Below are 57,489 nucleotides of genomic sequence, written 5' to 3' on the forward strand. Positions count from 1 at the left end.
TGGAGATGCCGTTGATCGATTTCTTTTCCCGGGGTGGGTCGTTGAAGTCGTCGTGGTACGGCGATTGTCTGCCGGAACGTGATTTTCCGATGTTGGTCGATCTGTACGAGCAGGGTCGGTTGCCGCTCGAGAAGTTCGTCACCGAACGCATCGGTCTGGACGACATCGAGGCGGCGTTCACCGCGATGCACGAGGGCAAGGTCCTGCGTTCGGTGGTGGTCCTGTGAGCGGGCAGTTCCGGATCGAGAAGGTCGTCACGTCGGGGACGTTCGCGCTCGACGGTGGCGAGTGGGATGTGGACAACAACATTTGGTTGATCGGTGACGACGACGAGGTGGTGATCGTCGATGCTGCACATACGGCGGGTCCGATCGTCGACGCCGTGGCGGGTCGACAGGTGACAGCGATCGTTTGTACGCATGGACACAACGATCACGTCACGGTCGCGCCGCAGCTCTCAGCGGAGTTGGATGCGCAGATTTTGCTGCACCCGGCCGACGATGTGTTGTGGGAACAGACGCATCCCGGCGTCGGGCATGCGCTTCTCGAGGACGGGCAGCGCATCACGGTGGCCGGAACCGACATCGTGGCGTTGCATACTCCTGGTCATTCGCCTGGGTCGACGTGTCTGTATGTGCCGGAGGCGGGGCAGTTGTTCTCGGGGGACACGTTGTTCTCGGGTGGGCCCGGTGCGACGGGCCGCTCGTATTCGGATTTCCCGACGATCATCGGGTCGATCCGGGACCGGTTGTTCGCGTTGCCTGCCGAGACCAGGGTCAACACCGGGCACGGTGACGGGACGAGTATCGGTGACGAGTCTCCGCATCTCGAAGAATGGATCGCCCGCGGGAACTGACACCTACGACACCGTCGTAGCTCGCCTGCCGCATTCGAGGTGGGCGGAGTGAGACAGTGGTGGGGACGCCGAAGCGCTCGCTGCGGCGCCCCCACGAACCCGAAGAGGACATCACGTGAGCCGCGCCGCACGGAGAACCCGCCTGACCATCGCTGCCACGTCGGCGGCGATCGGAGCGTTCGTGCTGGTGGGGTGCAGCTCGACCGTCACCGGCACCGCCGAGCCCACCGCCGGTGGCACCACCGCGTCGCAATCCGGTACAGACCTCAACACTCTGCTCATCGACCCGGCGAGCTTCCCGGCCCCGTACGACGCGTTGGTCTTGCCCCAGCAGGCCATCTCGCAGGCCGCCCCCGATCTCAGCGGAATACCGGCCGGTGCCGAGGTCAGCCCGGCGGGGTGCAAACCCGCGGACCAGGACTTCGGCCCGACCGGGACTGCGATGATCGTCGGCACCGACAACGACAGTCGATCCACGATCTCCATCGAGCTGACCGCTGTCGACCAGCCGCTCTCGGCGCGCAAGGAACAGCTCGAACAGTGCGGCGAGGTGACCGCAACCAAGTCCGGTGCCACCTCGAAAGTCACGTCCACGCTGACGCCCGCGCCGCCGATAGATGCCGACGACACGCTGGCCGTTCGGCAGACCGTCTCGTCGGGAACCGGCGGGGATGCCGTCACCCAGTCGATGTTGACCCTGATGGCGCAGGTCGACGGCGTGCGGATCTCGGCGACGTTCATGTCCTTCGGGTCCGCCACACCCGATGCGATGACGCTGGACGAGCTGTTCACGGCGGCGGTGCAGAAAGTGAACCAGAGCTGACGTTCTCCCGCCGTGGTGGCGGCCCCTAGCAGAGCCGACCGACACGGTCTGCTCGACGGAGGCGGGTGCACGCCGTTTCATCCACAGAGTGTCCGGCATGCACAGGGTTCTGCTCGGCCCCTGGTCGAGCCGTGAAGGCGTCACGGAGTCTCGTAAGACTTCGAGGCATGTACACACCGACGAACTCCCACGACCCCTACTCCGGTCGACACCGCGTACGGATCGGTGACGCGAGCGAACTGTTGGCCGCGATCCCGGCCATGCTCGGCTTCGATCCCCATCGCTCGATGGTGCTCATCGCGCTCGAGGACGGCGGCACCAGCATCGGCCCGACTATGCGGCACGACCTCGTGCTGGCCGGCGAGCACACCGATCGACGTGCGGCTAGCGACACTCGCGCCACGCCGGACATGCTCGACGTCATCGACTATCTGGCGGGCTATTGCGCATTCGAGAACATCGTCTCGGTGATCGCTGTGTTCGTCGACGACAGACTCGGCCGCAACGAGCGAACGCACTACACACTCGACGTTCAGGAGCTGGTGAACGAGCTCGAGGTCACCCTCTCGTCGTTCGGCGTGCGGCTCGAAGCTGCCTTCGCAACCTCGGCCATTGCCGATGCCGCGCACTGGTGGTCGCTACAGGGCCCACGGGAGCACGGTCGTATAGCCGATCCGACGGCATCGCCGCTGACGGTGGCCAGAGTGCTGGACGGCTATCCGGTGCGACGATCGAGAGACGAGCTCGCCCAATTCATCGCACCCGGCCCGGTCGAGACGGTGCAGGCAGTCGCCGCCGAGATGGCACGGTTTCGGCGTGGCGGTGCACTGTCGCTGACCGACCACCTGACAGCGGTGTTGTCCTACCTCGCGCGGTCTCCCTACGACTCCGAGCTCGAGACGACCGACTTCGCGCGGGTCGCCGTCGCGATCGGGCATGTACAGGTCCGGGACGCGGTGCTGGCACTGACCCTCGGTGAGGATGCAGATGTCGTCGAGGAATTCTGGGCGCACCTCACCCGGGTGGTTCCGAACCGCGAAAGAGCAATAGCAGCAACACTTCTCGCGTTCAGCGCCTACGTGCGAGGAGACGGCCCGATGGCCCGAATTGCGATCGATGCGGCCTTGAAGGCAGACAGATCCCACAGTTTGGCGTCGCTGTTGGACCGGTCGCTCAGTGTCGGTGCCAGTCCCGCCCTGGTTCGCGAAGTCGCCGAGAGTGGGTTCGCCTGTGCGCGAGCCTGTGGCATTCGCCTGCCGGGTGACCCGTTCGGTCGGCGCTGATCTGCAGTCTGCTCAGCGAGCCGCGTGAGAACGGTCGCCGAGCTGCTGCAGAAAGTCCCACGCATCGGAGACGATGCGATCGAGATCGGTCAGCTCCGGCGTCCACTGCAGTTCCTCGACGGCACGGTCGCTCGATGCGATCAACACGGCCGGATCACCGAGCCTGCGAGGTGCATGTTCGACGGCAATGGGCAGTCCGGTCACGCGCTTGCACGACGAGATGACCTCGTCGACGGAGAATCCGGTGCCGCTGCCGAGGTTGTAGATGGAGTGCCGACCGGGCTGGGCAGCATCGACGGCGAGGATGTGCGCTTCGGCGAGATCGGCCACGTGGATGTAATCACGAACGGCTGTGCCGTCGGGAGTGGGCCAGTCTGTGCCGAACACCGAGATCTTCTCTCGCTGACCGAGGGCGACCTGCAATACGATGGGGATGAGATGGGTCTCGACGACGCGATTCTCACCGAAACCCTTGTATGCGCCGGCCACGTTGAAGTACCTCAGACTGGTGGCGGCGAGACCGTAGGCCGCTGCATACGAGGTGATGGCGTGGTCGATCGCGAGTTTGGTCGCACCGTACGGGTTGGTGGGACGAGTGGGGTCGTCCTCGGTGATGGGGGTCTTCTCGGGCTCGCCGTAGGTGGCCGCGGTGGAGGAGAACACCAACTTGGGGGTGCCGGAGGCACGGATCGCGTCCAGAAGAGCCAGGGACGTCACTACGTTCCCGCTCCAGTACTTGTCCGGCGACACGACCGACTCGCCCACCAACGACTGCGCTGCGAAATGCAGAACGGCATCGAAGTCGCCGCCCGTCAACACTTCCGCAGCGACGTCCCTGATGTCACCCTCGACGAATGTGACCCCGGCGGGAACGGCGTCTCGATTACCGGTGGACAGGTTGTCCACGACGACGACCTCGTGGCCGCGCTCGTCGAGTACCGCCGCACACACACTGCCGACGTATCCTGCACCACCGGTAACGAGAAGCTTCACTGTTCGATCTCCCTCACACGCGGCAGAGGCCGTCCGTGCGAAGAAATCAGACCTTCTTCACCTGAACGGCATGCGCCATTTCGTCGGATATGTCGACACCACTGTGTCCTGGCACCGTGATCGTCACCGACCCCGGCTTGGCCTCGACTGTAACCCGCGCGTCGGGAACCACGCCCGCCTCGCGTAGCTGAGCGATGACCTCGGGGTCGGACTGAACGTGCTCGGCCAAGCGGCGAACGACGACCGCAGTAGGCTCGCCGAGCGGGACGTCGGTGAGACGAATGAGAGCCTCCGGTGCCAGTGTCGTCTGACCCAGACCCAGCTCCGCCAAGCCAGGGATCGGATTACCGTAGGGCGAGGTCGTCGGGTTGTTCAGCACGGTGACCAACCGGCGCTCGACCTCCTCGCTCATCACGTGTTCCCAACGGCACGCCTCGGCGTGCACATCTTCCCAGCGCAGTCCGATGATGTCGACGAGCAGACGCTCCGCGAGACGGTGCTTGCGCATGACCGCGACGGCCAAGCTGCGGCCCTTCTCGGTCAGCTCCAGATGCCGGTCGCCGGCGACGGACAGAAGACCGTCGCGCTCCATTCGGGCGACGGTCTGACTGACGGTGGGACCACTCTGCTCCAGCCGCTCGGCGATCCGCGCGCGGAGCGGGATGACGCCTTCTTCTTCCAAATCGTAGATCGTCCGGAGGTACATCTCCGTGGTGTCGACCAGATCCTTCACACTCAACCCCTTCGTCGGGCTCGATCCTACCGTCAGCGGCCCTCAATCGGTGCTGCACCCGATGGCCGCGGGCGCGGCGCACCACAACCCCGGAAGCCGCTCGCCGTGGCGTGTCACAACCGGGTACCGGAAACAACACCGGAACCCGGCAACACCATCCCGCGTGGCAACGTAGTTTTGTCCGTATGTCTGATCAGGCGACACGCGCCGCCGTATCCATCCCCAACCGTCCCCAGGACATCGTCGTGTGGAGCGCGGACTACCTCGGCTACCGGTGGAGCGACGACCATCCGATGAACCCGACCCGGCTCGACCTGACGATGGCCCTCGCCACCGATCTCGGCGTGCTGGCGGGCGTGGAGCTGGTCGAACCGTCGGCGGCACCGGACTCGGAGCTGCTGCGTTTCCACACCAGCGAGTACATCGAGGCGGTCAAGCGCGCGCCGTCGCAGGGTCCGGCTCTGCGCGACCCCGACGACGTCGTCCACGGTCTCGGGTCCGACGACAACCCGGTGTTCCCGCACATGCACGAGGCCAGCGCGATGCTGACCGGTGGCTCCTTGGCGGCGGCGCGGGAGATCGCGTCGGGGCGGGCCAGGAGAGCCGTGAGCATCGGCGGTGGAATGCACCACGCAATGGCCGATTGGGCCTCGGGCTTCTGCGTCTACAACGACGCGGCCATCGCCATTTCGTGGTTGCTCGACAACGGGTTCGACCGCATCGCCTACATCGACGTCGACGCACACCACGGTGATGGCGTCCAAGCAGCGTTTCTCGGTGATCCTCGGGTGCTGACGGTCTCGTTGCATCAGCATCCGGCAACCCTGTGGCCGAACACCGGCTGGTCGACCGAGGTAGGTACCGAACGCGGCGAGGGTTCTTCGATCAACGTCCCGCTGCTGCCCGGAACCGCAGATCGGCTCTGGCTGCGCGCATTTCATGCGATCGTTCCGGGCGCGATCGGTGCGTTCCGCCCGCAGATCATCGTCAGTCAATGCGGTGTCGACAGTCACCGCGAGGATCCGCTCGCAGACCTCGCGCTCACCGTCGACGGACAGAATGCGGCTTTCCTGGCGATGCGCGACCTTGCGGACCGCTACTCGGAGGGACGGTGGTTGGCCGTCGGGGGAGGCGGGTACGGCTTGGTTCGGGTGGTACCGCGCGCCTGGTCTCACCTGATCGCCGCTGCCCTCGGCCGCGCCATCGATCCGACGACGTCTTTGCCCGACACCTGGCGCGAGCGGGTGAGAACCATGGCACCGAGCGTGGATCTGCCCCAGACCATGGGCGACGGTGGGGACGTCGACTATCCCGCCTGGGACGGTCCCGGTGGATCGTTGGCCGGAACGGACGGCACCGACCGGGCACTCGAACGCGTCGACTCGGCCATCATCGCCACTCGTCGAGCAGTGTTTCCGCTGCTCGGACTGGATCCGGAGGACCCGCGTGACTGATTCGACCGGTGCCGATCCGGCCGCCGAACAGGCGGCCGTGACAGACGAGAAGAGCAGCAAGGAACTGGCGCGAGAGCGCGCGGAAACAGAGTTTCCGCGCCACTGGGTCGCCGACGTTCTCACCTCTGACGGCGGCGTCGTGCACCTGCGGCCCATCGTGCCCTCGGACTCCGAGGCCATCGTGGCCTTCCACGGACGACTGTCGGAGCGCACCAGATACCTTCGGTACTTCGGCCCCTATCCGACGATGCCGCAGCGGGACGTCCTGAACTTCACCACTGTCGACCATCACGACCGCGTGGCCTTCGTTGCAGTACTGGGCGACGACATCATCGCGGTCGGCCGGTACGAGCGGCTACCCGAGGGCGACGGCAACTCGGCTGAGGTCGCGTTCGTCGTCGCCGACGCCCACCAAGGCCGCGGACTGGGGCCCATCCTGCTCGAGCACCTCGCGGGTGCGGCCGCCGAGAACGGCGTGAATATGTTCGTCGCCGAGGTACTCGCCGAGAACCGCAACATGGTCACCGTGTTCCGGGAGGCCGGATATCAGGTGAGCCGTTCCTTCGAGGGCGGTGTCCTGCGGCTCGAATTCGCCATCGATCCGAGCGAGGCACTGCTCTCGGTGCGGAACTCTCGCGAGCGCGCGGCCGAGGCTCGTAGCGTTCGCAACGTACTCAGTCCTCGATCGGTCGCCGTGATCGGTGCATCGACCGACAGCTCCAAGGTGGGCAACGCGGTGCTGGCCAACCTGTTGGCCGGGAACTTCACGGGCCCGGTGTACCCCGTCAACGCCGACCACCGCTCGGTGCGCGGCGTGCGTGCGTACGCCACCGTGCACGACATCCCGGACCCGGTGGACCTCGCTATCGCGGCAGTTCCGGCCGATGCCATCGACGCGGTGCTCGACGACTGCCTGGACAAAGGTGTCAAAGCACTGCTCGTGGTGTCGGGTGGATTCGGCGAGACCGGGCCTGCGGGGCAGGAGAGCGAGCGCAGGCTGGTGCTCGCCGCCCGTGCCCACGGGATGCGGCTGATCGGGCCCAACGCGCTCGGTGTCGCGAACACCGACCCGGAGTTCGGGTTGAACGCCACTTTGGCACCGCATCTACCGACCCCGGGCAATGTCGGGTTCTTCTGCCAGTCGGGCGCGCTCGGCATCGCAATTCTCGACGAGGCAGCCAACCGCCGACTGGGTCTGTCGACGTTCGTCTCCGCCGGCAACCGCGCGGACGTCTCGGGCAACGACCTACTGCAGTACTGGGACTCCGACCCGGCGACCGAGGTGATCCTGCTGTACCTGGAGAGCTTCGGAAATCCCCGCAAGTTCACCCGGATCGCACGACGGGTCGCGCGCAGCAAGCCGATCATCGCGGTCAAGAGTGGCCGCGGCGCCGTGCCACCCGCGCACGCCATCGGTGCCGACATCGACGATTCCATTGTCCGAGCGTTGTTCGCCCAAGCCGGAGTGATCCAGGTCGACACCATCTCCGAACTGTTCGACTGCGCAGTACTGTTCGGCAACCAACCGCTACCGGCCGGCCCGCGCGTGGCCGTCGTGGGCAACTCGACGGCCCTGGGGGTCCTGGCCGTCGACGCCGCTCGCGCCAAAGGCTTGCATGCCGATATCCCGACCGACGTCGGACCGCAGGCCGGTCCCGAGGATTTTGCCGCGGCCGTGTCGTCGGCACTCGCCGCCTCCGACATCGATGCAGTGATCGTCGTGTTCGTGCCCCCGGTCGCGGTCGAGGTCGAACCGTTCGCGACTGCGTTGGGCAATGCGGTCCGGGGGTCCGACAAGCCGGTGCTGTCGACATTCCTTGCCACCGAGGGCATTCCGGATGTGCTGGCCGTACGCGGGCCCGGCGGGCACCCGGTTCGCGGCTCGGTTCCGTCGTACTCGAGCCCTGAACGAGCCGTGGCGGCACTCGCTGCCGCATGGCGGTACTCGTCGTGGCGCACGCGGCCGGTGTCGAATCTGGTTCGGCCCAAGAGCATCGACGGCGATCGCGCCAAACAGCTGGTCCGGGATTGGCGTTCGGCAGGTGGCCAAGGGCGCTGGCTGTCGGATTTCGAGACTGCCGAGCTGTTGGCCTGCTACGGCCTCGATGTCGTGGCGTTCCGCGCCGTGACCGACGAGAGCGAGGCCGTCGCGGCGGCCGACGAACTGGGGTACCCGGTTGCCGTCAAAGCGACAGGGAAGCGGTGGCGGCACCGGCCGGATCTGGGCGGCGTCCGCTTGGACGTGGCCGACGCCTCGGCGGTACGTGTGGCATACCGCAACCTGGCGGCCGAATCCGGAGAGCCACTGCTGCATGTCCAGCGCATGGCAGTCAAAGGAATCGGCTGCGTGGTTCGAGTTCAGGACGACCCGTCGTTCGGATCGCTGATCTCGTTCGGTCTGGCCGGAGTGATTTCGGATCTGTTGGGCGACCGTGCGTATCGTGTGCTGCCGTTGACCGAGGACGAAGCGGCACAGCTGATCGACGCGCCGAAGGCTGCTCCGCTGCTGTCGGGCTATCGAAATGCCGTGCCGGTCAACAAGAGTGCGCTGATCGACCTCGTCCAGCGCATATCTGCGCTGGCCGAGGACATTCCCGACATCCGTGAAATCTCTTGCGAACCGGTGCTGGCATCCGCCGACGGCGCACACATCACCGATGCGCGAGTACGAATCGGACCCGAACCGACGAAGGCAGACCTGGGTCCACGACGATTGCGTTGACGAGGACTGTGTCGCCGAAAACGAGAGAGGCGGCGGCCGAACCGACGTCCCGAGGGGGAAAGAACGTCGGTTCGGCCACCGCGTCGGATGGCGCGAACGGGAGTGATCACCGTCGCTCCACCGGTCGGAGAACCGGAATCAGCTGGCGTACGAACGCAACTTCTCGGCGCGGTCACCCTGGCGAAGCTTGACCATCACCTCGCGCTCGATCTGACGCACGCGCTCGCGAGACAGTCCGAAGAGCTTGCCGATCTGATCGAGGGTGCGCGGCTGGCCGTCGTCCAAGCCGTAGCGCAGACGGATGACCTGCTGCTCACGTTCGTCGAGGGTGCCGAGCACGACGCGAACGTCGCTGTGCAGCAGCCCGGCGATGACGGCGTTCTCGGCGGATGTCGCTTCCGAGTCCTCGATGAAGTCACCCAGCGGCGCTTCCTCGTCGCTGCCCACCGGCATGTCGAGGCTGACCGGATCCCGGCTGTGGTCGAGCAGATCGGCGATCTTTTCGACCGCAATGCCCGATTCACTCGACAGCTCTTCGTCGGTTGCCTCGCGTCCGAGCTGCTGATGCAACTCTCGCTTGATCCGGGCCAGCTTGTTGACCTGCTCGACGAGGTGGACAGGGAGCCGAATCGTTCGGCTCTGATCTGCCATGCCGCGAGTGATGGCCTGACGGATCCACCACGTTGCGTAGGTCGAGAACTTGAAGCCCTTCGCGTAGTCGAACTTCTCCATGGCGCGAATCAGACCCAGGTTGCCTTCCTGGATCAGGTCGAGCAGCGGCATTCCGCGACCGGTGTAGCGCTTTGCGAGCGAGACGACCAACCGGAGGTTTGCTTCGAGCAGATGGCTGCGCGCCGCGCTTCCGTCCCGCACGATGATCGCCAAGTTGCGCTTCTTGACCGCGCTCAACCGTTTCGTGTTCTCGAGGACCTGCTTGGCATACAGACCTGCCTCGATCCTCTTGGCCAGGTCGACCTCTTCTTCAGCCGTCAGCAACGCGGTGCGGCCGATGCCGTTGAGGTACACGCGAACGAGATCGGCTGCTGGGCTCTGGGCGTCCAGATCGGCATCGGTGGGCCGCGGACGAATCGTGGTGCTGGGGCTGGTCATGACTTGCCTCCTGGTCGGTGGTGTCTCACAGGTTCAACGCTCGGGACGCTCCGATAAGTTCCCACGCCGATCCTGGTGATACCCGCCTGAACAGGGAATACGGCGGGTCCGTCCTGAGAAGTTGCTGAGAACGTTCGCAGCGGGAACGGCAGCGCAGCCCCAGGTCTGTTCAGCGAGCCGGCAACACGAGTCCGTGCCGCACCAGACCCTGCATCAGCGTCACCGCATGCCCCGCCAATTCGTCGGCATCCTCACCGTGCGCAGCGGCGAGCAGCTCGACCAGTTCGCCCACCGCGAGCCCATCCGGACGCAGGCCCGCAAGAAGCGCGGCACCGAGCTCGTCGATGTCGTGCTGCCACTGTGGTCCGTTTCCCCGGTGGACACGGATCGCCACCGGAGCCCAGCCCTCGTCGCCGGGAAGAAACACCCGTTCGAGCGCGGTGTTGGGGTCGAGAGTCAGTACCGAGTCGAGAATGTCGTTGTCACGAAGCCATTCGAGCCGAGAAAAGTACTCGAGCGACTCGTTCCCGAGCGGGTCGGAGAACCCGTGCGTCAACTCCTCGGCGAGCAGATCCGTCGGAGAGTCCGTCTTGCGTAGATAGACGAACCCGAAACCGACGCCCTCGACACCCGCAGCGGCGAAATGATCGAGCCAGGACTGGGCCACCGCGGCCGCATTGGGATCGCGCGGGTCCAGACCGCCGTCGCGCATCCAGGTGCCCACATACAGAGCGGGGTCTGCCACGTCACGCTCGACCACCCAGGCGTCGACCCCGTAGGAGGGAAGCCAGGAAGCCACCCTGGTACGCCAGTCCTCGCCTTCGATGTGCACCCACGACGCGAGGATGGCGGCGGTCCCACCGAGGGTGAGGTGCTCGGGTGCCTGCGCGATCATCAACGCGCTCGCCCCGTCGAGATCGAGGCCCGAATCGCGATACGAGTGCAGTACTTCGGCGCGCCCGACGACGAACGGGGGATTGGCGACGATCCGATCGAACGTACGTCCGGCCACCGGCTCGAACCACGACCCGTGCAGCAGTTCGACGTCGAGACCGTTGAGGGCCATCGTCGCCGCCGCCAGATCCATCGATCGCGGGCTGATGTCGGTCGCGGTCACCGTCGTGGCGTAGTCACACGCGTGGACGGCTTGGACGCCGCATCCGGTTCCTACGTCCAGCACGGACTCCACAGCCGAGGTCGGCGTCCCGCGCAGCAACGACAGCGACGCCTGGCCGACGCCGAGGACATGATCGGTCGCCGTCTCGGCGACGCGCATGCTGCCGTCGGGATCGGAGACGATCCACCGGGTACCGTGCCCGGCGTCGAGGGGCCTGATGTCGAGCGCGGTGCGCACCGAGGATCCGGTGCTAGTGAGAATGCCGGCCGCGAGTGCTTCGGCGACGGTCAGAGGTGCGAGAGCGGCCGCAACTTCGTGCTCGGGACAGTCGTCGACCAGAAGGAACAGTCGCACCAACACACCCAGATCTCCGCCGCCTCGGCTCGCGTTGCGGACCGGAACCGGTTCGCTGCGTCCCAGTGCGGCATGGGCGTCTGGGCCCAGCAGCGTCAGAACGCCGTCGGCGTCGTAGCCCGTGCGATCGAAGGCTTCACGGAGGGCAGCGGCGGCAGCGACGAGTGGAGACGGAGGATTGTGTGCATTCACCGAGCAAGTGTCGCACCGACTGTCGGCTCCCTGTCAGTCCTCGCCGGCTTCGATCACGCGGTGGTTGCTCGATTCGATGGCCGGACTGTCGATGGTCCGGTAGTCGTAACGGCTCATCTCGTCCTTGGTGCGCGGCGGCCGATCGTTCGCGATCAACACTGCCATCCAGGGGAGCGGAATGGACAGACCGACGATCGCCATGGAAATCCATGGGTTCATCCACATTCCGTATGCCAGTGCAGCGAGCACCAAGGCCGGTATGCGGAAGGACATGATGAACATGTACTTGCGGACACGCGCTTTGTGCTGCTCTTCCACCGACTGTTGCGCCTCGGTGATCAGGACGGGCCCATCCGGCGAGTCGCTGTACGCGCTTCCGTCGAACCCTGGGGTTCTCGTCATACCTCCACTGTGGCACTACCGCTCACAGATTGCATACGACGAGCTGTGCGACCGGTTCGAACACAGTGTGGCGACGGATTAATCTGTGTTCATGAGCACTCAGACGAAGGACCGTCCCGACATCGCACCGGACGAAACCACCGACGATGACCGGCCGAAATTCTTCCATTACGTCAAGAAGAACAAGATCGCCGAGAGCGCCGTCATGGGTACGCATGTGGTAGCGCTGTGCGGCGAGGTGTTTCCTGTCACCAAGTCTGCAAAACCGGGCTCACCGGTGTGCCCGGACTGCAAGAAGATCTACGAGGGCCTCAAGAAGGGCGAGTGACGGCTCGCGTCCGATGGTGACTCCGCCGGACCCGACTGTCACGGAGACGGTTCGGGCCGGTCGGATCGCTGCCGATCGCCGACCACTTTGATCGGCCCTGTGGCCAGACGTCGCGCGACTGCGGTCACCGGTCCCGATGGCTTGTCGTCCGCAGCTGCCTGAGCAGCGAGCCACTCACGCATTTGATCCATTCGGGTTGCTCTGGCCGGCCAGAACTCCTGGATCGTGGCGTTGAACTCGGCTCCGAGGACGACGGCGAAGCCGAGGAAGAACGTGAAGAGCAGAAACGCGATCGGAGTTGCCAGCGCACCGTAGGTGTAGCCGGTGCTGGTGACCCAGGTCAGGTACCGGCGAAGTACGGCGCTGGCAATCATGAAGAACACGCCGGCAAGCAGTGCTCCGCCGAGCAGACGATGCCAGGGCAATGACGTGTGCAGCGCCAGCTTGTACAACGTGGTCAGGCCGATGATCAGCAGCAACCCGACGGCGGGGTAGTACAGGAAGTCGACGAGTTCGCTGCCGACGGTCAGCCACGAATCGGGCAGTATCTGCTGGACGTACACCGGTCCGAGTGCGACGAGCGGCAGCACGAACACCGCGATGACCAGAAAGCCGACGTAGAGGAGCAGTGCGAAGAACCGCTGCCAGACGGGATTTCGCGCGTCGGCCTGCCCGTGTGCCTCGACGATGGAGTCCACGAACGTGGAGATCGCGGACGAGCCCGCCCACAGCGACAGCAGGAAGCCGACCGAGACGATTTCTCCGCTGCCCTGAGCGAGTACGTCTCGGACGGTCGGCGCGATGATCTGATCGACGACACTGCTGCTGAACAGCGTGTTGCTGAAGGTGATGATCTTCGACTCGATGATGTCGACGGTGTTGGGTCCGAACCAACCTCCGACGAAACCGAGACTGCCCAGCACCCCGAGCAGAAGGGGAGGTAGCGACAGTGTCTGCCAGAAGGCTGCGGTCGCTGCCTTGCTGAAGATCGAATCGTCCCAGGCCTTGCCGAGAGTGCGCAGAGTCACTTTCCACACCGCACGTAGCGGGTTTCTCGCCGACGATCGTGCCGGTGTGGGAGTTCGGCCTGCAGACGCGCTCATGGTCCCTCCAGCATTCCTGACCGATGCCGACTTCGCCTAACGACCGGCGCGCCGTGTCGCGTCCGACATCACCCCAGCGATGCGGGATCCGTCGGTACGGAGCGATAGGCTCCTCGGCGGACACTGCAGGGCTACCGAGAGCGCGAGGAATTTACATCGATGCCAGGAACCGGCGGCCAGTGAGCGCTGACATGTTCGATCCCACACCATCATCCACCGATCAGTCGGCTGCGCCCGTCGCCGGCGGGGCACCACTACGCGCCTGGCAGAGACGCGCGCTGACGAAGTATCTCGTTGCCTCGCCCAAGGACTTCCTGGCGGTGGCGACCCCGGGTGCAGGTAAGACCACGTTCGCTCTGCGCGTCGCCGCAGAACTGCTCGCGCACCGCACCGTCGATCAGGTGACGGTGGTGGCACCCACCGAGCACCTCAAGCATCAGTGGGCCGAGTCGGCGGCGCGGGTGGGCATCGCCTTGGACTCACGCTTCTCGAACTCGACCGGTCAGACGTCGAGTGACTACCACGGTGTGGTGGTGACCTACGCGCAGATCGCCTCGCACCCGTTCAAGCACCGAGTGCGCACGGAGTCCCGCAAGACTCTGGTGATCCTCGACGAGATCCACCACGGTGGTGACGCGAAAAGCTGGGGCGAGGGCATCCGCGAAGCGTTCGGCGACGCCACCCGACGCCTGGCGTTGACGGGTACTCCGTTCCGCAGCGACGACAGTCCCATTCCGTTCGTCAATTACGAACCGGATCAGGACGGCCTGATGCGGTCGAAGGCCGACCACGCGTACGGCTACTCCGACGCCCTCGCCGACGGCGTCGTTCGCCCGGTCGTCTTCCTCGCGTACTCCGGCGAGGCACGGTGGCGGGACAGCGCAGGCGAGGAGTACACCGCTCGTCTGGGTGAGCCGCTGAATGCGGAGCAGACCGCACGGGCCTGGCGTACCGCCCTCGACCCACAGGGCGACTGGATGCCAGCGGTGCTCCTGGCTGCGAACACGCGATTGGCACAGTTGCGGTCGGGCGGTATGCCCGACGCAGGTGGTCTCGTGATCGCGACCGACCAGACCGTGGCGCGGGCCTACGCGAAGCTGATCGAGGTGATCACGGGGGAGACGCCGACTCTCGTACTCTCCGACGACCCCACGTCCTCGGCTCGTATCGCCGAGTTCGGCAAGAGCGATCAGCGATGGATGGTCGCTGTCCGCATGGTGTCCGAGGGTGTCGACGTTCCGCGTCTCGCCGTCGGCGTCTACGCCACCAGTGCATCGACTCCGCTGTATTTCGCGCAGGCCATCGGACGCTTCGTGCGATCACGCCGAAAAGGCGAGACAGCGAGCGTATTCCTGCCGTCGGTGCCGGTCCTGCTGGATCTCGCCTCGCAGCTCGAGGCTCAGCGTGACCATATTCTCGGCAAGCCCCACCGCGAGAAGGACGGCTTCGACGACGAGCTGTTGGCGGACGCGAACAAGCAGAAGGACGAGCTGGGCGAGGAAGAGAAGGCGTACACCTCCCTCGGCGCGGATGCCGAGCTGGATCAGGTGATCTACGACGGTTCCTCGTTCGGAACTGCGACGTTCTCGGGCAGCGACGAGGAAGCCGACTACCTCGGGCTCCCCGGCCTCCTCGACGCGACGCAGATGCGCGATCTGCTTCGCCAGCGTCAGCAGGAGCAGATCGACAAACCCGCTCCGGGCCCGGCGGTCCCCGCGCCTGCCGTCGTCAACGACAGGGCCACCAGTGCCGGCCAGCTGGCCGGCCTGAGGCGGGAACTGAACAGTTTGGTTGCGGTGTACCACCACCGGACGGGGAAGCCGCACGGGGTCATTCACGGCGATCTGCGTCGCATCTGCGGTGGCCCGCCGACGGCCATGGCATCGGCGGAGCAGCTGAGTGAGCGAATAGCGCAGTTGCGCAAGATGTAGCACCCGACGAACGAGTGCTGCCGGCGGACTGTGCCCGTGAACGACAACGACGGACGGTCCAGAGACCGTCCGTCGTTGTGATCGTGCGTTGGTGCGTTGATGCAGTTGTATCGGTACAGCTGTGGCGAACTGGCGTCCCCCGACGAGTCGGTGGGTTACACCGTGGAGTCCGATTCGGTCATCACCGTTGCGTTCACTTCACGCAAGCGGGCTTCGTGCTCGGTGGCGTGGTGACCGCAGAAGAGAAGCTCTCCACCGGTCGAGAGCACGACACGCGCGCGAGCCCCTGCACCGCACCGGTCGCACCGGTCCGCTGCTGTCAATTGTGGGCTGGTCAATGTTCCGGGCATGACTCCTCCGTACTGGCTTGCGGGAATGTCCCGTTCGCCTGGGGCCGGTCCGCCGCGTCGGTATGGCGCGGTTCGTTCACTCTGTCAGACGTATGGCGGTCACGCGTTGTTCCCGAGCGCGTTTCTTTGTGTTGTCACTAACACGAAACATGTCCTACGAGCAGGAACGCCGTAGATCCTGTTCGCTGACAGCTGATACGGAATCGGACGGGTGGCACCAGTAGGGTCCCGGTGTGGCTTCGACTTCTTCCTCGCTGTCCGGCGCTTCGAGGCTGGGTATTCCGTCGCTGTTCGTGATCGGTGCCGTGTGCATGTATGTCGGCGCGGCCATCGGAGTGTTCCTCTTCGACACGGTGAACCCGGCTGCGGTGGCCTGGTTGCGCGGCTTCGGTGCCGCTGTCGTCCTGATCGCCTGGCGTAGGCCGTGGCGTCGACGCGGCGGTGCCGGATCCGTATGGACGGCTCGACGCACGGTGACAGCTGCCGCGTTCGGGGCCGCCACTATCGGCATGAACGTGATGTTCTACGAGGCCATCGCTCGACTGCCTCTGGGCGCGGCGGTTGCCATCGAGTTTCTGGGCCCGATCGTTGTCGCCGCAGCAGGTTCTCGGAAGCTCACCGATGCACTCGCGGTCGTTCTGGTCGTCGCCGGTGTTGCTGCCATCGCGTCGGCGCAGTTCGAGGGCGGCGAGGTGGGATTGATCGGAATTGCGTTCGCGCTCGGTTCGGCGGCGCTGTGGGCGGCGTACATCGTGCTGGGCAAGTCCGTGGCCGACGCCGGGCAGGGGCTCGACGACATGGCTGCCGGTTTCGGTATCGCATCGGTGCTCCTCGCCGTGCCGCTGTTCGCACCGTTCGCATTCGCGCACACCGACGTTCTGAGCGACTGGCGCATCTGGGTTCTTGGCCTGGGCGTCGGATTGCTGTCGAGCGTCGTTCCGTACGTTCTCGACCAGTACGTCCTGGTACGAGTGGGGCGGGCCCGCTTCGCGTTGCTGTTGGCGTTGCTGCCTGCGACGGCGACCGTCGTCGGTGCCGTGGTGCTGACCCAGGTACCGACGCTGCTCGAGTCCGTGGGGATCGTGGCCGTCATCGCCGCAGTGGTGCTCGGCGGCCTGCCGGGCCGAGCGCGCGGTGGGGCACCCACGCTGCCCCCGCCCTGAGACCGCCCTGACACTTCGAGGACACGGCTCGGGGACGCGCGGGGGTAGGGGACGCGAGGCCCCTGGAACCCGGCACAATGGCGATGTGACCGATCCAACCGACGTCCTCGTACATCTGTGCACCACGGAGGAGTGGTCGAGGATCCGGGGCGGTACCGACTACACTCCCGAGTCGTTCGCCGAACTGGGTTTCGTTCATCTCTCCACGCCCGCGCAGGTGCATCTGCCTGCGAATCGCCTCTTCTCAGGACGCACCGATCTGGTGCTGCTCACGGTGGACCCAGCGCGGTTGAGTGCGCCGCTGCGATGGGAGCCGGGTGTGCCGTCCGACCCGCAATCGATGCTCTTTCCGCACCTGTACGGACCGCTACCGCTCGAGGCCGTCACTGCCGCCGTCGAGTACCGCCCGGGGCCCGCCGGGGATTTCGAGACGCCTGTGCTCTGACCGAACCCCTGGGAGTCGCCGGAAACGAAAGCGACCGCCGATCCGAAGATCGACGGTCGCTTGTCGTTCGATAATTGTCAGTCCAGGTAGTCGCGCAGAACCTGGGACCGCGACGGGTGCCGCAGCTTCGACATCGTCTTGGACTCGATCTGACGAATTCGCTCGCGGGTGACTCCGTACACCTGCCCGATCTCGTCGAGGGTGCGGGGCTGTCCATCGGTGAGGCCGAAGCGGAGGCGGACCACGCCTGCTTCGCGCTCGGAGAGCGTCTCGAGCACCGACTGAAGCTGATCCTGCAGAAGCGTGAACGAGACCGCGTCGACCGCGACGACCGCCTCGGAGTCCTCGATGAAGTCGCCGAGCTGGCTGTCACCCTCGTCACCGATGGTCTGGTCGAGGGAAATCGGCTCACGCGCGTACTGCTGGATCTCCAGCACCTTCTCGGGCGTGATGTCCATCTCCTTGGCGAGTTCCTCCGGAGTGGGCTCGCGGCCCAGATCCTGCAGGAGCTCACGCTGGATGCGTCCGAGCTTGTTGATGACCTCGACCATGTGCACCGGGATACGAATGGTGCGGGCCTGGTCTGCCATGGCACGGGTGATGGCCTGGCGGATCCACCAGGTGGCATACGTCGAGAACTTGTAGCCCTTGGTGTAGTCGAACTTCTCGACTGCGCGGATCAGGCCCAGGTTGCCCTCCTGGATGAGGTCCAGGAACGCCATGCCGCGGCCGGTGTAGCGCTTGGCCAGCGAGACGACGAGACGGAGGTTTGCCTCGAGCAGGTGATTCTTGGCGCGGTTGCCGTCACGGCAGATCCAGGTCATGTCACGCCGCTGGGCGACGGGGAGCTTCTCGCCCTTCTCGGCGGACTCGCGCATCTTCTCGACGGCGAACAGACCAGCCTCGATGCGCTTGGCGAGCTCGACCTCTTCCTCGGCGTTGAGGAGGGCGACCTTGCCGATCTGCTTGAGGTACGCGCGGACCGAGTCCGCCGATGCGGTGAGCTCGGCGTCCTTGCGGGCCTGGCGCAGCGCTTCGGATTCCTCTTCGTCCCAGACGAAGTCGCCCGACGCCTTGTCCTCGGCGGTCGGTTCGCTCGTTGCGTCCTCTTCGGTGTCGTCACCGGCTGCGACGACCTCGACGACGTCGTTCGCTGCGGCGGCGAGGTCACCTTCGGAAATATCGATGTCTTCGATTCCCGGGGTGCTCTCGTCTACGTCGTCGCCGGTGGCGGTAGCTGCTGTCTTCTTCGCTGCGGCCTTCTTGGCCGGTGCCTTCTTGGCGGCGGCACGTTTGGCCGGTGCCTTCTTAGCCGGTGCCTTCGCGGCGGGTGCCTTCGCGGCGGGTGCCTTGACAGCAGGTTCAGGTGTCGCAGTTCCAGGTTCGGAATCTACGGTCTGACGGATATCGGTGGCTGCCACGTACGCCCTTTCGTGACGAAGTCGTGCGGCGTCACGCCAGAGTTGTTTCCGGCGGAGAGGTCTTCGGATTCGGCCGGCTGCGTACCGGCACACACCATTGTAACGACCTCTCAGGAGTTTGTTACCTACCCTCGTCCTACGCGGGTGGCGACACCGCGTGTCAGTGCGGCGATCCGGCCGATGTACCGGTCTCGGCGGACGCGACGGCACTGTCCGCCGCCAGGGCCGCGCCGACGATTCCCGCCGTGTTCAGCAGGGTTGCGGGGACCACCGGAGTTCGGTTGGTCAGGTGCGGAATCCACTTCTCGCTCTTGCGGCTGATTCCGCCACCGGCGATGAACAGATCGGGCCACAGCAGCGCTTCGAACGTCGCGAGCACAGTGGAGACCTCTTTCGCCCACTCCTTGTAGGACAGCCCCTTGTTCTCCTTCACCGAGGACGCCGCGCGGTGCTCGGCCTCCTTGCCGCCGATCTCCATGTGGCCGAACTCGGTGTTCGGCAGCAGAACTCCGTTGTGCAGAACGGCGGAACCGATCCCGGTACCGAAGGTGAGCAGAACGACGACCCCGTCCTTGCCCTTGCCGCCGCCGTACTTGTCCTCGGCGACCCCGGCGGCATCCGCATCGTTGAGGACGGTGATGTTCTCGTTTCCGATGGCCTTCGCGAACAGTGCGCGCGCATCGGTGTCGATCCAGCTCTTGTCGATGTTCGCGGCCGACCGCGCCACACCGTTGGTGACCACCGCGGGCAGGGTGACGCCGATCGGTCCGGTCCACTCGAAATGCGCGACGATCTCTGCCACGGTCCGCGCGACGGCGTCGGGGGTCGAGGGCTGAGGGGTCTCGATCTTGTAGCGATCGCCCACGAGCTCACCGGTGTTCAAATCGACGATGCCGCCCTTGATGCCGCTGCCACCGACGTCCACGCCGAACCCGTGACGCTCGGCCGTCCCCGCGGTGCTGTTGTCCGAACCTGGCTGTGTCATGTCGATGCCGCTCCTGGCCTGATCGAATTCGTGTGTGCCGTCGCTTCCGAACAATAGTGCCGAGTCTTCGTCGGCGGGACGCCGACGCTGCAGCGGACGGCGAGCCGAGTACTTCGGTGGTGTCGCACTGCCGAAGTGTGTTGCGATGTACCTGTGCCGAAACATGACGGAACGCAGACCCACACCGCCACTGAGCAATTGCCGGGTACGCCGGCAGCCTCAGGACGGTCGGATACCGATTCGACGACACGTGATGTGGAGGTACTACGCGGGGTTGCCGTTCGGGTTGCCACGCAGGCAGCCGAGCACGTCCGAACCCGCCGTCCGCAGGTGTTCGGTGGCAGTCCCGACGTAGAGGGAGCGGCCGTCCAGTCGAAGAGCACGCCGACCGATCCGGTCACCGTCGTGGACACCGAAACCGAACGTGTTCTTCGCGAATTGCTGGCGCAGCTGCGTCCCACCGATGCCGTCCTCGGGGAGGAGGAAGGTGGCGGAGACGACTCCGTCGACGGAGTTCGTTGGGTACTGGATCCGATCGACGGAACCGTCAACTTCATGTATGGAATTCCCGCGTACGCGGTCTCGGTCGCAGCGCAGATCGACGGCGTGAGCGTGGCGGGGGCCGTCGTCGACGTGGCCCGCGACGTGGTCTATTCCGCCGCACGGGGGCACGGGTCGACGGCTCGGTACGCAGACGGTCGGATCGAACGGCTGCAGTGTTCGGGCGTGACCGAACTGTCGATGACGTTGTTGGCCACCGGATTCGGATACGGATCACGACGCCGCGCGGCGCAGGGCGCGATCATTGCCGAACTACTGCCGACAGTGCGCGACATTCGCCGGATCGGCTCTGCAGCACTGGATCTGTGCATGGTGGCGTCCGGTGCCGTCGACGCTCACTTCGAGCACGGGCTGAGCCCGTGGGACTGGGCGGCGGGGTCGCTGATCGCTACGGAGGCCGGAGCACTCGTCGAGGTACCCGCAGCGACGTCGACGAGTGCGGACGGGGTCGTCACCGTGGCGATGGCCCCGGGAATTGCCGAACCCCTGACTGCCGCCCTGCGAACCGTCGGTGCACTCGATCCGATTCCGACCTGACCGACGAGCCCGACTGATCAACGGGCCCGACTGGGCAACGTGGCCGACTCAGCAGCGCGATTGACGCGCGGCGGCGAGCAGATCGGGGTCGAGGGGCTGCGGCGCGGCACCGGGGGCTGCGCCCGCCAGCGTGCGTAGCACTTCCTCTGCGTCGTCGTTCGGCTGAATCTCGCTGAAGTAGGTGCCGAGTGCCAGATCCACCGAGTCGTCGGTCCTGGAGTCCTCGATGAGCTCCGCACACGGTGCGAGTAACCACACTGCGCTGGCGGCGGCGATGCCGGCGGATCCGAATCGGATCTGGCCCTGGCACTGCATGTTCTGGTCGACATAGACGGGGTCGTTGCCCACCTGCACGTCCGGAGCACTTGCGAAGCCGTAGTCGCTGAGCTGAGCCGCCACGTGCGCGGCCTGGCCCCGTTCGCCGTTGGCGTTGAACACTCGCACCTTCGATGCCGAGAGGGCCGCAGGTTCGACATCGAGGAGCGTCGTCGGGTCGACTTCTTCGCCGAGTGGAACCGGTTGCGTTCCGTCGGTGGCGGCGGTCGTCGTGGGGGTGTTGCATTCGGCAGTGGCCGATGTCGTCTCGGTGGTGGTGAACACCTTGACCCACACGACAACGCCGAGCAGCGCGAGTACTGCGAACACGGCAATGATCGGAAGTGCGCGGCGTCGACGGAACGGACGGCCGCGGCCGTCGACCGACTGGCCTTCGGTGATCAGAGAAACCACAGTGATTCTTCGCCTTTCCGTCGGCAGTCGCCGAGACCGGTGCACGGAGTCGGTTCACACCGACGCGTGCCTACTGTAGATGCCCGCGCTCCTCGGCGACGGCACACTCGGCCGCGTGGTCACCGAAACCAGCGCACGCGACCTGTTTGCATGCCGAAAACCAGCAGCAGAACTCCTTCTGGCGGCTGCGGAATGAAGCCGGTGATCTCGGTGTTGATGCGGCGTGCACGGAGGCAATGGAGTGATCGGCGATTCGGTTTCGGCTTTGGGGTCGGCGTCGGCTATTGTCTGGCGGCCGCAGTGCTTAAGAAACAGAAAGTCGCCGGTGAATCGTCGATCAGGTGAGCGAAAGCTCGATCGAGTTTCAACCGGCGAAATTTGGGAACTACCCCGTGTAGTTTCCGGCACCGCGTGATGAACCAGTTCGATCGAGAATCAAATCGGTGGGAGCGAGCAAGCGCCCTCTTCACAGCCGACGGCCACAAGCCGACCACACCGGCAGCTTCCACCACACACACGTACGAAGATGAGGGGTTACGAGAACAATGGCAACCGATTACGACGCTCCGAGAAGAACAGAATCCGACGACGTTTCGGAGGACTCTCTCGAAGAGCTGAAGGCTCGCCGCAACGAGGCGCAGTCTGCAGTCGTCGACGTGGACGAGTCAGACACCGCGGAGTCCTTCGAGCTACCGGGTGCCGACCTGTCCGGCGAAGAGCTTTCGGTCCGGGTGGTTCCCAAGCAGGCGGACGAGTTCACCTGTTCGAGCTGCTTCCTGGTCCACCATCGCAGTCGACTGGCAAGCGATGCCAACGGCGTCCTGATGTGCCGGGACTGCGCAGCCTGATCGACGTCAGGTGCTGATCCACGGCAGGCAATGCCCGGCCGAGCGGCCGGGCAGTGAGGTTTCGTAGCGAGCCCGACGGCTGGTTCAGCGAGCTTCCACGCCGTGGGCAGTGAGCACGGCAAGTAGATCCTCCGGCCGCTTGGTGCTGATCAGCCAGTAGGGCGTCGGGTCGTCCGGGTCGTCCAACACGACGATCACCATCTGTTTCACCCAGGTGCGGTGCTGTACGAAGGCAAGCGGGTCGAGCTGCCTTCCCAGCGCCGCACTTTTTGCTGTTGCGGGCACCACGGCTGCCTTGGACGCGACGTCGAGGGGCAGATGCGCTTTCCCGACCCGTAGTTCGAGGCCGGCGGACGGCGACTCGGTGGAGTTCGAGCCCGGATCGATGGCCACCACCTGCACACGTAGCCTGCTGAACGCCACCAGAGCCCAGGCGACCAGGGGGAGAAGCAACACGTAGGGCAGCCAGGCGCGAACACCGGGGGCACCCATGTGTACTTCTGCTGCGAGCAGTACTGCCAGCGCTGCGCCGGCCACCCACCACCAGAGGGGTACCCATAGTCGTTCGGCGTAGAGCACCGACTCCGAGCCGGCGGATCCGGCACGCGAGGTGGGGTCGTCGGACTCGGGGTTCGCCCGATCGGCCTGTCGATCTGCAGTCACCTCACCCAGGGTAGTCGCCGCGCCGACGGAGAAGCAGATCAGCGTAGTCTCGTTCGACGTGAGTGACGAAGTCATCGAGTCCCGTAACACGCTTTCCGGCGACCCACACGAGGTGCCCCTGGACCGGTCCGGGGAGGTTCGGGTTCGCCGGTTGGACCCCGAGCTACCGGTGCCCACGCGTGCGCACGAGGGTGACGCGGGGGTGGATCTGCGGATCACCGCCGCAGTGACGATCGATCCCGGTGAACGGGTTCTCGTCGGCACGGGAATTGCGGTGGCTCTGCCTCTGGGGACGGTGGGGCTGGTGCACCCGCGCTCGGGGCTGGCGGCGAAATCGGGGCTGTCGGTCGTCAACACTCCTGGAACCATCGACGCTGGCTACCGCGGAGAGATCAAAGTCTGCTTGATCAACCACGATCCCCGGACTCCGGTCGTGCTCGAGCGCGGCGATCGAATCGCTCAACTGGTGGTGCAGCGCGTCGAATTGGTCGAGTTCGTCGAGGTGGACGAACTCGACGACACTGTTCGAGGGGACGGCGGTCACGGTTCGACCGGTGGACATGCGAGTCTGGTGCAGTGACGTCCTCCGTAGTGCGTCTGTCGCGACGGTCGTCGGTGTACAGCGAACTGAATGCAACCGAGAAGAAGAGAGCTGATCATGTTCGGACGGCGTAAGAAGAACGACGCCGGCAGTGCCTCCGCGTCCAGCGCGGAGCCATTCGTCGACGGCCGCGACGACGACAACGACGACGCGGCCGCGGACACCACCGTCGAGGGCCCACACGATCTCGGTGATCTGGACGAGGATCGCGAAAGCGTTGCGGCGAACCGGTTGGATCTCGGCTCGGTGTTGATTCCTCTCCCCGAGGGCGGTCAATTGCAGGTCGAGATGTCTCAGGCGGGCAGCCCGCAGGCAGTACACATCGTCACCCAGTTCGGCCGCATCACCGTCGCCGCCTACGCCGCCCCGAAGTCTCCTGGGCAGTGGCGCGAGGTGGCGGCCGATCTGGCGACATCACTCCGCAACGACAAGGCCGAGACGACCGTGGAGACCGGGCCGTGGGGCCGCGAGCTGGTCGGAGTGACCGCCAACGCCGATCTGCGCTTCATCGGTGTCGACGGGTACCGCTGGATGGTTCGATGCGTCCTTGCCGGGCCGTCGGGCGCGGTGGCCGAGGGACAGCCCCTGGTCCAACTCGCACACTCGATTCTCCGTCAGACCGTCGTCGACCGCGGCACCGATCCACACCCCGTGCGCACTCCGCTTCCGGTGGTTCTGCCGCAGGTGTTGGCCGAGCAACTGGCAGCTGCCGCGCAACAGCAAGCAGCGCAGCAGGCCGCGCCGGCGCAGCCCACTGCCCCTGATGCGAACACCGATGCGGCGCAGCAACAGTCGACTCCGCAACCGAACGCCGAACAACCCGGTGCCGAGCGTGCTCCGCGCCGAGGGGCGTCCGGATCGGCGATTCAGCAACTGGGGGGCTGATCGGCGTCAGCCGTCGAGCAACGTTGTCAGAGCGTCGACGGCTTCTCGGCCCAGGACGCCCGGGTCGAGTCCGATGTCCGTCAATGTCACGGTCCGCAGTACGCCTCTCGGCACGGCACGAGCCCACTGCTCCGCCACCGCGATGGGATGTACCGGGTCGTCCACCGCGCCGACCACGACGGTCGGCGCGTCGATCCGCGCGAGCCGGTCGAGTTCCGGGCCTCGGTACGAGGCTGCCTCGTCCAGCGCGCGGGGGAGCGACGGCCACTGCGACGCCCAGGATCGCGCCAGCGCGCGCGCGAGCCACTCCGGGCTCGACTCCGCCATCGTCGCCGTGACGCTGTCGAGCCCGTATTCGCGAAGCGACCCAGCCGTGAACCGTGCACTCAGTGCAGCCGGTGAGCCGGTGGGGTCGCCCGTCCACGCAGGCAGCGCCAGTGCCAGCGCGACGGTACTCGAGCCGTTGCGTTCGGCCCAGTGTGCCGCGACGGCTGCACCCAGCGAGATTCCCGCGACCACGACGGGACCGTGCGCGCGTACCGCATCGTCGAGGGCACCGAGATAGCTCTTCACCACGCCGGTCGGGTCGGGTTCCACGGCAACAGTGGTCAATCCCACAGCGGCGAACGCCTGGTGAAATGCCTCCTCCGCGAACTGTGCGTCCGATCCCGTCCCCGGTAGAACGATTGCGGTGGAGGTCTCGAATCGGGTGTGCACGAGACGATTGTGCACGCCCACGTTCGACGGCGTGGCGATGGTTGGTCAGCGCGCCGGATCGGGTCTACAGTGGCGAAGTACCAGCTATGACGAGGGAAACTCCCAGGTCGCCGCAACTGCTCCCAGGAGTGGAGCTGCGAGACGACCCCCACCCGCAGGAGCGCACAATGGCACCCGCTGCCGCAGGATACTTTCGCCGTTTGACGCGAAAGTTGACCGAGGACATCGATCAGCTCGACGCCGAGGAGATGGCCGAATCCTCCGAAGCGTCCGGCGCTCGACGCGCCTGCGATTGCTCCCGTGGCGAAGAGGTCACGATGTTGGGTCGGCTACGTAGCGTCGAAGCGTGTTCCAAGGCGGCGAACGCCAACATCGAAGCGGAGTTCTTCGACGGCACCGACACGGTGACTCTTCTGTGGATCGGCCGGCGCAAGATTGCCGGAATCGAGCCGGGCAAGACGGTCCTGGTCCGTGGCCGAGTCGGCGAACGCGATGGGCGCAAGATCGTCTACAACCCGTACTACGAACTGCGCGACGACAACTGATCGTCTCCGGTATGGCACTCTCGTTCTCGTGACGAACAGCGACGATGCCGTGCCGCACTCGAGTAGGTCGAACACGCCGGAACCGGTGCCCGACGCGTCGACGCCGGACGCCGTGCAGACCGCCGCCCCCACCGTGCTCGAGCAGCTCGGCGGTGTGAGTGGCTTGGTGTACTCCACGCTGCCCGTGGTCGTCTTCGTCCCGTTCAACAGCTATTTCGGCCTGTCGGTCGCTCTGTGGGCGGCGTTGGGTGTCGCCGCCGCCGTTCTGGTGTGGCGGCTGGTCCGCCGCAGCCCGATACAACCGGCTATCTCCGGTTTCTTCGGCGTCGGCATCTGCGCGTTCATCGCGTACCGCACGGGTGACGCCAAGGGCTACTTCCTGTTCGGCATCTACACCTCGCTCGTATACGGCGGGGCTTTCGTGCTGTCGGTGCTCGCACGGTGGCCGCTCGTCGGCGTCATTTGGGGTTACCTCAACGGCAAGGGAACGTCGTGGCGTCGGGAGCGGTCTGCGGTTCGTTACTACGACGTGGCCACCATCGCCTGGGCGTCGGTGTTCGCTGCGCGCTACATCGTTCAGTCCCAGCTCTACGACTCGGACCGGACCGGCTGGCTCGCGGTGGCACGGATCGGGATGGGGTGGCCCCTGACCGGCGTAGCCCTACTGGTGACTCTGTGGGCGGTACGTCAGGCGGATCGAGCGCTGGACCTCGCATCGAACGACGAACAGTCCGACGAGCTGCCGTCAGGTCAGACCGACCGCAGCACGTAGTTCGTCTTCCACCTCTTTTGCCGCGACGAAAAGCAACTCGTCACCGCCTTCGAGCGGATCGTCGTGCTGCGGAACGATGACACGACCACCGCGCAGAATTGTCACCAGTGCTGCGTCACGCGGTAGCTGGAGCTTGCGTACCGGCTTGCCCGCCAGGGGAGTGTTCTCGGGCAGAGTGATCTCCACCAGATTTGCCTGCCCTTTGCGGAATGTCATCAGGTGGACCAGATCGCCCACCGATACGGCCTCTTCGACCAGTGACGCCAGCATGCGCGGGGTCGAGACCGCGACATCGACACCCCAGGCCGCGTCGAAGAGCCATTCGTTTCTGGGGTCGTTGACCCGGGCCACCACGCGGTTCACTCCGAACTCGGTCTTGGCCAGCAGGCTGAGCACCAGGTTCGCCTTGTCGTCGCCGGTAGCGGCGATCACCACGTCGTAGTTCTCGAGATGGGCGGCCTCGAGCAGGCTCAACTCACAGGCGTCAGCGAGCACCCATTCGGCCTCGGGTACCGCGGCCTGATCGACGTGGTCGAGTTTGCGTTCGAGGAGCATCACCTCGTGTTCGCTTCGGATCAATTCGCGTGCAATGGATCTGCCGACTGCGCCGGCACCGGCGATGGCGACTTTCATGGCTTCCCGTTCGGGTCGATGGGGGAGGGGAACAACGTGCGGGCGAGCATCAGTCGTCCGACGGCGGCGGATTGCCGGCCAACGCGATGGCCTCGGCGACGGTCCCCGAGACGGCAGCGACGTACACCTCGTCGCCTGCCTGGATCACGGTGCGCTTGTCGGGCAGCAGTCCGGTGCCGAAACGGATGACGAACGCGGCCCGCGACCGGGTCGCATCCTCGAGTACCGACAGTTTCTTGCCGATCCACGCATCGTGGAAGTCGAGCAGCACCACCGCGACGCTCCCGGACGGATCTCGCCATTTGGTGGTGGGGTCGTCCCGCAGAAGGTTGTGCAGAAACCGGTCGGTCGCCCATGGCACCGTGGCCACGGTCGGGATACCGAGGCGCTCGTACACAGCGGCACGTTTGGCGTCGTAGATCCTGGCGACGACCTTCTCGACGCCGAACGTCTCACGCGCGACCCGTGCAGAGATGATGTTGGAATTGTCGCCGGAGGACACGGCTGCGAACGCCTCTGCCTTCTCGATTCCGGCGCTCATCAACACATCTCGGTCGAATCCCATTCCCACGACTCGATGCCCACCGAAGTCGGGATCGAGGCGCAGAAACGCGGTTTCGTCACGGTCGATGATTGCCACCTCGTGCCCGATGCGCTCGAGCGCTCCGGCCAGCGATGCGCCGACACGGCCACACCCCATCACAACTACGTACAACGCCCAGCTCCGTCCCGATCTCGATTGCCGACCAACACTGCCGACGACATTGCCACCGTGTGCATGCGAGCACCAACGTATCGGGGATTCGTCACCGGCTCGACCGTGGGTGGGCATCCGATGGATGTGAAAGGGCGCGTGGTTGCGCCGCCGGCGACCCGACGGCCTACGCTTCTGATCGTGTCCAAGGTCTCGACTGCCGCAAAGCGGCTGGTTCTCGGTAAGCCGTTCCGCAGCGACAAGCTCGGTCATACCTTGCTACCCAAGCGAATCGCGCTGCCGGTGTTCGCCTCGGACGCCATGTCCTCGGTTGCGTACGCACCCGAAGAGATCTTCCTGGTGTTGTCCGTGGCCGGGATATCGGCGCTCACGTTCACTCCGTGGATCGGTCTCGCGGTCTGTGTCGTGATGGCGGTGGTGGTCGCCAGCTACCGGCAGAACGTGCACGCCTATCCCTCCGGTGGTGGTGACTACGAGGTCGCGACCACGAACCTCGGTCCTGCGGCGGGTCTGACCGTCGGTAGTGCGTTGTTGGTGGACTACGTGCTGACCGTGGCGGTCTCCATTTCGGCGGCCGCGTCGAACATCGGTTCGGCCGTGCCCTTCGTCGCGCAGCACAAGGTGCTGTTCGCAGTAGTGGCCATCGTGTTCATCACGTCGATCAACCTGCGTGGTATTCGTGAGTCGGGTGCCGCGTTCGCTGTTCCGACGTACGCCTTCATGGGCGGCATGTTCCTGATGTTGGGCTACGGGTTGTTCCGGGTCTACGTGCTCGGAGACGACATTCACGCCGAGTCGGCGACGTTCGATCTGAAAGCCGAGGACTCGCATCTGTACGGGATCGCGTTCGCGTTCCTCGTCGCCCGGGCGTTCTCGTCGGGTTGCGCGGCGCTGACCGGAGTGGAGGCCATCAGTAACGGGGTGCCTGCATTCGAGAAGCCCAAGTCCCGCAACGCGGCCACCACGCTGTTGCTGCTCGGCGGTATCGGCATCACGTTGTTGATGGGCATCATCGTGCTCGCGCAGAAGATCGGCATCAAGTACGCGATGGACCCGGAGACGCAGCTGATCGGGGCACCGGACGGCTACCACCAGAAGACGCTGATCGCGCAGTTGGCGGAGGCGGTGTTCAGCGGTTTCCCCGCTGGGTTCTTCTTCATCACCGCTGTGACGGCGTTGATCCTGGTGCTCGCCGCGAACACGGCATTCAACGGTTTTCCCGTGCTGGGCTCGGTGCTCGCTCAGGACCGGTATCTACCCCGACAGTTGCACACGCGCGGCGACCGACTTGCCTTCAGTAACGGCATTCTGTTCCTTTCCGGCGCAGCCATCGTGTTCGTCGTGGTGTTCGGAGCAGAGGTCACCAAGCTGATCCAGCTCTACATCGTGGGTGTGTTCGTCTCGTTCACCCTGAGTCAGACCGGCATGATCCGGCACTGGACCCGCCTGCTCCGAACCGAGACCGACGGCGAGCAGCGCGGCAGGATGCAGCGCTCGCGGGTGGTCAACAGCGTCGGTCTGGCCATGACGGCGACCGTTCTCGTGATCGTGTTGATCACCAAGTTCGCTGCCGGAGCCTGGATCGCGATCGTGGCGATGGTGGCCATCTTCATCCTGATGCGGATGATCAGAAAGCACTACGACACCGTGGCGCGAGAGCTCGAGAACGAGGTGTGGGACGGCGTTCTGCCCAGTCGTACGCATTCGATCGTCCTGGTGTCCAAGCTGCACATGCCGACGCTGCGGGCTCTCGCCTACGCACGCGCGACCAGGCCCGACACCCTCGAAGCCGTGACCGTCAACGTCGACGAGGTGGACACCCGAGCATTGGTACGTGAATGGGAGGCCAGTGACGTCTCGGTACCACTCAAGGTCGTCGAGTCGCCCTACCGCGAAGTCACCAAGCCGGTTCTGGACTACGTCAAACGAGTTCGACGCGACTCGCCACGTGATGTGGTGACCGTCTTCATCCCCGAGTACGTCGTCGGCCACTGGTGGGAGCAGGTCCTGCACAACCAGAGCGCGCTGAGGCTGAAGTCCCGACTGCTGTTCCAACCCGGCGTGATGGTCACCAGTGTTCCGTGGCAGCTGCGCTCGTCGGAGAAGGCCAGGCGCGAGGTGCTCGGAAATGCGCCGGGTGCTTCGCGTCGCGGTTACGAACCGCCGGCGGGCAAATGACCGAGAACTGGTTCGGGCTGGTGCTCGACGTCGAACTGGGCGCTCCCGGACACGGTGGGTTCTGCGTGGCCCGTCACGAAGGTCGGGTGGTGTTCGTCCGCCACGGGCTACCGGGGGAACGCGTCATGGCCAAGGTGACCGAGGATCGCGGTGGGTCGTTCTGCCGCGCCGACGCGATCGAGATTCTCGCCGCGTCCCCGGACCGCATCGACGCTCGCTGCCCCATCTCCGGGCCCGGTGGTTCGGGATGCTGCGACTATTCCCACGCGACCACCGAAGCCGGGCGTCGACTCAAGTCCTCCGTCGTCGCCGAACAGCTGCGCCGCGTCGCGGGCATCGAGAGGGATGTTCCGGTCGAGGAATTGCCGGGCACCGGCGACGGCACCGGTTGGCGGACCCGTGTTCGGCTGGCAGTGGATTCGGGTGGACGGCCCGGCTACCACCGCTATCGAAGCAGTTCGATCGTCACGGAGTTGTCGTGCCCGCAAATGGATCCGGCTGCGTTCGACGGGTTGTCGGATCGTGAGTGGCGCGCAGGTGCCGAATTGCAGGTGGTCCTCGACGGTACGGGTGAACGCCATGTGGTGGAGGTGGCACCGGCCCAGTTGACGCGAACCGGACGCCGGTCTCCGGGCCGCCGCGGTGCGTCGGCGCGTCGAGCAGCGTCGTCGCGGGCCAGGCCGGAAAAGGCTGTCATCGGCTCGGGGCGAGTCACCGAATTCGTCTCTGCGCGGCCGTGGACACTCGATGCCACCGGCTTCTGGCAGGCGCACAAAGGAGCGGCTCAGGTGTACACAGACGTCGTACGCGACTGGGCGGATGCCGAGCCGGGTGACGGCGCATGGGACCTGTACGGCGGTGTCGGCGTGTTCGCGGCGGCTCTCGCCGAGCGGGTGGGATCGAGCGGACGAGTCACCAGCGTCGAGTTCTCGCGCCGGGCCGCCGAGGACGGACGCTCGGCGTTGCAAAACCTGGCTCAGGTCTCGTTCGCGCCGGGCCGGGTCGAGCGATCGATGGATTCGTTGCCGGAATCGGTGGCGGTGGCGGTACTCGATCCGCCGCGAGCCGGTGCCGGACGCGACGTCATCGAAGATCTCGCGGCGCGGTCTCCCCGCACGATCGTCCACATCGGCTGCGATCCGGCATCGTTCGCGCGGGACGCGAGCCTCTACCGGACAGCCGGGTACGAGCTGACGGACGTGCGCGCGTTCGACGCGTTTCCCTTGACCAGCCACGTCGAATGTATCGGCCGCTTCGTTCGTAAGTAGGGTTGCCTCACCAATCTTGGCGAGTCTGACGTACCGTTTCTCGGGTGAGAATTCGTCGCACCGTCGGTGTTGTATCGGCTGCCCTGCTGTTCCTGACCGCCGTCGTCTCCTGTGGGGCGGGCGGGGATGAGGCAACCGGACTCGAGGCTGCATCCGATGCGCCGGCCGCCGCATTTCCTGCCACGATCGATACCGAGTTCGGCGGCGTGACCGTCGACAGTGCTCCGCAGCGCGTCGTCGCGCTCGGCTGGGGCGACGCGGAAACTGCACTGGCGCTCGGTGTCTCACCGGTCGGTGCGAGCGACTGGCTCGCCTTCGGCGGCGACGGCGTCGGTCCGTGGGCGGCCGGGCTCTACGACGCGCCACCGCAGATCATCGGGACGCAGGAGCCGTCGTTCGAGCAGGTCGCGGCGCTCGAGCCGGATCTGATCCTCGATACCAAGAGCTCCGGTGACGCCGATCGGTACGCCACACTGTCCGCCATTGCTCCGACGGTAGGTATACCGGCGGGGGCCGACAACTACCTGACATCGCTCGAGCAGCAGGTCACGATGGTTGCCACGGCACTCGGCAAGCAGTCCGCAGGGGACGCGCTGCTCGCAGGGATCGCCGACCGTTTCGATGCAGCGGCGGCCGCCCATCCGGAATTCGCCGGCAAGACGGCGGTGGTCGGGGCCTACAGCGGCACCGGATACGGCGCATACATCTCGTCGAACAGTCGGCTCGAGTTCATGAAGAAGCTCGGTTTCGTCACCAGCCCGACCATCGACTCTCTCCCGCCGCGCGGCTTCTCGGTTCCGATTTCCGGGGAAGAGCTCGACCTGCTCGACGCCGACGTGCTGATCGTCTTCCCCATCCAGAAGGCACCGTCCGAGGTGACCGACAATCCACTGTTCCAACGGATTCCGGCGGTCGCAGATGGCCGTTACGTGGTCTTCGACGATCCTGAAGTCGCGAAGTCCTACGCCACCAACTCGGCGCTGTCCATCGGCTATGCGCTCGACACGGTGGTGCCTGCGGTGGCGAACGTGCTGGGTTGACTCACTTCAGCAACCGGGGCGAACGTCTGCGCGGGTACCGAGACGATGCGTTGTGCTCCGCAGTGGCAGCCCTGGTAGCCGACGAGGCCTTCGCTGGTGTCGTGGAGCGAGCGGGTGGTCCAGGTGTGTGTGCTGTGTTCGATGTCCATGCATTCACTGTGGTGTAATGGTCTTGTGCACATCAACCCTTACGGCGAATATGCCGTGAAACTGGGCATCGACCTCCTCAACAGGCCACCCACGTCGCCGAGCGAATTGGGTGCCCGCTGCATCGACGCCGGCCTCGTTCCCGACTGGACTGCCACCGACGACGATCTCGTGGACACACTCGAGTTCCTTCGCGACTGGGCTCGCGTGGTGGATGCCGAGACAGCCGAGGAGCGGGCCGCCGCCCTGAACGTCCTCCTTGCACAGGCTTCCGCGTACCCACGGTTGACCAATCACGCCGACGACGGCTGGCACATGCACTACCGCGACCCGAACATCGCGTTGGGTGGTGTCATCAGGGCCCTGGTCGGTGTCGGTACCGCGCTGCACTTGACCGGTCGCGGAATGGACAGACTCCATCGGTGCGCCGCGGCCGACTGCACGACCGCCTTCGCCGACACCTCACGCACCGGACGGCAGCGGTACTGCGGAACCGTGTGCTCGAACCGGGATGCAGTCCGACGACACCGAGCCCGCGCCGCATCCTGACGCCTGTACCGGGAGTCGTGGATCAGGATTTGCGGTTGTACAGCCGCATCGTGATCGGTCCGAAGATCGCCAGCATCGCCGCCGACAGCACCAGAGTCACTCCGAGCCGGCCGGTGTCGACATCGCCCTGCATCAGGCCTCGAAGTGACGTCACCAGAAAGCTGACCGGGTTGACGTCGACGAACGCACGAAGCCACCCTGGCATCGTGTTGGGGTCGACGAAGATGTTGCTCGCGAACGTCAGCGGAAACAGGATGAACATCGACATCCCCATCACGGCTGCCTCGGTGCGCACGATCATGGCGATCATCGTCCAGATCCAGGACAGACAGAACGAGAACACGAGCAACAGCGCTATCGATGCGATCACGCCGAGTAGCCCGCCTTGCGGCCGGAAACCGAGAATCAGCCCCAGAATCAGTACGATCACCGACGCCAACGTGTAGCGCACGACGTCACCCAGCAACGCACCGACCAGCGGCGACGGACGCCAGATCGGCAACGATCGGAACCGGTCGAACACACCCTTCTCGATGTCTTTGTTCATCGTCACGCCGGTGTACATCGTGATCATCACCACGGTCTGCACCAGGATGCCCGGCAGCAGAAACTGGATGTACGCGTCGGTCGAACCGGCCAGAGCGCCGCCGAACAGGTACGTGAACAACAGCGTGAACATGATCGGAAACGCCGTCACGTCGAACAACTGCTCCGGTACATGCTTGATCTTCAGCAACGCCCGCCAGCCGAAACTCAGCGAGGTCGACAGCGACGACGGACGCTCCGGCCTCGGACCTGCGGCTGAGAGAACATCGATGATCGTCGACGCCTGCGGGGCGGATCGTTGGGCCTCGGTGGTCATGACGCGATCTCCCCGTTGTCGATTTCAGTCTTCTTCGCACCCACAGGCTCCGCTCCCGCATCGTGACCGGTCAGCGCCAGAAACACCTCGTCCAGACTCGGCTGACCGAGGGTGAAGGATGCGATGGCAATTCCGGCGGATTCCAGAGCAGGAAGGATCGGTGCCGCCTGCGCCGGATTGTCCAATCGTGCGGACACGGTGAACGGGTCGGCGTCCTCGGCCACGGTGCTGCCGACCAGATCTCGGACGATTCTCCCCGCGGCATTCCGGTGCCCGGCATCGAGCACGCGCAGGTGCAGTGAGTTCGATCCCACCGATGCCTTCAGCTCGCCCGTCGTGCCCTCGGCGATGACTTTGCCGTGGTCGATCACCGCTACGCGCCCGGCCAGGTGGTCGGCCTCGTCGAGATACTGCGTCGTCAGCAGTACCGTCGTGCCGCCTGCCACCAAGGCTCGGACGATCTCCCAGACGTGATTGCGACTGCGCGGGTCCAGGCCGGTGGTGGGTTCGTCGAGAAAGATCAGCTCGGGGGTGACGATGATGCTCGCTGCGATGTCGATGCGCCGGCGCATGCCACCGGAGTAGGTCTTGACCTGTCGCGGTCCGGCGTCGGCGATGTCGAATGCTGTCAACAGTTGATCAGCGCGCGCTCGAGCGGCCGGACGTGAGTAGCCGAGCAGCCGCGCCAGCAGAATGAGATTCTCGGTGCCGGTCAGATCCTCGTCGAGCGAGGCGAATTGACCCGTGAGAGAGACTTTTCGGCGAACGGCCTCCGGCTCGGTTGCCACGTCGTGTCCCAGGACTCGTGCGCTGCCGCCGTCTATCGGAAGCAGTGTCGCCAGCATCCGGATGGTCGTGGTTTTCCCGGCCCCGTTGGGTCCGAGCACGCCGTACACCCCGCCGGACGGGATCGACAGATCCACGCCGTCGACTGCGGCAGTGGTGCCGAAATGTTTGACGAGCCCGTGGGTTTCGATGGCCGTCATGCGTGTCCGTCCCTCCACCGAGCTGTCCGCCCGATTGCCCGCGTTTGTCCGATTCTCGCACCCAGGATGAAGCCCGGTCCATTTCTGCGCAAACGAATTTCGGTCGCGCACCATCCCTCGGGGTGTTTGTTCCGAATATGTACTGCGGCGGGAAAACGCGGAGGTTTCGATATGAGGGCTACATGACCACTAGTGTCATGATCGATGAACTCGATCATGAACCCGTCTGCTGGGACGACAGTCCGATGAGCGTGCCGTTCTCCGACGCTTCCGGATCTGCGGGCACCGGCCGTGACCGAACGCCGCCCGAGTCCGAGGACAGCACCTCGGTCGAGGATGCGGTGTGCGCAGTACCGAGCCCGCAGCTGAAGAATCTGCGTGCCGAGGAGACGGACCGTCTCCGTCGCTTGATGGCGGCCGTTGCTCAGGGCGACCGGTCGGCCTTCGCCGAACTGTACGACGCCACGTCCTCCCGTGTGTACGGGATGGTGGTGCGCGTGCTTCGCGATCCGGGGTACAGCGAGGAGACCGCGCAGGAGGTGTTCCTCCAGATCTGGCGTGCGGCACCGAATTACGATCCGAGCCAGGGGAGTCCGCTGGCGTGGATCATGACGCTGGCACATCGCCGGGCGGTCGATCGGGTACGTAGCGAGCAGTCGGGTACCGACCGCGAGGCGGCGTACGGTGCCGTGAGTCACACGCCCGAGCATGACGAGGTACTGGAGACGGTGACCCAGCGGCTCGAATCGGAGGCCGTCGTGGCCTGTCTCGACACTCTGACCGATACGCAGAGCGAGTCGGTACGAATGGCTTATTACAGCGGGTATACCTATCGCGAGGTTGCCGAACGGCTCGGGGTAGCCGTGCCGACGATCAAATCGCGCATACGAGATGGATTGATCAAGTTGAAGACATGCCTGGGGGTGATCCCGCAATGAGTGAAGCGTCACGGCAACGACTGCTGGACGAAGCGGAGGTCTACGCCCTCCACGCGATGAGCGAGTCCGAGCGGCGCGCCATCGAAACCGAGCGAATCCGCGTCGACGAGACGACCCGGGCACAATTCGACATCCTCGTGGGTGAGATTCACGAAACGCTGGCGTTGGCTGCGGCGGCAGACGCGACTCCCGCACCCGAACGCGTGCGGGAGGCCGTGCTCGCGCGTGTCGCCGCGAGCGATCAGGAGCCGACGGTCCGAGAACTTCCGCCGAACGTCACTCCGCTGCACCGGCACCGACGTGAGCGTTCCAAGACGTGGCGTTACTCGATGGTGTCCGCGGCTGCCGCGATCGTCGTCGCAGTCGGTGGTGTCGTCGTCGTCACGCAGACCATGGGCTCGGACCCGCAGCCTTCCCAGGCCGAGCAGATCGTCGCGGCGCCCGACGCTCGTGAAGCGTCCGCGGAGTTCCCGGGTGGCGGCACTGCGAAGGTGTCGTACTCGCTGAGCCGAGATGCGGTCGTGGTGACTCTGGACGGTGTCCCGGAGCCGCCCTCGGGCCGGGTCTACCAGATGTGGTTCGTCGACGGTGCGCCGCGCTCCGCCGGCGTTGTCACCGAGGATCAGCTCACGTCGAGCGACGGCACCGTGGTGGACGGCATGGGGGCGTCGACCAACTTCGCGTTCTCGCTCGAGCCTGCCGGCGGCTCGGCGCAGCCCACCGAGGTCCTCACGATGATCACGCTCGACGCCTGATCAGGGGCCAGGCACGTCCACTCGGGCGGTTCGACAGTCGGATCAGATACCGATGTCGAACCGCCCGAGTGTCTTGACGACAGCGGCCATCTGGCCGTACGCGCCGCTGGCCAGATTTTCCAGTAGCGCCAGCTTCACTTCCGGGGCGTCCCGAGTCAGTGCCTCGAAGTGCGATACCGACACGACCACCAGATCGACCGGGGTGTCGGCCACCATGTCCAACAGGAACGGCACCGACATCAGCAGCGGCATCTCGCCGAAGCTCATCCCGGGGGAGAGCGTCGTGATGCGGTGTGTGCCCCCGTCTGCGGACACGGCCGTCGATGTCACTTCTCCGCGCAGGATCAAGAACAGACCCGCTGCCGGCGCACCACGGTGAACGATGACGTCGCCCCGTGCGTAGTGACGTTTCTCCAGATAGGGAGTCACCGAGTCGAACTGCTCGGCGGACAGACCGGCGAGCAACGGGTGCTCGGCCGGAGTGATTTCTGCCGGTTGCCGCGCGCCGGAGCAGTGCCGATCGAGCAGCAGGTTCTCGGCCCACTGGATGGCCGAGCTCAGACTCGAGTACACCCGGCCCGCCGGATCGTTCGGGTCCAGGCTCGACGTCGTGTGGCCCATGATGGCTCGGGGATCCACCAGGCACACCACACAACCGTGGTCGGCGAGCTCGCGGCGTAGGTCCTCGAACATCGAACGGGCGATGTCGCTGACCTCGTCGACGCCACGAACGTCGATGACGAGTGCATCGAGGTTCCGGTCGAGGTTGCCGATCTCGCGGACCGCTGTCTCGGCACCCGAGAACAGCAGGTCCCCGTGCAACTCGTAGACCCGCGCCCGGTCGCCGACTGCAGCGAGTGTGGCCTGTTCGATCTCGGATCGTCGTTTTCGCGACGGTGCCTCGGTGAGAACGTATCGACGTCGAATCGACGACTTCGCGGCCCGAGTGACATGTAGAAAGTGCAATTCGAGTCTGGTGGAGAGTTCTCGGCAGGCAGCAACGCCGCGCACGCTGTTGCCGTGCGAATCGAGGCGGGGGGAGTAGACGGCGATGCCCATCTGCCCAGGAAGCACCGCCAGGATGCCGCCGCCGACCCCACTCTTGGCCGGCATACCCACCCGCGCCACCCAGTCGCCTGCGCCGTCGTACATCCCACAGGTCGTCATCACCGACAGCACGCGTTCGACCAGTGCGGGTGCCAGGGCGCGCTCCTTGGTGTGGGGATTGACTCCGTTGTTGGCCATCGTGGCGGCCATCATGGCCAGATCCGCCGCCGTGACGTCGATCGAGCACTGGCGGAAGTACAGGTCGACGGCGGCCTCCGGATCGTGGTCGATGATGCCGAAGGACCGCAGCATGTAGCCGATGGCGCGATTGCGGTGTCCGGTGCGCGCTTCGGATCGATACACCGCGTCGTTGAAGCTCAGAGACCTTCCTGCATACCGGGAATACGACGCTCGGATGCGCTCGAATCGTTCCTCCGCGGTGCGGCCGGCGATGAGCGACGCGGAAGTGATCGCACCCGCGTTGATCATCGGGTTTCGGGGCCGCTCCGTGACGGGGTCCAGGCTGATCTCGTTGAACGGCTCACCCGAGGGTTCGACGTCGATCTTGCCCGCGACGACGTCGAGCCCGCGGTCGGCCAGCGCGAGTGCATAGGTGAAGGGTTTCGAGATGGATTGGATGGTGAACGGCATCCTCGTGTCGCCGACTTCGTACAGGTAGCCGTCGGTGGTCGTCAGGGCGATACCGAAGCCGTCCGGTGTCACGGCTGCGAGTTCGGGAATGTAGTCGGCGACCTGTCCCGACGCGTCGTCCCGGCACAGTTCGTGAACCCGGGTCAGGATGGCATCGACGACGTTGCTCATGGGCGACACTGTATGTCGGGTGTCCGTTTCGAGCGTATTCGAGGTTAGGGGCGACTGACCCCGGGCACCTGCCTACTCGACGGTAGTGTCGGCGAGACAATGCTGGACGGGGCGGCTGGGTGCAGCCACTCCGTAGACTGGTTTTTCGAATATGTTTTCCGGCCGGAGGGAGCGATCTCGTTGGGTGTCCTAGCGCGAATTCAGACGCCCGAGGACTTGCGCGACCTCGATAGTGCGGAGCTGGCCGAACTGGCTCGCGAGATCCGCGCCTTCCTGGTCGAGAAGGTATCGGCAACAGGGGGCCACCTCGGTCCCAATTTGGGAGTGGTGGAGCTGACTCTGGCGATCCACCGCACCTTCGACTCACCGCGTGATCCGGTCATCTTCGACACGGGCCACCAGGCCTACGTGCACAAGATGCTCACCGGACGCGCAGGAATGTTCGACACACTCCGCAAGCAGGGCGGGCTGTCCGGCTATCCGTCTCGGGTCGAGAGCGAACACGACTGGGTCGAGTCCTCGCACGCATCGGCATCCTTGTCGTACGCCGACGGGTTGGCCAAAGCGTTCGCCCTCAAGGGAGAGACCGACCGGCATGTCGTCGCTGTGGTCGGTGACGGCGCGCTGACCGGCGGTATGTGCTGGGAGGCGCTCAACAACATCGCCGCCGGCCGAGACCGGTCGCTGGTGATCGTCGTCAACGACAACGGCCGTTCCTACGCCCCGACGATCGGCGGGTTGGCCGATCACCTGGCAGCCCTGCGACTGCAGCCGGGATACGAGAAGATTCTCGACAACGGCCGCCGGATCGTGCGACGGATCCCCGTCGTCGGCCGCGCCGCCTACACGATGCTGCACGGCATGAAAGCGGGAGTGAAGGACGCCATCAGCCCGCAGGTCATGTTCACCGATCTCGGCATCAAGTATCTGGGCCCGGTGGACGGTCACGACCAGCACGCCATGGAATCGGCACTGCGCAGAGCCAAGGCGTACGGCGGCCCGGTCATCGTGCACGCGGTGACGCGCAAGGGCATGGGATACATCCATGCCGAGAACGACGTGGCCGACCAGATGCACGCCACCGGCGTCATCGATCCTGCGACCGGCCTGGCCCGATCCAAATCGGCTCCGGATTGGACGTCGGTGTTCTCGGCGGCGCTCATCGAGCAGGGCGAGCAGAACGAGGACGTCGTGGCCATCACCGCCGCGATGGCCGCGCCCACCGGGCTCGCGGCGTTCGGGGTGCGGTTTCCGGACCGAATGTTCGACGTCGGTATCGCCGAGCAGCATGCGATGACGTCGGCCGCCGGCCTCGCGCTCGGCGGCATGCATCCCGTCGTCGCCATCTACTCCACGTTCCTCAACCGCGCGTTCGATCAACTGCTGATGGACGTCGCCCTGTTGGGTCTTCCGGTCACCATCGTGTTGGACCGCGCAGGAGTCACCGGTGCCGACGGCGCGAGCCACAACGGTATGTGGGACATGTCTCTACTCGGCATCGTTCCGGGCATGAAGGTGGCAGCGCCACGAGATGCCGACACCCTCCGAGAGGAATTGGCCGAGGCGATCGCCACCTCGGACGGCCCTACGGCTCTTCGCTTCCCGAAGGGCGCGGTCACCGAGACGGTGCCTGCGGTGCGCAGGTTGGACGGAATACTCGATGTGCTGACCGAGCCGTCCGAGGCCACCGGCGACGTGCTGATCGTTGCCGTCGGGGTGTTCGGGTCGCTTGCCCTCGACGCCGCGAAAAAGCTCGAAGCCGAGGGTATTTCGGTTGCCGTCGTGGATCCACGCTGGGTGCTTCCCGTCCCGCAATCGCTGCTCAAGATGGCCGAGGACTACCGGTTGGTCGTCACCGTCGAGGACAGCGGCCTGCACGGCGGAATCGGTTCGACTCTGTCTGCCGCACTGCGCGGCGCAGGCGTCGACGTGCCCTGCCGCGATCTCGGTGTGCCGCAACGGTTCCTGGACCACGCATCGAGGGAGCAACTGCACCACGAGTTCGGACTCACCTGCGAGACCGTGGTGCAGCAAGTCTCGCACTGGGTCAAGAGCCTCTGACGGCGTCGGCCGGCTCCGCTTCGCTTCCGAACACGACGCGGCGGCCGGCCACCGCACCTGCCGCAGCCATGGGGACCGTCACCACCAGAAGGAACACCAACGACGGTTCCCACCGCTGCGTCGCAGAACGAACGGCCCCGCACACCAGCGGACCGGCCGCAGCCAACACGTATCCGACCGTCTGTGCCACCGAACTGAGCGTCGCAGCATCACGGGCGTTCGAGGCCCGCAGATTCATCAGCGTCATCGCGAGCGACAGCTGCCCGCCCTGACCCAAACCGAGCAGTACCGCCCACACCAGGGCCCAGGAATCGGCCGACGACACTATCCCCAGCAGGCCCACGCACGTCGGTAGCGTCACGGCGACTGCCAACGCGCTCTGATTCCCCAACCTGGTCGCCAGGCTCGGAACCGTCAACGCGGTCAACACACTGCTGACCGACAACGCCGTCAACAGCAGACCGGCATCACGCGCGTCCACCCCGCGATCACGAAAGATCGTCGGTAACCACGCGATCAGCGAATACGCCATCAGCGACTGCAAACCCATGAATGCCGTCAACGACCACGCCACGGGCGATGTCAGCACGCCCGCACGTCTGCGAGAAGGAGCGGCATCGGGGACTGTCGCCGACCCGGCCACCGCCCGCCCGCGCGACAACGTTCGCCCGAAGATCGCCATACACCCGGCAGCCAACACGACCGGAATCGACCACAGCCCCAGCACAATCCGCCAACCACCGTCGAACGCCTCGGCCAACGGAACGGACACTCCCGACGCCACTCCCGCACTGGCACTGATCACAGCGGTCAACACCCCGGTCAACAACCCCAGTCGTCGCCCCGCCGCCGCATCGGGTTCACCTGTCGAGCTCCACTCCCTGCCCCTGGGTCGTTCCGACAGGCTCCACTCCCTGCCCCTGGGTCGTTCCGACAGGCTCCACTCTCGTACCACCAGACGGACGAAAACCGGACCCAACACATTCGCCACCGCGATACCCGCCGCCGCGACGAGCGTGCCGACCACGAGAATCGGCCACGACGGCACCGCGCGTATCGCTGTACCGACGGCCACCAGGGACAGGCACACCACCAGCACATGCGCGACCTGGGCGCGGCGCACGAAATAGCGTGCGGTGGCGGCGAATACACCGAGGCAGATCACCGGACCCGTGGTCAAGAACGCCATGGATGTCGAGTTCGCGGAGTAGAAGTCGGCGATGTCGGAGGTGAGTGCCGACGTACTGCCGAACAGCAGGCGCAGGCTCAGTCCGAACACCACGACGGTGCCCACGGCAAATGCAATACGTAGCTTCATGTCCTGCTTTCGACGGCAGATCGACCGACAGAGTGCACCCCCACCCTGCCTTATCGGTCCGAAAAACCGTGGATCCGCCGTCGTTCAAACAACCGTGAATCAGACGCCCATGTCTTCGAGTTCCATCCCTTTGGTCTCGGCGATCTTGTACTTGACGAAGAAGAAGGACAGGATGGCGAACAGGGCGAAGAACGAGTAGATGAATCCGAGTCCGATGGTGTCGGACAACGGCGGGAATGCCAATGTGATGGCGAAATTCGCTATCCAGTTCGCGGCGGTACTGATGCCCAACGCCACAGCACGCATTCGATTGGGGAACATCTCGCCGAGCATCACCCACATGATCGGTCCCCAGGTTGCGGCGAAGAAGACCACGAACAGATTTGCGCCGACGAGCGCGACCGGGCCCCACGGCGACGGTAATTCGAGTTGGTCGCCGCTACCGACGGCTTGGGTGAACGACACAGCGGCCAGGATCAGACCGACGAACATGCCGATCGAGCCGATCATCAACAGATTTCGGCGACCGAATCGATCGACGAACAAAATTGCGACGAATGTCATGGACACATTGATGACGGACGTGATCACCGACGTCACGAACGATTGATTCTCGCTGAAGCCCACCGACTTCCACAGCGTCGTCGAGTAGTAGAAGATCGCGTTGATACCGACTAGCTGCTGCAGGATCGCCATTGTGATACCGACCCACACGATCGGCTGCAGACCGAATTTGGGGCCTCGGATGTCGGCGAACGAGGATTTCGATTCCCGTCGGAGAGTCAGGCGAATCTCCCTGATGCGTTCGTCGGGATTCACTTCGCCGGTGATGTCGCCCAGAATGCGGGCAGCTTCCTCGTCGAGGTGTTTACCCACCAGGTACCGAGGTGATTCGGGGATGAGGGTCGCGAGAAATCCGTAGACCAATGCGGGTGCGACGCCGACCAGGAACATCCACCGCCACGCTTCGAGGCCGAACCACAGATCGTTCGACGGTCCGCCTGCCGCATTCTGAAGAACCGCATCCGAGAGCAGCGCGGCAAAGATACCGACCGTGATGGCCAACTGTTGCAGCGATGCCAATCCACCGCGATAGCGAGCCGGTGCTATTTCCGAGATATACGCGGGCGCGATCACCGACGCAATTCCGATACCCAGCCCGCCGAGGACCCTCCACAACATCAGATCGGGAACGCTGAAGGCGAACCCGGACCCCACCGAGGAAATGGTGAACAGCGCAGAGCCGAGCAGCATCACCTTCTTGCGGCCCCAACTGTCGGCCAGGCGCCCGGCGAACCAAGCTCCGACCGCGCACCCGAGAAGTGCGATTGCGACTGCGAACCCCGTGACGAACGACGACAGCGCGAAATTCTCCTGGATCGAGTCGACTGCACCGTTGACGACGGACGAATCGAATCCGAACAGAAACCCGCCGACAGCGGCGGCGATGGTGACTCCGATGACCTTTGCGGTGTGCCGATCGGTCGATTGCGTCATGGCATGAACCAGCTTTCGGGTGAACAGCGTCCATGGTGGTCATCGCCATCTTCGTCCTCGGAGTGCCGGCGCGTCAGTGAAATCGCCCCAACTCGCCGCGCTCGACGTCATGGGCCGAATATCGCGGACACTCGTCCGCAGCGTCGAGTTCGGCAGCGAGCGGTCACCGTGACTGTGCGTCGAGCCATTCCTCGAAGCTCTGCCGGCCGCGGTCCGCATCGGGTGCGGGCACCAACGTTCCGTCGCGCATCGCCCGGCCGTACGCCCCCGGGACGGGAACTTCGAGCACCACGCCACGGGCACCGACGGCACGTGCATAGCGGCGAACCATATCGGCCATCCGCTCTTCTCTCGGTCCGCCGAGGTCTGCGACTCGGCCGGTCGCCGGCTGCTCGGCCAGGTCGATCGATCGTTCGGCAACCTCGCGGGCGGCGATCGGTTGCGAGACCATCTTCGGGACGATGCTCACCGGACCGAACGACGCGCGAGCACGGATCTGAGCGGCGAATTCGTGGAATTGAGTGGCTCGCAGGATTGTCCACGGCACCGACCCGGACCGAACGATGTTCTCCTGCTCTACTTTTCCGGCGTAATAGGAGTGCGGAGCCTTGTCTATCCCCACGATGGACAGCGCCACATGGTGGCCGACTCCGGCCTCGATCTCGGCCGCCAGCAGGTTGCGGGTGACGGCGGAGAAGAACGCCGTCGATTCCTTTGCCGAGACCGTTTGTGTCGACGCGACGTCGACAACAGCGTCGACGCCGGCCAGAGCGTCGGACAGGCCGGTCCCGCCGACGAGGTCGACACCGGCCGACCGCGACAACACGACGACCTCGTGCCCACGCTCACGAGCCACGTCGACGACATGCGTTCCGACGGTTCCTGTTCCACCGGCTACGGCGATCTTCATCGTGTGTCCACCTGTCCTGTTCGGGGTCGATCGGCTCGAGAGGTTCGGGCCTCACCTCCACTGACGACGTAGCTCACGAGAATGTATGGCCGTCACGACCAGTGTCGGAGCTTCTCCGGGTTGAGCACGATCCACACGTCGGTGACCACGGCGGAATCGGTGCGGAATCCGATCACACCGGTGACCGCACCGTGTCGGCGAAGGACGATTCCGGTCAGGCCGTTGACCGATTCGACCGACCGGTCGAGGTCGGTGGACTTGATGGTGATACCCCGGACGAAGCGGGCGACCCGATCGGACCCGCGAACCGGGTTGCGGGCCGCCGACACCCGTCCGCCGCCGTCACTGACGAGGGTGATGTCGGGGGCGAGCAGTGCGACGAGTGCATCGAGATCTCCGCCGGCGGCGGCAGCCACGAAGGCGCGGACGACGCGGTCGTGGGTGTCGGGGGCGCTCGGGCCGCGGCGATCGTCGTGCACCCGTCGCCGGGCGGCCGAGGCCAGTTGGCGGCAGGCGGCGGGGGACCGACCGAGAACGTTCGCGATGTCGTCGAATGGAACCGCGAATGCATCGTGCAGAACGAACGCGACACGTTCTGCCGGGCTCAGTGAGTCCAGAACGACGAGCAACGCCAGGCCGACGGACTCATGGAGGGCGACGCGGTCGGCCGGGTCCGATGGGCCGTCGTTGCCGGTCGCAATGGCGCGGACCGGTTCCGGAAGCCATTGCCCCACATAGTGTTCCCGGCGAACGCGGGCCGAGCCCAGCATGTCCAGACAGATGCGGCCGACGACGCGGGTGAGCCACGCACGGGGGACGTCGATGGCGTCACGTTCGGCGTCGGTGAGTCGGTACCAGCGGAGCAGCGCTTCCGATGCCGCGTCCTCGGCGTCGCTGTAGGAGCCCAGCATTCGATAGCCGATGCCGATCAACCGACTGCGTTCGCTGTTCATCGGATCAGACCTTATCCCGACACGAAAAAGCCGAGTTCGAGATTATGGACGAAGATCCGGAGAAATCCGTCCATAACCTCGAACTCGGCGGGTAGAGCTAGACGCTGGCTACACCGGGCGCGAGGAAGCGCTGACCGGTGGCGGCCTCGGACGCGCCGCTGCGATCCAGGTACGGAGTGATGCCGCCGTTCCAGAATCCGAAGCCGCCGCCCAGGAGCAGGCAGAGATCGATGTCCTGGGCCGCCGCGACGACGCCTTCGTCGAGCATGATCTTGATCTCGTCCGCGAAGGCGTTACGGGTTCGCTCGAGAACCTGTTCGGCCGTCGACGGTGAATCACCCTGCGGCCACAGTGCGGCCACCTCGGGGTCGACGACCTGGCCCTCGGGTCCGTAGGTCCACACGCCCGGCTTCTTCGCCTCGACGAGCGCACGGAATCCGGCGGAGTCCTTGAATCGCTCCGGGTATGCCTCGGCCAGTGTTTCCGCGGTGTGCAGAGCGACGGCCGGTCCGACGAGCGCCAGCAACGTCAGCGGGCTCATCGGCATGCCGAGTTCGCCCACTGCGCCGTCGGCCACATCGAACGGGGTGCCCTCGTCGATCGCGCTGATGATCTCGTTGGACGCACGAGTGACCAGCCGGTTGAAGACGAATCCGGGGAGATCCGCCGACAGCACGGCAGACTTCTTCAGAGTTTTCGCGGTGGCGAATGCTGTTGCGAGAGTGGCATCGTCGGTCTTCTCACCCTTGACGACCTCGAGCAGCGGAAGAACCGCGACCGGGTTGAAGAAGTGGAAGCCCACCACGCGCTCGGGGTGCTTCAGGTCGGCCGCCATCTTCGTGATCGACAACGACGAGGTGTTGGTCGCGAGAATCGTTTCGGCAGAGACGAATTCTTCGACCTCGGCGAACACCTTCTTCTTGACGTCCAGGTTCTCGAACACGGCCTCGATGACGAAGTCGGTGTTCGCGAATGCGGACTTGTCGATCGATCCGGACACCAACGCCTTCAACCGATTTGCGGCGTCGGGGGACAGGCGCTTCTTGCCGAGCAGCTTGTCGATCTCGCTGTGAACGTAGCCGACACCCTTGTCGATGCGCTCCTGATCGATGTCGGTGAGGATCACCGGCACCTTCAGCTGGCGCACGAACAGCAACGCCAGCTGGCTGGCCATCAGACCGGCACCGACGATGCCGACGCCGGAGATCTTGCGGGCGAGTGACTTGTCGGGCGCACCGGCGGGACGCTTCGCGCGCTTCTGAACCAAGTCGAAGGCGTACAGTCCGGCCCGCAACTCGTCCTTGACCAACAGCGTCGACAGCGCGTCGTCCTCGGCCGCGAAGGCCTTGTCGAGAGACGCGGAATCGGTGATGTCGGTGTTCTTGGCGAGCTCGAGCAGATCGACGGCAGCGACCGGGCCCGGCGCGAAATTGCCGGTCTTGCCGGCCACGATGCCCCTGGCACGGGTGATGGCGTCGTCCCAGGCCTGCCCGCGATCGATCTCGGGACGGTTGGGGACGACCTCGCCCTTGATGACCTGAGCGGCCCACGCGAGGGACTGCTCGAGGAAGTCGGCTCCGCCGAAGAGGGCGTCGGCGATGCCGAGGTCGAGCGCCTGCTGCGGCTTGAGGACGCGGTTCTGGTTCAGTGCGTTCTCGACCACGACGGTGACCGCGTTGGACGCCCCGATGATGTTGGGCAGCAACTGAGTTCCGCCCCATCCCGGTACCAGGCCGAGGAAGGCCTCGGGTAGGCCGAGCGCGGCGGCGTTCTCCGCGACGGTGCGGTAGTGCGAGTGCAGTCCCACTTCGAGGCCACCGCCGAGAGCGGCACCGTTGATGAAGGCGAACGTGGGAACCGTCGACTCGCGTAGGCGGCGGAAGACCTTGTGGCCCAGCTGCCCGATCTGCAGTGCCTCGTCCTTGGTCTTGATGTTCGGCACACCGTTGAGGTCGGCACCGACGGCGAAGATGAACGGCTTGCCGGTGACGGCGATGGCCACCGGGTTCGCTGCGAACGCTTCGTCCAGTGCGGCGTCGAACTTGGCGAGTCCGCCGGGACCGAACGTCGACGGCTTGGTGTGATCGAAGCCGTTGTCGAGGGTCACGAGGGCGATGGAGCCGTCGAGCCCCGGTACGGACACGATCTTGGTGAACGCGTTCGTGACTACCTCGTCCTCGAACGCCGTCGTGATGTCACTCATGCCTTGACTCCTGAGTAATCGGCGTGGTTGGGGTTCTCCCAGATGACGGTGCCGCCCATGCCGAGACCGATGCACATGGTGGTCAGGCCGTAGCGGACGTCGGGTTGCTGGGCGAACTGACGGCTGAGCTGCGTCATCAGGCGAACGCCCGAGGAAGCGAGCGGGTGGCCACACGCGATGGCGCCGCCCCACTGGTTGACACGGGGGTCGTCGTCGACGATGCCGTAGTGCTCGAGGAAGGCGAGAACCTGGATGGCAAAAGCCTCGTTGATCTCGAACAGGCCGATGTCGTCGATGCTCAAACCTGTTCGGCCGAGCAACTTTTCGGTTGCGGGAACCGGGCCGATGCCCATGACGGCGGGATCGACGCCGGCGAAGCTGAAGCCGACCATCCGCATCCCGATGTTGAGGCCGAGCTCGTGCGCGGTGTCCTCACCGGCGAGGATCGCCGCGGTGGCACCGTCGTTGAGGCCTGCGGCGTTGCCCGCGGTGACGCGACCGGCGGGACGGAACGGCGTCTTGAGCTTCGCGAGATCGTCGAGCGAGGTGCCGGGACGAGGCGGCTCGTCCTCGGTGGCCAGGCCCCACCCTGCGGCGGACTTGGTGGCGACGGGAACGAGAGTGTCGGCGATGTAGCCGGCCTTCTTCGCCGCGTCGTACTTGTTCTGGCTGGCGACGGCGTAGGCGTCGGTGCGGTCCTTGGTGATGCTCGGGAACCGGTCGTGCAGGTTCTCGGCGGTGTTACCCATCACCAGTGCACTGGGGTCGACGAGCTTGTCGGCCAGGAAGCGTGGGTTGGGGTCGACACCCTCACCCATCGGATGGCGGCCCATGTGCTCGACTCCGCCGGCGATGACGACGTCGTACTGGCCGAAGCCGATTCCCGATCCGGTGGTGGTCACCGAAGTCATCGCACCCGCGCACATGCGGTCGATCGCAAATCCCGGGACGCTGCGAGGGAGCCCGGCCAGGAGAGCAGAGGTCCGGCCGATGGTCAGGCCCTGATCGCCGGTCTGTGTGGTCGCAGCGATCGCGACCTCGTCGATGCGCTCGGGAGGAAGGTTGGGGTTCTTGCGGAGAAGCTCGCGTATTGCTTTGACGACGAGGTCGTCTGCGCGAGTGTCGGCGTACATGCCCTTGGGGCCTGCTTTGCCGAACGGGGTACGGATGCCGTCGACGAAGACAACATTCCTCTGTGAGCTGGTGGACGGGGGTACAGACACGCTTTTCGATCCTCCCGACAGATGCGGACGACTCGTCCGGGTGCCCGGACGCACCACCCACTGTAGCGGGTATTACCCGTCGGTAACTTGGGAAGGGTGCAGTGCCTTCGTCAGAACCGGCACCACCAGCGAGCGTTGCCACGGCCGCGCCCCACCCTCGGTCAACCGAGCGTCGATCATCTCTCCTGGGTCGACGTCGTCGTCGGGTATCTGCCAATCCCATACGAGTCGCCGAAGTAGATCCGGCATCAGCAGGTTCTCGACCGGTACCGACACCGATTCGCTCAGCTCGGTCATCGCCGCTCGCACATCGGCGAGTCGGGCCGCTGCGTCCGGATCGCGGCGGGCCCATCGGTTGACCGGTGGCGGCCCGTCGAACGATGCCGCCATCGACGGCAATTCCGCGGTGGGCATCGCCCGTGCTCGGGTCAGGGCCGAGGCCCACAACCGGGAGGACCGACGCTGACGGGGGCCGCCGAAGACGGGTAGCTGTTCGAGTTCGCGTGAGGACTTCGGATCGGCCGTCGCCGCGGCGACGATCGCCGAGTCGGGCAGGACCCGGCTGGGCGCGACATCGCGTTTGGCCGCCAATTCGTCTCGGGTGGTCCACAATTCGCGGACGGCCGCCAACGTTCGAGGTGACTTGATCGCATGGATTCCCGATGTCCGACGCCATCTGTCGGTTTTCGGTTTGGGGGGACCGAGGGCGAGGATGTGGGCGAATTCCTGTGCTGCCCAGTCCGTTTTGCCTTGTCGTTCGAGCTCCGCGGCCATTTCGTCGCGAAGCTCGAGCAGAACTTCGACGTCGAGGGCGGCGTAGTTGAGCCAGGTGTCGGGTAGGGGACGGGTGGACCAGTCGGCCGCGCCGTGCCCCTTCTGCAGGGCCAGGCCGAGAGTTCGCTCGACTATCGCACCGAGGCCGACGCGGTCGAATCCTGCCAAGCGGCCGGCGAGTTCGGTGTCGTACAGCGTGGCGGGGACGAGCCCCAGTTCGGCGAGACCGGGCAGGTCCTGGTCCGCGGAGTGCAATACCCATTCGAGCGGGTTGATGACCTCCGCCAGTGGCGCGAGGTCGCCGGTGACGGGAATGGGGTCGAGCAACACGGTGCCCGCGCCCCGGCGGCGGAACTGCACGAGGTACGCACGTTGGGAGTAGCGGAAGCCGGACGCGCGCTCGGCGTCGACGGCGAGGGGCCCGTGGCCTGCGGCAAGTGCCTCTGCGGCTGCACGAACGGCATCGGCGGTGTCGACGACGTCGGGAACCCCGTCAGCGGGGGCCAACAACGGAACGGCGACGGGCTCGTTCGCTTCTGCATCCGACGCGGCGTCCGGGGAACTCTCGGCTGACATGAGATGTGACTCTAGGCCCTGGGGCCGAACGGACCGGCAACTATGTCCGACTGGAACTGCTATGTCCGACTGGAACTGCGTTGACCGAGGGTGGTGATGCCCGCGGGCGGCAGACCCGCGGCATAGGCGAGGACCTCGCAGAACGCCTCGACGTGGGTCGAGAGATCCTCCGACGTCGCCGTCCAGGACGCGCGAAGTTCGAGTTGGTGAGCCTTCGGCGGGCCGGCGATGTCGCCGTACCGTACCGAGCTGGTCGAGGTGACCGTGCCGCCGAGCGCGTTCAATGGTTCCGATCGCGATTCGAGGGCGTCGACCAGCCAACTCCAGCCGACCTCGGAGAGCAGTGGATCGTCGGCGAGGGATTCGTCCACGTCGGCCTGGATGTACGCAACCAGGCGGTGAGTGCCGTTCCAGGCCTCGGCACCGTCGGGGTCGTACAACAGGATCAGACGGCCGAACGCGTCGCCGTCGCTCTGTTCGTCGATCTGTTCGGAGTCGGCGTGCTTGACCTCGGCACCGATCGCGTAGCTGTACGGAGCGAGTCTCTGCGGCGGCCGAATCGGGCCGATTTCGATCGCCGGGTGTACTTGCGCCCGATGCATCGCGTCGATGGCGGCGCGGAAAGGCGCAGGTTCGGCGTCAGATCGGTGCTCGGTCACGTCACCGGACGTTAGACGCGTCACGTTGCCCCGCGACGGAGGCGCGCCGAGCCGTGATCGAACTGCGCCGAGTGTCCGTCGAGCGAAGCGAGTGTCCTGAACTGCGACGAGTGTCTCGCCCTCGAGGGTAGCGGCGGTTGTCGCGCGTGGCAGCATGGAGGGTGATGAACGCCGAATCGCACACCGCAGCCCCCGCCCGACGAGAACTTCCGGAGGCGCCGTTTCTGGCCGCGATCGACGGCCGACCGACGTCGAGGCGGCCGGTGTGGTTCATGCGTCAGGCCGGCAGGTCCCTTCCGGAATACCGCAAGATCCGTGCAGGCATCGGCATGTTGGACTCGTGCTTCCGGCCCGATCTGGTCGCCGAGATCACCCTGCAGCCCGTACGTCGTCACGACGTCGACGCAGCGATTCTCTTCTCCGACATCGTGGTTCCGCTCAAAGCTGCGGGCATCGATCTCGACATCGTCGCCGGTACCGGACCGGTGGTCGCGCATCCGGTGCGTTCGGCTGCGGACGTCGCGGCTCTGCCCGTCCTCACCGCGGACCAGGTGCAGCCGGTGGCCGATGCCGTCCGCATTCTCACTCGTGAGCTGGGAACCACTCCGCTGATCGGATTCGCGGGAGCACCGTTCACTCTGGCGTCGTACCTGGTCGAGGGTGGCCCGAGCCGCAATCACGAGAAGACCAAGGCGCTGATGCGGTCCGATCCGGCCACGTGGCATGCCTTGCTCGACGCATTGGCCTCCACCACGATCACCTTTCTGCAAGCCCAGCTGGCTGCGGGCGTCGACGCCGTTCAGGTGTTCGACTCCTGGGCGGGTGCACTCTCGCTCGCCGATTACCGCGAGTACGTATTGCCGCACTCGACGCGAGTGTTCGACGCCGTGTCCACGGCCGGCGTCCCGAAGATCCACTTCGGGGTCGGCACCGGAGAACTCCTCGGTGCCATGGGCGAGGCCGGTGCCGACGTGGTCGGGGTCGACTGGCGGATTCCGCTCGACGACGCGGTGCACCGGGTGGGCCACGGCAAGGCTCTGCAAGGCAATCTCGATCCCGCAGTGCTGTTTGCGGGCTGGGATGCAGTCGAGGCCGAGGTCCGACGCATTGCCGCCGAGGCGGATCGTGCGATTGCGGCCGGTGCCCGCGGACACGTGTTCAATCTCGGCCACGGCGTGCTTCCCGATACCGATCCCGACATCCTGACTCGGGTCGTCTCGTTGGTGCATTCGTTGTGACCGTCCGGCGTTACGCCGTCGTGGGCGGCGGAATTTCCGGCCTCGTCGCGGCGTACCGCCTGCGGCAGGCGTGCGGGCCCGACGCAGAGATCACCGTGGTCGAGGCATCGTCCCGGGTAGGCGGCACCCTGCGCACCACCTCGGTCGGCGATCAGTCGCTCGATGTCGGTGCCGAGGCGTTCATCGGGCGCCGTCCGGAGGTGCCCGCCCTGCTTGCGGAACTGGGGCTTACCGAACAGCTCGTGCACCCGTCGACGGTGCGACCGCTCGTCTTTTCCGGTGGACGTACTCATCCGCTTCCGGTGGGCACCCTGATGGGTATCCCGTCGTCGGCGGAGTCCGTCCGGGAGCTGGTCGATCCGTCCGAGCTGCACATCATCGACACCGAGACCGAGCGGCCGTTTCGATGGGTCCGGGGCTCCGATGCCAGCGTGGCGGATCTTGTGGGCACGCGTTTCGGGAACCAGGTGGTGAGCCGTTCGGTCGATCCACTGCTCGGCGGGGTCTACTCGGGTTCGGCGAGCTCCATCGGTGTCCGTGCTGCGCTGCCGACGCTGGCCGCTGCGTTGGACAACGGCGCGGCGAACCTGACCGAGGCTGTGCTGACGGCACTCCCGACTCCGTCCCCGGGGCCGGTGTTCGGTGGACTCCGGGACGGCTACGCCGTGCTGCTGGACGCCGTGGTGGCAGCCACCGACGCTCGCATTCTGCGCGAGACGAACGTCGGCGAGATCCGCCGTGAGTCCGGCGGCTGGTTCGTCGATCGGGTAGGTGTGGTCGACGGGGTCGTGCTGGCGGTACCGGCACCGATACTGGCCGATCTCATCGCAGACCTGGCACCGGACGCGTCGCGCGCGGCCCGTGAGATCGAACTGGCGTCGTCGACGGTCGTGGCGATGGCATTTCCGGCGTCGACCGAGCTCCCGCAGAATTCGGGAATTCTGGTGGCCACGGATGCGGGTCTGGACGTGAAGGCGTTCACGCTGTCCAGTCGGAAGTGGCCGCACCTCGCCGAGCGCGATGCGGTATTGCTGCGAGCCTCGCTCGGGCGATTCGGAGACGACACTGCCGCGCAGCGCTCCGACGAGGACACGATCGACGTCGCGCTCGCCGACCTGGCAACGGTCGCGGGTATCGACACTCGGCCGCTGGCAGTGACCGTCCAGCGGTGGCCGGGCGGATTGCCGCAGTACGCTCCCGGGCACCTCGACCGCGTCGCCGCCATCGAATCCGGAGTGTCCGAACTCGCCGGGCTCGCCGTGACCGGAGCGTGGCAGCGCGGCGTCGGGGTACCGGCCTGTATTGCGTCCGCCACCACCGCTGCCGCCCGTCTGGTCGAGGTGGCACGATAGGGGCCATGGCACGCCTCGATTACTCAGCGCTCAATTCGACTCTTCGGTACTTGATGTTCTCGGTCTACAAGGTCACTCCCGGGGTTCTGGGCGACGACCGCGCGGCCGCCGCGAAGGAAGCAAGGGCATTCTTCGAGGGTCGTGAGGACAACGGTGTCGTCGTGCGCGGGGTCTACGACATCGCAGGCATGCGTGCCGATGCCGACTTCATGGTGTGGACGCACGCGGAGCGCATCGAGGACCTGCAGGCGACGTACTCCGACTTCCGGCGCACGACCGCGCTGGGCAAGGCGAGCACGCCGGTATGGAGCAACACCGCTCTGCACCGCCCCGCCGAGTTCAACAAGAGCCACGTGCCTGCGTTCATCGCGGGCGAGGATCCGGGCGCGTACATCTGCGTGTACCCGTTCGTCCGCTCGATCGACTGGTACCTGCTGCCCGACGAGGAGCGTCGGACGATGCTCGCCGATCACGGAAAGGCAGCGCGCGACTACAAGGACGTGCGCGCCAACACCGTCCCGTCGTTCGCGCTCGGTGACTACGAGTGGATCCTGGCTTTCGAGGCCCCCGAACTCGACCGCATCGTGGACCTGATGCGCGATCTGCGTGCCACCGAGGCACGCCGACACGTGCGCGAGGAGACGCCGTTCTTCACCGGGCCTCGGGTCGAGGTGGACGCGCTCGTCGAATCACTACCGTGACGGGGACGGACACACCCCTCGTCGACGCCGTTCTGTTCGACTTCTCCGGCACACTCTTCCGTCTGGAAGAGGAGCCGTCGTGGTTCGACGGTGTGCACGATGCCGACGGCGTTCCGGTCGACGGGGCCGGAGCCGCCGAACTGATGCGCCGCATGACGGCTCCGGTAGGCGAGACTGTCGAGTTCGACGACGCCACCCGACATGCATGGCGCAATCGCGACCTGGACCCGGCTCTACATCGGCAGGCGTATCTGCACGTCCTCGCGCAGTCCGGTGTCACCGTCGAGGCGCAGGCCGAATCGGTCTACGGACGAGTGATCGACGCCGACTCCTGGACGCCCTATCCCGATACGGAAGCGGCACTCTCGACGCTGGCGGCACGGTCGATTCGCGTCGGTGTGCTGAGCAACATCGCCTTCGACATCCGTCCGGCGTTCACTGCCCGGGGGCTTGACCGCTACGTCGACGAATTCGTGCTCTCGTTCGAGGTCGGGCACGTCAAACCACAACCGGAGATCTTCCGACATGCAGTGGCCGCTCTCGGCGTCGAGCCCGCGCGGACACTGATGGTGGGCGACAGCGCCGAGGCCGACGGCGCGGCACAGGAGATCGGATGCAGTTTCGCACTCGTCGATCCGGTGCCGACGGCCGAGCGTTCCGATGCGCTGCTGGCAGCGTTGCGCCAGTTCGGAATTCGATGACCGGAGTGACCGGCGTCCAGCACATGGGCCACTGGGGAATGTTCCGGGCCGACTCGGACGGACGTGACGTCACCGCAATTCATCCTCAGGCGACGGACAGCAATCCTTCCCCGGTGCTCGGCAACCTCGTGGGTTCGGTGACCCATCGGTCCCGCGTCACGTCACCCGCCGTGCGGAGAGGGTGGCTCGAGAACGGTCCCGGCCCCACCGACAGCCGGGGTAGCGACGAGTTCGTCGACGTCTCGTGGGACGAACTCACCGACTTGCTCTCGCGCGAGTTGCGCCGCGTGGTGGACACTTTCGGTAACAGCGCGATCTACGGAGGTTCGTACGGTTGGGCCAGCGCCGGCCGCTTTCATCATGCTCAGAGTCAGGTACACCGCTTCCTGAACTGCATCGGCGGCTACACGCGATCCGTGCACAGCTATTCGCTCGGTGCGACCGGCGTCATCATGCCGCACGTGCTCGGCGCGCACTGGAAGATGTTCTCGCGCTCCACATCCTGGTCCGTGATCGCCGAACACACCGAACTGTTGGTGGCGTTCGGCGGAGTTCCGGTCAAGAACACCGGCATCAACCACGGAGGTACGTCGGATCATCCGACCGTCGGTTCGCTCGACGCGATGCGCGCCCGCGGCGGCCGGATCGTCACCGTCGGCCCATTGCGCAACGACATGGCAGGCGAGGCGCGGTGGATCGCCCCGCGCCCCGGAACCGACGTGGCAATGATGCTGGCTCTGGCATACGTCCTGGCCGACGAAAACCTGCACGACACAGCATTTCTGGAGAAATACTGCGAGGGTTACCCCGAATTCGAGCGCTACCTTCTCGGTGTCTCGGACGGTATTCCCAAGACCCCGCAATGGGCTTCGGGCATCTGCGGTATCGAGCCCTCGATCATCGCGGACCTCGCCCAGGAGATGGCGTCGAAACGCACGATGGTCACCGTCACGTGGTCCCTGCAACGGACGCAGCACGGTGAACAGGCCCCGTGGATGGGAATAACGCTGGCAGCCATGCTGGGCCAGATCGGTGTTCCCGGTGGGGGATTCGGACACGGGTACGGTTCGATGAACGAGCCCGGCCTCGCTCCTGTGCCCTATCCGCTGCCGACACTGCCGCAGGGAATCAACCCGGTGGCCGATCTGATTCCGGTGGCAGCCGTCTCGGACATGCTGCTCAAACCCGGGCACGAATTCGACTACGACGGTAGACGTTTGGTCTATCCCGACATCAAAGTGGTCTATTGGGCGGGCGGCAACCCGTTTCATCACCACCAAGATCTCGGACGATTGCGCCGGGCACTCGGCAGGCCCGATACCGTCGTCGTCCACGATCCTTATTGGACGCCGATGGCCAAGCACGCAGACGTCGTCGTCCCGTCGACCACATCGCTGGAACGGTCGGATCTGAGCTGCACACGCAACGATCCACTGCTCGTGGCCATGGCACCGGCCGCCCAGCGATTCGCCGATTCGCGCGACGATTACGACACTTTTGCCGAACTCGCAGTGAAACTCGGTGTGGGGCAGCAGTTCACCGAGGGGCGCACGTCACAGCAATGGCTCGAGCACATGTACGGGCAGTGGCGTGAGTACCTGCGGGCCGACGGCGTGCAGACCCCGGAATTCGACGACTTCACGCGTGCGGGTTCGTTCCGGATGAAGACCGAGGACGAGTTGACGTTTTTGCAGGACTTCCGCCAGGACCCGATCGGCAATGCGCTGCGGACACCGAGCGGCAAGATCGAGATCTTCTCGGCGACGGTCGCGGGGTTCGATTACGAGGATTGCCGCGGGCACCCGATGTGGTTCGAGCCGCAGGAATGGCTCGGCGGGTCGCGGGCCGAGCAGTTTCCTCTGCACTTGATCGCCAACCAGCCGCGCACCAGGCTGCACAGTCAGCTCGATCACGGTGCGGTGAGCCGGAACTCGAAGGTTCAGGGCCGAGAGCCGATACGAATGCATCCGTCTGCGGCGGAGGCCAGGGGAGTGTCGGACGGCGATGTGGTGCGAGTGTTCAACGACCGCGGTTCGTGCCTGGCGGGGGTGGTCGTCGACGACGGGATGCTGGAATCGGTGGTGCAGTTGTCGACCGGTGCCTGGTACGACCCGCTGGACCGGGCCGATCCAGGGTCGATGTGCGTACACGGCAGCGTGAACGTTCTCACCGCCGACGTCGGATCGTCGTCGCTCTCGCGAGGGTGCACCGGGCAACATGTGCTGGTGGAGATCGAACGCTACGACGCGCCGCTGCCGCCGATCACTGCGTTCGATCCACCGGTGACGAGATCGGTCAGAACACCACCCGCGAGATGATCTCGGCAACCAAGGCCGGCTTGTCCTCGCCTTCGATTTCGAGCGTCGCGGTCGTCACGATCTGCAGCGCCCCGCCCGACGCGTCCTCGACAGAGGTGAGGGTGGTCCGCAACCGGACATGGGACCCGACCTTGACCGGGTTGATGAAGCGAACCTTGTTGGAGCCGTAGTTGATTCCGAGTTTGGTGTTCTCGATCGTGTAGATCTGCCAGTTGAGCATCGACACCAGGGACAGGCTCAGGAATCCATGTGCGATCGGCGCGCCGAACGGGCTTTCTTTCTTCGCTCGTTCGACGTCGACGTGGATCCACTGGTGGTCGCCGGTGGCGTCGGCGAAGGTGTTCACCCGTTCCTGGGTGATCTGGAGCCAGTCGCTGGTTCCGAGTTCTTCGCCGACGGCCGCCTTGATCTGCTCTGGTGAGGTGAAAGTGCGCATGCTCAC

Annotated in this window: 54 protein-coding genes and 1 pseudogene; 28 read left to right on the plus strand and 27 right to left on the minus strand. The window is 65.5% G+C overall.

Annotation, left to right across the window (positions count from 1 at the left end):
* From E4P29_RS13755 to E4P29_RS13770, 4 genes and pseudogenes are all read left to right on the plus strand, one after another.
* Positions 1-227: pseudogene (locus E4P29_RS13755) on the plus strand (S-(hydroxymethyl)mycothiol dehydrogenase); the annotation flags it as partial.
* Positions 224-856 (plus strand): MBL fold metallo-hydrolase, encoded by a 633-nt coding sequence (locus E4P29_RS13760; protein WP_135045496.1) that lies wholly within the window; start codon positions 224-226, stop codon positions 854-856. The pseudogene E4P29_RS13755 and the gene E4P29_RS13760, both read left to right, overlap by 4 nt.
* Positions 857-1,004: 148 nt before the next feature.
* Positions 1,005-1,679, plus strand: a complete 675-nt coding sequence (locus tag E4P29_RS13765; protein ID WP_245154337.1) for a DUF5642 family protein — start codon at positions 1,005-1,007, stop codon at positions 1,677-1,679.
* Between the two features lie 167 nt (positions 1,680-1,846).
* A complete protein-coding gene (locus tag E4P29_RS13770; protein ID WP_135045499.1) occupies positions 1,847-2,962 on the plus strand; it encodes a DUF4192 domain-containing protein in 1,116 nt (371 codons plus the stop codon).
* A gap of 12 nt (positions 2,963-2,974) precedes the next feature.
* On the opposite strand, the gene galE is transcribed toward E4P29_RS13770, so the two are convergent.
* Positions 2,975-3,955 carry a UDP-glucose 4-epimerase GalE gene (gene galE / locus E4P29_RS13775; protein ID WP_135045500.1) on the minus strand — a complete coding sequence of 327 codons (981 nt, stop codon included), beginning with the start codon at positions 3,953-3,955 and terminating at the stop codon, positions 2,975-2,977.
* A gap of 46 nt (positions 3,956-4,001) precedes the next feature.
* Positions 4,002-4,688: a metal-dependent transcriptional regulator gene (locus E4P29_RS13780; protein WP_027496875.1), complete on the minus strand. Its 687-nt coding sequence runs from the start codon at positions 4,686-4,688 to the stop codon at positions 4,002-4,004.
* 185 nt (positions 4,689-4,873) lie between these two features.
* Here E4P29_RS13780 and E4P29_RS13785 point away from each other — a divergent pair, with 185 nt between their 5' ends.
* Positions 4,874-6,142 (plus strand): acetoin utilization protein AcuC, encoded by a 1,269-nt coding sequence (locus E4P29_RS13785; protein WP_135045501.1) that lies wholly within the window; start codon positions 4,874-4,876, stop codon positions 6,140-6,142.
* A gap of 37 nt (positions 6,143-6,179) precedes the next feature.
* The gene (locus E4P29_RS13790) at positions 6,180-8,864 is read left to right on the plus strand and encodes a bifunctional GNAT family N-acetyltransferase/acetate--CoA ligase family protein (protein WP_135045862.1); all 2,685 of its coding nucleotides are present in this window, start codon (positions 6,180-6,182) and stop codon (positions 8,862-8,864) included.
* A 138-nt stretch (positions 8,865-9,002) separates the two neighbouring features.
* On the opposite strand, the gene E4P29_RS13795 is transcribed toward E4P29_RS13790, so the two are convergent.
* The 3 genes from E4P29_RS13795 to E4P29_RS13805 form a co-directional block, all read right to left on the minus strand.
* Positions 9,003-9,974 carry a sigma-70 family RNA polymerase sigma factor gene (locus E4P29_RS13795; RefSeq protein ID WP_027496878.1) on the minus strand — a complete coding sequence of 324 codons (972 nt, stop codon included), beginning with the start codon at positions 9,972-9,974 and terminating at the stop codon, positions 9,003-9,005.
* 169 nt (positions 9,975-10,143) lie between these two features.
* The gene (locus E4P29_RS13800) at positions 10,144-11,637 is read right to left on the minus strand and encodes a class I SAM-dependent methyltransferase (RefSeq protein ID WP_135045502.1); all 1,494 of its coding nucleotides are present in this window, start codon (positions 11,635-11,637) and stop codon (positions 10,144-10,146) included.
* A 33-nt stretch (positions 11,638-11,670) separates the two neighbouring features.
* Positions 11,671-12,039: a DUF3099 domain-containing protein gene (locus E4P29_RS13805; RefSeq protein ID WP_027496880.1), complete on the minus strand. Its 369-nt coding sequence runs from the start codon at positions 12,037-12,039 to the stop codon at positions 11,671-11,673.
* 91 nt (positions 12,040-12,130) lie between these two features.
* Here E4P29_RS13805 and E4P29_RS13810 point away from each other — a divergent pair, with 91 nt between their 5' ends.
* A complete protein-coding gene (locus E4P29_RS13810; protein ID WP_135045504.1) occupies positions 12,131-12,367 on the plus strand; it encodes a DUF3039 domain-containing protein in 237 nt (78 codons plus the stop codon).
* A 38-nt stretch (positions 12,368-12,405) separates the two neighbouring features.
* On the opposite strand, the gene E4P29_RS13815 is transcribed toward E4P29_RS13810, so the two are convergent.
* Entirely contained in the window at positions 12,406-13,470 is a 1,065-nt protein-coding gene (locus E4P29_RS13815; protein WP_245154320.1) for a YihY/virulence factor BrkB family protein, read from the minus strand.
* A 191-nt stretch (positions 13,471-13,661) separates the two neighbouring features.
* Here E4P29_RS13815 and E4P29_RS13820 point away from each other — a divergent pair, with 191 nt between their 5' ends.
* Positions 13,662-15,401 (plus strand): DEAD/DEAH box helicase, encoded by a 1,740-nt coding sequence (locus E4P29_RS13820; RefSeq protein ID WP_135045865.1) that lies wholly within the window; start codon positions 13,662-13,664, stop codon positions 15,399-15,401.
* A gap of 155 nt (positions 15,402-15,556) precedes the next feature.
* On the opposite strand, the gene E4P29_RS13825 is transcribed toward E4P29_RS13820, so the two are convergent.
* Entirely contained in the window at positions 15,557-15,751 is a 195-nt protein-coding gene (locus E4P29_RS13825; RefSeq protein WP_027496884.1) for a hypothetical protein, read from the minus strand.
* A 233-nt stretch (positions 15,752-15,984) separates the two neighbouring features.
* On the opposite strand from E4P29_RS13825, the gene E4P29_RS13830 reads away from it, so the two are divergent.
* Both E4P29_RS13830 and E4P29_RS13835 read left to right on the plus strand, forming a co-directional pair.
* On the plus strand, positions 15,985-16,914 hold the full coding sequence (locus tag E4P29_RS13830; protein WP_135045506.1) for an EamA family transporter: 930 nt from the start codon (positions 15,985-15,987) through the stop codon (positions 16,912-16,914).
* Positions 16,915-16,999: 85 nt separating this feature from the next.
* The gene (locus E4P29_RS13835) at positions 17,000-17,359 is read left to right on the plus strand and encodes a DUF952 domain-containing protein (RefSeq protein WP_135045508.1); all 360 of its coding nucleotides are present in this window, start codon (positions 17,000-17,002) and stop codon (positions 17,357-17,359) included.
* 77 nt (positions 17,360-17,436) lie between these two features.
* Here E4P29_RS13835 and E4P29_RS13840 read toward each other — a convergent pair whose 3' ends face one another.
* Entirely contained in the window at positions 17,437-18,780 is a 1,344-nt protein-coding gene (locus E4P29_RS13840; protein ID WP_135045510.1) for an RNA polymerase sigma factor, read from the minus strand.
* A 160-nt stretch (positions 18,781-18,940) separates the two neighbouring features.
* Positions 18,941-19,765 carry a polyphosphate--glucose phosphotransferase gene (gene ppgK, locus E4P29_RS13845; protein WP_135045512.1) on the minus strand — a complete coding sequence of 275 codons (825 nt, stop codon included), beginning with the start codon at positions 19,763-19,765 and terminating at the stop codon, positions 18,941-18,943.
* 255 nt (positions 19,766-20,020) lie between these two features.
* Here ppgK and E4P29_RS13850 point away from each other — a divergent pair, with 255 nt between their 5' ends.
* On the plus strand, positions 20,021-20,863 hold the full coding sequence (locus E4P29_RS13850) for an inositol monophosphatase family protein (protein ID WP_135045867.1): 843 nt from the start codon (positions 20,021-20,023) through the stop codon (positions 20,861-20,863).
* Positions 20,864-20,911: 48 nt separating this feature from the next.
* Here E4P29_RS13850 and cei read toward each other — a convergent pair whose 3' ends face one another.
* Complete coding sequence (gene cei, locus E4P29_RS13855) at positions 20,912-21,592, minus strand: envelope integrity protein Cei (RefSeq protein WP_135045514.1); 681 nt, start codon at positions 21,590-21,592, stop codon at positions 20,912-20,914.
* A gap of 545 nt (positions 21,593-22,137) precedes the next feature.
* Between cei and E4P29_RS13860 the strand changes: the two genes are divergently transcribed.
* Positions 22,138-22,440 carry a DUF4193 domain-containing protein gene (locus E4P29_RS13860; RefSeq protein ID WP_027496891.1) on the plus strand — a complete coding sequence of 101 codons (303 nt, stop codon included), beginning with the start codon at positions 22,138-22,140 and terminating at the stop codon, positions 22,438-22,440.
* 84 nt (positions 22,441-22,524) lie between these two features.
* Here the strand turns inward: E4P29_RS13860 and E4P29_RS13865 are convergent, their stop codons facing one another.
* Entirely contained in the window at positions 22,525-23,019 is a 495-nt protein-coding gene (locus E4P29_RS13865) for a DUF3093 domain-containing protein (RefSeq protein ID WP_135045869.1), read from the minus strand.
* Positions 23,020-23,221: 202 nt separating this feature from the next.
* Here E4P29_RS13865 and dut point away from each other — a divergent pair, with 202 nt between their 5' ends.
* Positions 23,222-23,683, plus strand: a complete 462-nt coding sequence (gene dut, locus E4P29_RS13870; protein WP_135045871.1) for a dUTP diphosphatase — start codon at positions 23,222-23,224, stop codon at positions 23,681-23,683.
* Between the two features lie 78 nt (positions 23,684-23,761).
* Complete coding sequence (locus E4P29_RS13875; protein ID WP_135045516.1) at positions 23,762-24,589, plus strand: DUF3710 domain-containing protein; 828 nt, start codon at positions 23,762-23,764, stop codon at positions 24,587-24,589.
* Positions 24,590-24,595: 6 nt separating this feature from the next.
* Here E4P29_RS13875 and E4P29_RS13880 read toward each other — a convergent pair whose 3' ends face one another.
* On the minus strand, positions 24,596-25,306 hold the full coding sequence (locus E4P29_RS13880) for an alpha/beta fold hydrolase (protein ID WP_245154321.1): 711 nt from the start codon (positions 25,304-25,306) through the stop codon (positions 24,596-24,598).
* A 167-nt stretch (positions 25,307-25,473) separates the two neighbouring features.
* Here E4P29_RS13880 and E4P29_RS13885 point away from each other — a divergent pair, with 167 nt between their 5' ends.
* Positions 25,474-25,851 (plus strand): OB-fold nucleic acid binding domain-containing protein, encoded by a 378-nt coding sequence (locus E4P29_RS13885; protein ID WP_027496896.1) that lies wholly within the window; start codon positions 25,474-25,476, stop codon positions 25,849-25,851.
* Between the two features lie 112 nt (positions 25,852-25,963).
* Positions 25,964-26,623: a DUF3159 domain-containing protein gene (locus E4P29_RS13890; RefSeq protein ID WP_135045872.1), complete on the plus strand. Its 660-nt coding sequence runs from the start codon at positions 25,964-25,966 to the stop codon at positions 26,621-26,623.
* Here the strand turns inward: E4P29_RS13890 and E4P29_RS13895 are convergent.
* A complete protein-coding gene (locus E4P29_RS13895) occupies positions 26,597-27,256 on the minus strand; it encodes a TrkA family potassium uptake protein (RefSeq protein ID WP_032365054.1) in 660 nt (219 codons plus the stop codon). The genes E4P29_RS13890 and E4P29_RS13895 overlap by 27 nt on opposite strands.
* Positions 27,257-27,305: 49 nt before the next feature.
* A complete protein-coding gene (locus tag E4P29_RS13900; protein ID WP_167735482.1) occupies positions 27,306-27,971 on the minus strand; it encodes a TrkA family potassium uptake protein in 666 nt (221 codons plus the stop codon).
* A 180-nt stretch (positions 27,972-28,151) separates the two neighbouring features.
* On the opposite strand from E4P29_RS13900, the gene E4P29_RS13905 reads away from it, so the two are divergent.
* The 3 genes from E4P29_RS13905 to E4P29_RS13915 are packed head-to-tail and all read left to right on the plus strand — an operon-like array spanning position 28,152 to position 32,457.
* The gene (locus E4P29_RS13905) at positions 28,152-30,149 is read left to right on the plus strand and encodes an APC family permease (protein WP_135045520.1); all 1,998 of its coding nucleotides are present in this window, start codon (positions 28,152-28,154) and stop codon (positions 30,147-30,149) included.
* A complete protein-coding gene (locus E4P29_RS13910) occupies positions 30,146-31,417 on the plus strand; it encodes a TRAM domain-containing protein (RefSeq protein ID WP_135045522.1) in 1,272 nt (423 codons plus the stop codon). The genes E4P29_RS13905 and E4P29_RS13910 overlap by 4 nt, the downstream gene beginning before the upstream one ends.
* Before the next feature lie 44 nt (positions 31,418-31,461).
* Positions 31,462-32,457 carry an iron-siderophore ABC transporter substrate-binding protein gene (locus E4P29_RS13915; protein ID WP_245154322.1) on the plus strand — a complete coding sequence of 332 codons (996 nt, stop codon included), beginning with the start codon at positions 31,462-31,464 and terminating at the stop codon, positions 32,455-32,457.
* Here the strand turns inward: E4P29_RS13915 and E4P29_RS13920 are convergent.
* Entirely contained in the window at positions 32,409-32,606 is a 198-nt protein-coding gene (locus E4P29_RS13920) for a hypothetical protein (RefSeq protein ID WP_135045524.1), read from the minus strand. The genes E4P29_RS13915 and E4P29_RS13920 overlap by 49 nt on opposite strands.
* A gap of 25 nt (positions 32,607-32,631) precedes the next feature.
* Here E4P29_RS13920 and E4P29_RS13925 point away from each other — a divergent pair, with 25 nt between their 5' ends.
* Positions 32,632-33,153, plus strand: a complete 522-nt coding sequence (locus tag E4P29_RS13925) for a CGNR zinc finger domain-containing protein (RefSeq protein WP_209205405.1) — start codon at positions 32,632-32,634, stop codon at positions 33,151-33,153.
* 22 nt (positions 33,154-33,175) lie between these two features.
* On the opposite strand, the gene E4P29_RS13930 is transcribed toward E4P29_RS13925, so the two are convergent.
* On the minus strand, positions 33,176-34,015 hold the full coding sequence (locus E4P29_RS13930) for an ABC transporter permease (RefSeq protein ID WP_135045526.1): 840 nt from the start codon (positions 34,013-34,015) through the stop codon (positions 33,176-33,178).
* On the minus strand, positions 34,012-35,001 hold the full coding sequence (locus E4P29_RS13935; RefSeq protein WP_135045528.1) for an ATP-binding cassette domain-containing protein: 990 nt from the start codon (positions 34,999-35,001) through the stop codon (positions 34,012-34,014). Before E4P29_RS13935 ends, E4P29_RS13930 begins: the two co-directional genes overlap by 4 nt.
* 182 nt (positions 35,002-35,183) lie before the next feature.
* Here E4P29_RS13935 and E4P29_RS13940 point away from each other — a divergent pair, with 182 nt between their 5' ends.
* Together E4P29_RS13940 and E4P29_RS13945 are read left to right on the plus strand one after the other, a co-directional pair.
* Positions 35,184-35,939: a sigma-70 family RNA polymerase sigma factor gene (locus E4P29_RS13940; RefSeq protein WP_027496905.1), complete on the plus strand. Its 756-nt coding sequence runs from the start codon at positions 35,184-35,186 to the stop codon at positions 35,937-35,939.
* On the plus strand, positions 35,936-36,694 hold the full coding sequence (locus tag E4P29_RS13945; protein WP_094717413.1) for an anti-sigma factor: 759 nt from the start codon (positions 35,936-35,938) through the stop codon (positions 36,692-36,694). Before E4P29_RS13940 ends, E4P29_RS13945 begins: the two co-directional genes overlap by 4 nt.
* 42 nt (positions 36,695-36,736) lie before the next feature.
* On the opposite strand, the gene glsA is transcribed toward E4P29_RS13945, so the two are convergent.
* Positions 36,737-38,563, minus strand: a complete 1,827-nt coding sequence (gene glsA, locus E4P29_RS13950; protein ID WP_135045530.1) for a glutaminase A — start codon at positions 38,561-38,563, stop codon at positions 36,737-36,739.
* A gap of 180 nt (positions 38,564-38,743) precedes the next feature.
* Here glsA and dxs point away from each other — a divergent pair, with 180 nt between their 5' ends.
* The gene (gene dxs / locus E4P29_RS13955) at positions 38,744-40,624 is read left to right on the plus strand and encodes a 1-deoxy-D-xylulose-5-phosphate synthase (RefSeq protein WP_135045532.1); all 1,881 of its coding nucleotides are present in this window, start codon (positions 38,744-38,746) and stop codon (positions 40,622-40,624) included.
* On the opposite strand, the gene E4P29_RS13960 is transcribed toward dxs, so the two are convergent.
* The 8 genes from E4P29_RS13960 to E4P29_RS13995 all read right to left on the minus strand — a co-directional run bounded on the left by E4P29_RS13960 (position 40,611) and on the right by E4P29_RS13995 (position 50,737).
* Entirely contained in the window at positions 40,611-41,942 is a 1,332-nt protein-coding gene (locus E4P29_RS13960; protein WP_135045534.1) for an MFS transporter, read from the minus strand. The genes dxs and E4P29_RS13960 overlap by 14 nt on opposite strands.
* 99 nt (positions 41,943-42,041) lie before the next feature.
* Positions 42,042-43,439 carry a sugar porter family MFS transporter gene (locus E4P29_RS13965; protein WP_135045536.1) on the minus strand — a complete coding sequence of 466 codons (1,398 nt, stop codon included), beginning with the start codon at positions 43,437-43,439 and terminating at the stop codon, positions 42,042-42,044.
* Positions 43,440-43,602: 163 nt separating this feature from the next.
* Positions 43,603-44,349 (minus strand): SDR family oxidoreductase, encoded by a 747-nt coding sequence (locus tag E4P29_RS13970; protein ID WP_135045538.1) that lies wholly within the window; start codon positions 44,347-44,349, stop codon positions 43,603-43,605.
* A 92-nt stretch (positions 44,350-44,441) separates the two neighbouring features.
* Complete coding sequence (gene sigJ, locus E4P29_RS13975; protein ID WP_135045540.1) at positions 44,442-45,302, minus strand: RNA polymerase sigma factor SigJ; 861 nt, start codon at positions 45,300-45,302, stop codon at positions 44,442-44,444.
* A gap of 97 nt (positions 45,303-45,399) precedes the next feature.
* The gene (locus E4P29_RS13980) at positions 45,400-47,505 is read right to left on the minus strand and encodes a 3-hydroxyacyl-CoA dehydrogenase NAD-binding domain-containing protein (RefSeq protein WP_135045542.1); all 2,106 of its coding nucleotides are present in this window, start codon (positions 47,503-47,505) and stop codon (positions 45,400-45,402) included.
* A complete protein-coding gene (locus E4P29_RS13985) occupies positions 47,502-48,728 on the minus strand; it encodes a thiolase family protein (protein WP_135045544.1) in 1,227 nt (408 codons plus the stop codon). Before E4P29_RS13985 ends, E4P29_RS13980 begins: the two co-directional genes overlap by 4 nt.
* Before the next feature lie 72 nt (positions 48,729-48,800).
* Positions 48,801-50,078: a ribonuclease D gene (locus E4P29_RS13990; protein WP_135045546.1), complete on the minus strand. Its 1,278-nt coding sequence runs from the start codon at positions 50,076-50,078 to the stop codon at positions 48,801-48,803.
* Positions 50,079-50,137: 59 nt separating this feature from the next.
* Positions 50,138-50,737 carry a DUF3000 domain-containing protein gene (locus E4P29_RS13995; RefSeq protein ID WP_245154323.1) on the minus strand — a complete coding sequence of 200 codons (600 nt, stop codon included), beginning with the start codon at positions 50,735-50,737 and terminating at the stop codon, positions 50,138-50,140.
* Between the two features lie 164 nt (positions 50,738-50,901).
* Here E4P29_RS13995 and hemE point away from each other — a divergent pair, with 164 nt between their 5' ends.
* Genes hemE through E4P29_RS14020 form a run of 5 tightly spaced genes read left to right on the plus strand, consistent with a single transcriptional unit; the run spans position 50,902 to position 57,047 of the window.
* Complete coding sequence (gene hemE / locus E4P29_RS14000; RefSeq protein ID WP_135045550.1) at positions 50,902-51,975, plus strand: uroporphyrinogen decarboxylase; 1,074 nt, start codon at positions 50,902-50,904, stop codon at positions 51,973-51,975.
* Positions 51,972-53,327, plus strand: a complete 1,356-nt coding sequence (locus E4P29_RS14005; RefSeq protein WP_135045552.1) for a protoporphyrinogen oxidase — start codon at positions 51,972-51,974, stop codon at positions 53,325-53,327. The genes hemE and E4P29_RS14005 overlap by 4 nt, the downstream gene beginning before the upstream one ends.
* Positions 53,328-53,332: 5 nt before the next feature.
* A complete protein-coding gene (hemQ, locus tag E4P29_RS14010) occupies positions 53,333-54,028 on the plus strand; it encodes a hydrogen peroxide-dependent heme synthase (protein WP_135045554.1) in 696 nt (231 codons plus the stop codon).
* A complete protein-coding gene (locus E4P29_RS14015) occupies positions 54,025-54,729 on the plus strand; it encodes an HAD family hydrolase (protein WP_135045556.1) in 705 nt (234 codons plus the stop codon). Before hemQ ends, E4P29_RS14015 begins: the two co-directional genes overlap by 4 nt.
* Complete coding sequence (locus E4P29_RS14020) at positions 54,726-57,047, plus strand: molybdopterin-dependent oxidoreductase (protein ID WP_245154324.1); 2,322 nt, start codon at positions 54,726-54,728, stop codon at positions 57,045-57,047. Before E4P29_RS14015 ends, E4P29_RS14020 begins: the two co-directional genes overlap by 4 nt.
* Here E4P29_RS14020 and E4P29_RS14025 read toward each other — a convergent pair.
* On the minus strand, positions 57,025-57,483 hold the full coding sequence (locus E4P29_RS14025; protein ID WP_027496923.1) for a MaoC family dehydratase: 459 nt from the start codon (positions 57,481-57,483) through the stop codon (positions 57,025-57,027). The two genes, E4P29_RS14020 and E4P29_RS14025, sit on opposite strands and share 23 nt — an antisense overlap.
* Positions 57,484-57,489 lie beyond the last annotated feature (6 nt).

The sequence above is a fragment of the Rhodococcus sp. 1R11 genome (assembly GCF_004563845.1).
Classification (GTDB): domain Bacteria; phylum Actinomycetota; class Actinomycetes; order Mycobacteriales; family Mycobacteriaceae; genus Rhodococcoides.

What these genes read in the sequence shown, in the direction of transcription:
- E4P29_RS13770 (WP_135045499.1), top strand. Translation starts at nt 1,847, where the DNA reads ATGTACACACCGACGAACTCCCACGACCCCTACTCCGGTCGACACCGC.
- E4P29_RS13785 (WP_135045501.1), top strand. Translation starts at nt 4,874, where the DNA reads ATGTCTGATCAGGCGACACGCGCCGCCGTATCCATCCCCAACCGTCCC.
- E4P29_RS13795 (WP_027496878.1), bottom strand. Translation starts at nt 9,974, where the DNA reads ATGACCAGCCCCAGCACCACGATTCGTCCGCGGCCCACCGATGCCGAT.
- E4P29_RS13805 (WP_027496880.1), bottom strand. Translation starts at nt 12,039, where the DNA reads ATGACGAGAACCCCAGGGTTCGACGGAAGCGCGTACAGCGACTCGCCG.
- E4P29_RS13810 (WP_135045504.1), top strand. Translation starts at nt 12,131, where the DNA reads ATGAGCACTCAGACGAAGGACCGTCCCGACATCGCACCGGACGAAACC.
- E4P29_RS13815 (WP_245154320.1), bottom strand. Translation starts at nt 13,470, where the DNA reads ATGAGCGCGTCTGCAGGCCGAACTCCCACACCGGCACGATCGTCGGCG.
- E4P29_RS13820 (WP_135045865.1), top strand. Translation starts at nt 13,662, where the DNA reads ATGTTCGATCCCACACCATCATCCACCGATCAGTCGGCTGCGCCCGTC.
- E4P29_RS13825 (WP_027496884.1), bottom strand. Translation starts at nt 15,751, where the DNA reads ATGCCCGGAACATTGACCAGCCCACAATTGACAGCAGCGGACCGGTGC.
- ppgK (WP_135045512.1), bottom strand. Translation starts at nt 19,765, where the DNA reads ATGACACAGCCAGGTTCGGACAACAGCACCGCGGGGACGGCCGAGCGT.
- E4P29_RS13860 (WP_027496891.1), top strand. Translation starts at nt 22,138, where the DNA reads ATGGCAACCGATTACGACGCTCCGAGAAGAACAGAATCCGACGACGTT.
- E4P29_RS13875 (WP_135045516.1), top strand. Translation starts at nt 23,762, where the DNA reads ATGTTCGGACGGCGTAAGAAGAACGACGCCGGCAGTGCCTCCGCGTCC.
- E4P29_RS13885 (WP_027496896.1), top strand. Translation starts at nt 25,474, where the DNA reads ATGGCACCCGCTGCCGCAGGATACTTTCGCCGTTTGACGCGAAAGTTG.
- E4P29_RS13895 (WP_032365054.1), bottom strand. Translation starts at nt 27,256, where the DNA reads ATGAAAGTCGCCATCGCCGGTGCCGGCGCAGTCGGCAGATCCATTGCA.
- E4P29_RS13910 (WP_135045522.1), top strand. Translation starts at nt 30,146, where the DNA reads ATGACCGAGAACTGGTTCGGGCTGGTGCTCGACGTCGAACTGGGCGCT.
- E4P29_RS13920 (WP_135045524.1), bottom strand. Translation starts at nt 32,606, where the DNA reads ATGGACATCGAACACAGCACACACACCTGGACCACCCGCTCGCTCCAC.
- E4P29_RS13930 (WP_135045526.1), bottom strand. Translation starts at nt 34,015, where the DNA reads ATGACCACCGAGGCCCAACGATCCGCCCCGCAGGCGTCGACGATCATC.
- E4P29_RS13935 (WP_135045528.1), bottom strand. Translation starts at nt 35,001, where the DNA reads ATGACGGCCATCGAAACCCACGGGCTCGTCAAACATTTCGGCACCACT.
- E4P29_RS13940 (WP_027496905.1), top strand. Translation starts at nt 35,184, where the DNA reads ATGACCACTAGTGTCATGATCGATGAACTCGATCATGAACCCGTCTGC.
- E4P29_RS13945 (WP_094717413.1), top strand. Translation starts at nt 35,936, where the DNA reads ATGAGTGAAGCGTCACGGCAACGACTGCTGGACGAAGCGGAGGTCTAC.
- glsA (WP_135045530.1), bottom strand. Translation starts at nt 38,563, where the DNA reads ATGAGCAACGTCGTCGATGCCATCCTGACCCGGGTTCACGAACTGTGC.
- E4P29_RS13960 (WP_135045534.1), bottom strand. Translation starts at nt 41,942, where the DNA reads ATGAAGCTACGTATTGCATTTGCCGTGGGCACCGTCGTGGTGTTCGGA.
- E4P29_RS13965 (WP_135045536.1), bottom strand. Translation starts at nt 43,439, where the DNA reads ATGACGCAATCGACCGATCGGCACACCGCAAAGGTCATCGGAGTCACC.
- E4P29_RS13970 (WP_135045538.1), bottom strand. Translation starts at nt 44,349, where the DNA reads ATGAAGATCGCCGTAGCCGGTGGAACAGGAACCGTCGGAACGCATGTC.
- sigJ (WP_135045540.1), bottom strand. Translation starts at nt 45,302, where the DNA reads ATGAACAGCGAACGCAGTCGGTTGATCGGCATCGGCTATCGAATGCTG.
- E4P29_RS13980 (WP_135045542.1), bottom strand. Translation starts at nt 47,505, where the DNA reads ATGAGTGACATCACGACGGCGTTCGAGGACGAGGTAGTCACGAACGCG.
- E4P29_RS13990 (WP_135045546.1), bottom strand. Translation starts at nt 50,078, where the DNA reads ATGTCAGCCGAGAGTTCCCCGGACGCCGCGTCGGATGCAGAAGCGAAC.
- hemE (WP_135045550.1), top strand. Translation starts at nt 50,902, where the DNA reads ATGAACGCCGAATCGCACACCGCAGCCCCCGCCCGACGAGAACTTCCG.
- hemQ (WP_135045554.1), top strand. Translation starts at nt 53,333, where the DNA reads ATGGCACGCCTCGATTACTCAGCGCTCAATTCGACTCTTCGGTACTTG.
- E4P29_RS14020 (WP_245154324.1), top strand. Translation starts at nt 54,726, where the DNA reads ATGACCGGAGTGACCGGCGTCCAGCACATGGGCCACTGGGGAATGTTC.
- E4P29_RS14025 (WP_027496923.1), bottom strand. Translation starts at nt 57,483, where the DNA reads ATGCGCACTTTCACCTCACCAGAGCAGATCAAGGCGGCCGTCGGCGAA.